This window comes from Clavibacter sp. VKM Ac-2872, from assembly GCF_015351105.1.
GTDB lineage: Bacteria > Actinomycetota > Actinomycetes > Actinomycetales > Microbacteriaceae > Clavibacter.
This window is the reverse complement of the sequence record NZ_JADKRR010000001.1, coordinates 109,661-165,873: the sequence shown is the minus strand read 5'-3', so window position 1 is coordinate 165,873 and position 56,213 is coordinate 109,661. Positions and strand designations below refer to the sequence as shown.

Here is a 56,213-nt window from a genome sequence, read left to right as displayed (position 1 = left end):
GACGGCGGCGGCGAGCGCGGTCTCGGCACCGTCGACGCCGGGATCCGCGTAGCTCGTGACGAGCTCGCCGGTCGCGGCGTCGACGAGGTCGATCGCGGGCCCGGATCCCGGGTGCACGCGGCCGTCGGCCCAGGTGCCGATGCCGTCGGGGAACGCGTGGGCGATGAGGTCCCGGGCGCGCCGGGCGGGGTGCGCGGTCGGGTCGACCGCGTCGAGGAGCGGGGTGCGGGTGGTGGGTGCGGTGGCGGTCATGATGCGGTGTCGTCCTTCCGGGCGGAGAGCTGCGCGGGATCCAGGGCGGTGGTCGCCGTGGTGAAGGTGGAGGTGGCGGCCACGAAGTCGGCCTGCGGGCCGAGCGCGGCGAGCGCCTGCTGCCAGCGCGTGTCCGTCTCGGCGAAGAGCCCCGGGGTCGCGCCGGTCGCGCGGGCCACGTCGTGCGCGAGCGCCACGTCGCGGGCCATGAGCCCGAGCGCGAAGCCGGAGCCGAAGCGGCCGCTGAGGATCTGGTCGGGGAACATGCGCTGGCTGACGGTGCTCGCGCCCGTGGCGGTGTTGAGCGCCGCGACCGCCGTCTCGAGGTCGATCCCGTGGGCCGCCGCGACGTCCATCGCCTCGGCGACGGCGAGCAGGTTGACCGAGACGAGCATGTTGTTGAGGAGCTTCACGACGTTCCCGGAGCCGGCGGGGCCGACGTGGCGCCAGCCGCCGGAGGTGAGCGCCTCGAGGACGGGACGGGCCGCGTCGACGGCCTCCGCGGATCCGCCCACGAAGGACGCGAGCGTGCCCGCGGCCGCGCCCGTGTTGCCGCCGGAGACCGGCGCGTCGACGAAGGCGGCGCCGTGCGCGGCGGCGAGCTCGGCCATCGCGGCGCTCGTGCCGGGCTCGGAGGTGGTGGTGTCGACGACGGCCACGGTGCCGGGCGCGGCGAGGAGCGCGGGCACCGTCGCCTCGACCACGCGCGCGGACGGCAGCGAGAGCACGACGTACGGGATCCCGGCGAGCGCGGACACATCGGCGACCGTCGCGAGGCCGCGCGCCTCCGACGCCGCGCGGGCTGCCGCGGACGGGTCGCAGCCGACGACGTCCCAGCCGCGGCCGGCGAGGGACGCGGCCATGGCGCCGCCCATGGATCCGAGCCCGACGACGCCGATGCGCCGCGGGGTGGTGGGGTCGAGCGGGTCGGTGGGGGTCATGGGTCCTTCCGGTGCCGCGCGGGGCGGCGGGTCGAGGCGGGTGGGATGCGGGCGGGATGCGGGCGGGCGCGTCAGCCCGAGAAGGTGCCGAGCTGCTGCCACAGCTCCTGCGTGCGACGGAGCGCGGCGCGGCTGCGCTCGGGGTGCGCCGCCTCCATCCCGCTGAGCAGGCCGTAGACGACCGAGGTGGTCGCGGTCGTGGACTGCAGGAACGAGACGCCCTCGCTGGGCACGACGAGCACGTGGTCGGCGCTGGCGGCGAGGCGGCCGCGGCGCATGTCGGTGATGGCGACGACGGTCGTGCCCGCCGCGTGGGCCGCGGATGCCGCGGCGAGCACGTCGCGCATCGGCCGCCACAGGCTCACGACCACGAGCACGTCGCCCGCGCCGAGCGTGGTCATGGCGGCGGCGAGGTGGGCGCCGCCGCGGCCCTCGACGGAGATGGGGTAGCCCATCACGGATCCGAGGTGGGCCAGGATCGACGCCGGCGCGCCGAACGAGCCCATGCCGACCACGAGGATCCGCCCGGCCGCGGCGAGCGCCGCGATGGCCGCGTCCCCCTCCCCCGGGTCGATGGACTCGAGCGCCCGATGGAGGTTCGCGACATCGCGCTGGATGGACGCGTGCACCTGGCCCGACGCCGGGGCCGGGTGCTCGCGCAGGGTCTCCTCCGAGGTGAGCGTGGCGAGGTACCGCATCCGCAGCTCCTGCTGGAGCTCGGGCCAGCCGCGGAAGCCGACGGCCTGCGCGAACCGCACCACGGTGCTGGCATTCACCTCCGCTCGCTGCGCGATCTCCGCGATCTCGGAGTACGAGGCGAGCTGCTGGTTCTCGAGCAGCACGCGGGCGACGCGGGCGTGCGACGGCGTGTGCCCCTTCGTCGGCTCGAGCTCGTCGAGCCAGTCGGCGAGCGGATCCGCCGCGCTCACGACCAGAACCCGAGCGCGAACTCCGCGATGACGGCCGAGAGCAGGAACGACGCCGTGATGGCGACGAGCCCGACCGGGACGATGCGCCAGCCGACCGTCTTCAGCAGCGCCGCGTCCTTGCCGAGGCTGAGGCCCGCGAACGTGAGGGTGGCGCACGCGATGGAGAGGAAGTCGATGGAGGTGACCACGCTGGTCAGCTGCGCGCCGACGGGCGAGTACGGGCTCGAGGCGAGCGCGCCGATCGTGGTGACGAAGACGATCGCGGACACCTTGCGCGTCACCTTCGCCAGCAGCTGGCTCACCAGCAGCAGCGCGATGAGGATCGCGTAGCCGCCGACGATGGACCAGCTCACGCCGCCCGCGAAGATCGACGCGGTGCCGATGCCCACGACCGCGAGGATCGGGATCGTCACCCACGGCCGGATCGCGACGGGCGCCGACGCCTCGGCCACGCGCTCGCGGAAGGCGCGGTTCGCCTCCGCGGCCTCCGCCGAGACGGCCACCGGACCGGAGGCGGCCTCCGCGGCCGCCTGCTTCCGCGTGAGGAACCGGTAGAGGCGGTCGGCGAGCGGCAGCGCCACGTAGATGCCGACGTACACGCCGAGGACCGTGGTGATGAGGTTCGAGACCGCCGCGATGCCGAGGATCGCGTCCTGCTGGCCGGGGTACGCGGCGATGATGCTGGCGGTCGACGCGGCCATCATCGACCCGGATCCGACGCCCGCGCCCATCGCGAGCGCCAGCGGGTCGAACACGTCGGCCGACGCCACGAGCGAGGTCAGCAGGGTGATGTAGACGGCGCCGAAGAGCGTGCCGAACACGTACATGGCGAGCACGCCGCGGTACTGGTCGGAGTCGGGGCCGTACTTCTCGCTCACCATCGCGAAGGCGGGCTCGCGGTCGAGCGAGAAGGTCGCGCCGATGGTGGCCTTGCCCATCCGCAGCAGCACGGCGAGCGGCAGCGCGAGCGCGACCGTGCCGAGCAGGTGCCCGATCTCCTGGAGCAGCAGCGCGGGTCCGGCCTGCAGCAGCGTCGGGATGTTCGGCCCGATGTTGAAGGCGAGCCGCGCCACGAGGAACAGCACGGCGACGCCCACGAACGCGTTCGCGATGCGCTGGAAGTCGATGCCGACCGGGCGGATCCGCTGGAACGAGAGCGCGGCGGCGATGAGGAGGCCCCACACCATCGGGAAGAACACGATGGAGGCGGATCCGAGCGGCAGGGTGCGCGAGCCGATGACCTGCGCGACGAGCGCGATGACGAGGGCGGCGACGGCCACCGGGGCGACACCGCGCAGGCCGACGACGGCCCTCGTCCTTGCTCCGACTGTCGTGGTCATGGGCGGTCCCTTCGCGAGGTGGTCGAGCGGCGCTGGAGCGGTGCGAGACGGCGCGTGCAATCTCCGTCGCGGAGAACGGATCCTGCAATCGCCGTTGCAATCGACAGTAGGGAGCGTGCGTTTCGACGGCGATGCGCGGGTGTTGCGACCGTGTGAACGCGACGACGCCCCCGGCGCGTGCCGGGGGCGTCGATGTGGGGCTGCGGCGGGAGCGGCCTAGCGCAGGGTCACGTGCGGGGAGCGGATCGGGTACACGATCCAGTGCGTCCAGCGGGTGTCGACCGTGCCCGTCGTCCAGCGGTAGTTCGCGCCGCGCGAGCAGGCGAAGTCGCTGTACGAGGACACCGTGTAGCGCGCGTTGGCCAGGAGGCCGACGCCGATGTCGGTCCAGATGGGGAGGCCGGACTGGGGCAGGTCGACGCAGCGCGACCAGCCGGGCCGGCCGTTGCCGGGGTTCGGCCCCTGGATGAGGATCGACACGACGACGTCCCCGTACCGCTGCATGTGCGCGGAGAAGTGCACGGTCTGCTGGCGCACGGAGTAGTCGGATGCGGCGACCGGGTCGCCCGCGGGGGCGACGGCGGTGGTCGTGGCGGCCGACGCGGTGGCCGGAGCGGCCGCCGACGCCTGCGCGGCGGGTGCGGTGCCGACGCCGACGAGGGCGGATCCCGCGATGGCGAGGACGGCGAGCGCCACGCGGGTGCGGCGCGGGCGGGGAGCGGTGGTGCGTACGTGCACGGGATTCTCCGATCGGGTGGGGGATGCGGGCGGGACCCGCGGGACGACGGTATAGCCGCGGCCGGATCCGGATCGGTACATCATACGAACGTCTGGTGAAGAGAGGGGGTGGCGATGCAGGGGCGTGCCGGGGCTGGTCCGCCGCCGGGCGCGGGCGGCCCGCCGATAGGGTCGCGGGATGCGGATCTCAGTGCTCTTCGGCGGCGAGAGCGAGGAGCGCGACGTCTCCATCGCCAGCGCCGCGCAGGTCGTCCCGGCCCTCCGGGCGCTCGGGCACGAGGTGGTCGCGGTCGACACCGCGCGCGGGGCGCTGGACGCGGCCGACGAGGCGCGGGTCCTCACCCCCGACGTCGGCCTCCGCCCGCCGACCTCCGCGGAGCTGGCCACGGCGGGCGCGGGCGGATCCGCCGCGGTGCTGCGCCTGCCGGCCGACCTCCGCGACGGCGACCTCGTCTTCCTCGCGCTGCACGGCGGATCCGGCGAGGACGGCCGCCTGCAGGCGCTCCTCGAGCTCGCCGGGATCCCGTTCACCGGATCCGGCTCCCTCGGCAGCGCGCTCGCGATGGACAAGGACGTCGCCAAGACGCTGCTGCGCGCCGGCGGCGTGCGGACGCCCGACTGGCTGATCGACCCGGAGCCGCATGCGGTCGAGCCGGCCCTCGGGTTCCCGGTGGTCGTGAAGCCGACCGGCCAGGGATCCACCGTCGGGCTCTCCGTGGTGCGCACTGCCGCGGAGCTGCCCGCGGCGCTCGAGCTCGCCGGGCGGCACGGCACCGTCATGGTCGAGCGGTTCGTGCGCGGCCGCGAGCTGACGGTCGGCGTGCTCGACGGCGAGGCGCTCGCGGTCGGCGAGATCGGCGTGCCCGTGGACGAGGCGTTCACCTACGCCGCGAAGTACCAGGCCGGCGCGATCGCGGAGACGTTCCCGGCCGACCTGCCCGACGCGGTGGCGGAGGAGGCGCGGGCGGCGGCGCTGGCGGCCCACCGGATCCTCCGGCTCGCCGGGTACAGCCGCTCCGACTTCCGCCTCGACGACGCGGGCGCCCTCTGGATCATCGAGGCCAACAGCCTGCCGGGCCTCACCGCGACGAGCCTCCTGCCGCAGTCGGCGGCGGCCGTGGGCATCGGGTACCCGGAGCTGTGCGAGCGGATCGCGCGGGTCGCGCTGCGCGGCCGCGCGGGCTGACGGGACGCGCGGTCAGCTCCTCGCCCGAGGACGCCATGTTCACCAGCGGCCGCTCCCGCGCGTCCGTGGTGCTGGCGCCGTGCGCAGGTTCCGGCTACAACCGGAGCGGGTCGGGCCCGGCCACCGCGCTCACGTAGAACTCCGTCCAGCGTCCGGTCGCGGGGAGGTTGCCCACGCTGCGGGGGTACGCGTACCCCGACCGGCACCCGGTGCCGAAGAACGACGTGCTGCGGTACGAGCCCGTCCTGACCGTCACGAGGGAACCGTCTTGCTCCATGTCGACGCACTTCCGCCAGCGACCGGACTGGAGCAGCACCGAACCCACGCTCGGGCTCTTCGGGGCCTGGATGAGCTCGAGGAACTGGGTGTTGACGGGGTCTGGCCACGCCGCGGGATGGACGACCCCGTCGGACGGCGTGGCCGCGAAGGCGTGCGCGGCCGGGCCGGCGACGACGCCCGCGAGGAGGGTCGCGCCGACGGCCAGGGACGCGAGGAGCACCCGAGCGCTCCGTGGGCTGGTGCATGGTGACATTTCTTCCTGCCTTTCTAGGGGGTGGGGCGTTTCGGGCGAGGTGCCCGCTGGTGAGAGGTCGCAGCCGAGCGGCCTGGCGGAGCGTCCACTTCGGCGTGCGGATGGGGTGACGACCCGGTGCGTGACGCGGGTGTCGACCGAGCCCGTCGTCCAGCGGTGGTTCGCGCCGCGCGAGGTGGTGAGCGTGTGCACGGGATCCTCCGGTCGGATGACAGGGCGCGGGTGGCCCGCGGGATGACGAGTGAGCTGCATCCGGTTGCCCGAAGGCGGGTCAGACGGGCGTCTGATGAACGGTAGGGCACTCGGCGCATCGGCGACGGATCCATCCACACATCCCGAGTCGCGGGCCGGATGCGCGCGAGCGCCGAAGATGTGCAGCTCGCCCCGGAGGAGCAGAGGTGCGACCGGTGTGCCCCGGCTGACGGGTGATCCGGTCGGCCACGCCGGCCCCTCGCTCGCGGCGCCGGCACGATGCGGGGCGATTCGACGGCGCGGACGAGCCGGGCACGACGGGGATCAGCGCGGCGCGACCGGCGGCAGCAGCCCCTGCTCGGCGGCGGCCGCGCGGGCGATCAGCAGGGTCGGGTCCTCGATGCCGCCCGCGGCGATGCGCGCGTCGAGCTCCGCGACGGGCATGCGGACGAGGCGCACCTGCTCGGACGGGTCGGAGCGGTCGGCCGTGCCCGCGGTGGTCGGGGCCGTGCAGGCGAAGACGTGCACGAGCCAGGACGCACGGCCCGGGTTGACGGCGTAGGTGCGCAGGGGCCGGATCTCCGGCGCGACGAGGCCGAGCTCCTCCTCGAGCTCGCGGCGGGCGGCGTCGACGGGCTGCTCGCCGGCGTCGCCCGCGCCGCCCGGGAGGTCGAGGATCCAGCGCCCGAGCGGGTGCCGGTACTGGCGCGAGAGGATCACGTGGTCGCCGTCGATCACGAGCGTCGCCACCGCGAACGGCACGCTCTCGTCGACCTCGTACCGGGACGCGGATCCGTCGGGCAGCTCCACGTCGTGGTCGACGAGGACGACGCGGCCGCGGTGGAGGTCGCGTCGACCGGTCGTGGTCCAGACGGGCTCGGGGTCGGGGGTCGGATCCGCGGTCGTCATCCCGCGAGCCTAGGTCGGCGGGGGCGCCAGGTCAGGCCGGGCGACGGGCGGTGATCGCGAGATGCGGGCGCGACCCGGGACCGCGCCGCGTGTGCACCTCGTCCACCGCGAAGCCGGCCGCGCGGATCTCGGCGGCCAGGGCATCCGGCGACCAGCGCCACGCGCGCGTGACGGCGTGGTCGAAGGGCTCGGCGCCCGGGATCCCGTCGGGACCCGCGAACGCGCCGACGAGCAGGCCGCCGCCCGGCCGGACGACCCGCGCCAGCTCGCCGAGCGGCACGCCGATCCGCGCGGGCGCGTGGTGGATGAGCGAGTACCAGGCGAGCGCGCCGCCGAGCGCGCCGTCCCCGGCGCCGAGCGCGTCCAGGTCGCCGACCGCGAAGGGGACGCCCGGATGCGCGGCGCGGGCGTGCGCGACGAAGGCGGGCACGAGGTCCACGCCGCGCGCGTCGAGGCCGCGGGAGGCGAGGAGCGCGGTCCAGTGGCCCGGTCCGCAGCCGGCGTCGAGCACGGGGCCCGTGATCCCGTCGGCCCACGTCGTCACGAGCGCGAGATCGGCGGGGTGCACCGCCTCGAGGGTGCCGAGGCGCTCCGCGTACTCGGCGGCGCGCGCGGCGTAGGCGTCGGCGACGGGTCCCGTCATCCGCGGGGGTCCGGGTCGGCGGCCGATCCGAGCGGGCGCGACCACGCGACCTCGCGCGCCAGCTGGCCGCTCGCGCGGAAGGCGACGACCTGGCGGGCGCCGGGCAGCGCGGCGGCGAGCGCCTCGCGATCCGCCGCCGCGAAGCCGAGGCCCTGCCAGAACGGGCCCGACCTCCGCGAGAACAGCCAGGCGCGCTCGGCGCCGGCGGCGGCCGCCTCGGCGAGCGCGTGCCGGGCGAGCGTCGACCCGAGGCCCGCGGACCGCAGGGCGGGATCCACCGCGACGCTGCGGATCAGCGCGTGCCGTCCGTCGGCGCTGAGCTCGAAGCCGGTGCTGCCGGTGACGCGGCCGGCGGCGTCGCGCCGGATCCAGAGCCGCACGCCCGGGTCGTCGAGCCCGGTGACCGTGAGGTCCGCCGCCGCGAGGAAGGCGTGCATCGCATCGACGTCCGCGGCGCGCACCGGCGAGAGCCCGATCACAGCGCCTGGCCCACCACTATCCCGAGCCCGGCCGCCGCCACGCAGACGACGAGCATCCCGACGCCGTTCGCGAGCGCCGCGCCGATCCGGCCCGCCTGCGCCAGCCGCACCGTCTCGAGGCTCGCGGTGCTGAAGGTCGTGTAGCCGCCCATCAGGCCGCCGCCGAGGATGAGGAGGAGGTCGTGCGGGAGGCCCGCCTGCGCGGCGGCGCCCGTGAGGAGGCCGAGCCCGAGGGATCCGGTGACGTTGATGACGGTCGTGCCCCACGGGTACGCGGCGCCGAGGCGCCCGCGGACGGCGCCGTCGAGGAGGAGGCGGAGGGCGGATCCGACGCCGCCGGCCACGCAGATCAGCGCGAACACGAGCGGGCCGATCACGACGCCGCTCCCGTCGCGCGGCCCGCCGCCGTGCGGCGGTGGATCGCCGCCCCCGCGGCGATCCCGGCGACGGAGGCGGCGGCGCCCGCCACGAGCGAGAGCGCGGCGTAGGCGAGCGCGACGCCGAGCGCGGATCCGGTGAGCGACGCGGTGTCGACGGCGAGCGCGCTGTAGGTGGTGAAGCCGCCGAGCACGCCCGTGCCCACGAGCAGGCGGATCGCGCGCCGCCGGCCCTCGTCGGCCCCGCGGCGGGCGATGGCCTCCAGCAGCGCGCCGAGCACGAAGGCGCCGACCACGTTGATGAGGAGGATCGTCACGGGGATGCCCCCGGCGGGCGCGGGCCAGGTGAGCGCGAGCGCCTCGCGGATCCCCGTGCCGACCGCGCCGCCGAGCGCCACGAGGCCGAGGGACGACCAGCGGAGGTGGACGGGGCGGCCCGGGTCGTCGTCCACCTCGATGTCGCTGTCGAGGGGCGCGCTGCCGCCGGGCGCGCTGCCGCGGACCTCGTGCTCGTCGGGCTGCGGGTGGTCGGTCATGGGGTCTCCCATCTCGGAGGGCATGGCTAGCCGTGAGACAGGGACTGTCGTCGACGAGGGTGTCGAGGTTGGGGACGGCGAGCCCCACCGCCGTGCCTCCCGCGGGAAGCACGGCCATTGAACCACGCGGGTCGGGCGGGTCGCGGCGCGTAGCCTGAGCGGATGCGGATCCGCCCCCTGCTCGTCGCCACCGGGGCCGCCGTCGCGCTCGCGCTCATCGGCAGCGAGGTCGCGCACCGCCTGGCCAGCACGCGCGGGCTCGATCGGAGGCGGGCGGACGCCGAGGTCGGCCGCGAGGCGATCGTGGTGCTGGGCTACGGCAACCGCGGCCCGCGCGCCAACGCCATCAACCGGTACCGGGTCCGTGCGGGTCTCCGCTCGATGGATCCGCGCGCCACCTCGAGCACCCTCGTCCTGTGCGGCGGATCGGTCATGGGCGCCGAGCCCGAGGCGCGGATCCTCGCCAGGTACGCCCGCGACGAGCTCGGCTACCGGGGCCCGCTCGTCCTCGAGGACACGAGCACCAGCACGCGCGAGAACATCGCCAACGCGATCCCGTTCCTCGAGGACGCCGACACCATCCGCATCGTGTCCGACTCCGTGCACGCCGCGAAGGCCCGGCCCTACCTCCGGGAGCTGCGGCCGGACCTCGCCGAGCGCCTCGCGCGGGCCGAGGAGTACCGCGTCGGCGAGGTGCCGTGGATGAAGCCGACCGTGCTCGTCGTGCTCCTGCTGAAGCGCTTCGGCCTGGCGTAGGAGCGCGGCGCGACGGACGCTCGATGCTCGAATACCGCTCACGTGATGGGATTTTCCACAGCCGCGACGTGGCGTGCGTCGCGCCCCTCCTTCCGCGCGTCCGTTAACACGCCCGAAATGGCGCCGGACGCGCGTCCGGGATGTCCGCCCACGGCCCGATCGGGGCGCAGGTAGATAGTTTCCCTATCATCGAGGGATGACCGCGCTGCCCATTTCCGAGCTCGCCGAACAATCCGGTTGCTCCGTCGCCACCATCAAGTACTACCTGCGCGAGGGGCTGCTCCACCCGGGCGTCAAGGTCAACGCCCGCCGGACCGCGTTCGACGAGACCCACCTGGCCCGCCTGCGCCTCGTGCGCGGCCTGATCCACGTGGTCGGCGTCTCCATCGAGCAGGCCGGGACGATCCTCGACCTCGTCGCGGATCCCGATCAGAGCGTGGTGGGCGCGATGCGGAAGGCCACGGCCGCGCTTCCCAGCGGGGATCGCTCGACGGCGGCCGGCGAGGCCCCTCCCGCGCGCTCCACCGCGGGGACGGAGGCCCTCCTGGACCGCCTCGGCGTGCAGCACACCGCCGATTCCGTGCCCGTCGCGCAGCTGGATCGCGCGCTCGAGCTCGCCGAGGAGGCCGGGATCGCGCTCGACGAGTCGCAGATCCGCACCTACGTCGACGCGGTGCGGGACATCGCGGACGCCGACTTCTCCCGCGTGCCGTGGTCGGACCCGCAGGGCGCCGTGGAGTTCGCGGTGCTGGGCACGGCCCTCTACGAGCCCGTGCTGCTCGCGCTCCGCCGCGTCGCGCACCACGAGAAGGGCCTCACCCTGGAGCGCGGCGGCGCCTGACCCGCCCCGCATGCGCCCCCGCACGGGGCACGGACGACTGCCCGGCCGCCTCGTACGTTAGTTGCCGCGCACTGCAAAACCCCCAGAACGGGGCCGCTCCGCGAGTACCTCGACCGGAACGGGTACGCGCGCTCGTTCCAGGACGGCTACATCGTGCGCCTCAGCACGGCCGTGTGGTCGGCGCCCTACGACCTCGTCTGGGACATGCCGGCCGCGACCGTGATCGCGTACTTCCTCGCGCACGGCAACAGCTCGCTGGGCGGGCGGGGCGTCGGCTGGGAGACGGTCACGGGCGGATCCCGCCGGTACGTCGACGCCGCCCTCGCCGCCATCCGGCCGGATCTGCGCCTCACCACCCCGGTGTCCTCCGTCGCCGAGGACGCGGACGGCGTCACCGTCACGACCGCGGCGGGCGACGTCGAGCGCTTCGACGCCGTCGTGGTCGCGACGCACGGAGACACCGCGCGGGGGATCCTCGCCACGCCGACCGACGGCCAGCGTCAGGCGCTCGCGGGCATCCGGTACTCCACGAGCCGCATGGTGCTGCACACCGACACGAGCGTGCTGCCCGCGGAGCGCGAGCGCTGGACGAGCTGGAACTACGGCGACCACGAGGGCCCCGACGGTCCCGTCCCGTACGTGGCCTGGTACCTCAACGAGCTCCAGGGCTTCGAGTCGGCGACCGACTACGTGGTGACGCTCGACTACGCGGGCGAGATCGCGCCCGAGCACGTCATCGCCGACCACCGGGTGCAGCACCCGATCATCGACCTGCCTCTCCGGCAGCTGCAGAAGGACATCCACCGGCTGACCACGAGCGACCGCGTGGCGCTCGCCGGCTCGTACTTCCACTCCTCGGACCTCGGCTGGGACGTGATCGGATCCCACGAGGCCGGCTTCACCTCCGGCACGCGCGCGGCCCGCGCCGTCCTCGCGGCACGCGCTGCGGCGGCTCCGGCGGCGGCTCCCTCGGACGCCGTCCCCGCCTGATCCGCGGACGCACGGGAGAGGGGCGGCGGGCCGGTGTCAGCGCCGCGTGGATCGGACGCCGTCGAGGAACAGCTCGACGACATCCCGCATCACGTCGACGGAGACCACGTTCCGCAGCCGCACGCGGTCACCGGGCAGCGGCTCCGGCGAGAACCAGCCCACATCGCCGGTGCGGATGTAGCCGTGGGCCGTGTCGTTCGTGGGGCAGGCGACCACGTACCTCGTCCACTCCCCCGCATCCCATGCGCGCGTCAGGGCCCAGCTGGCGTCGTCGGGTAGCGCCGGCTCGTGCCCGCGCGCGGCGTCGATGCGTCGCGTGAGGAGCTCGGCGTCGTGCTCGCCGCCGTCCTCCCTCGCCAGCACCCAGGCCGGCGCGATCCGCATCCACGACACCAGCAGGGCGAGAGCACCACTCGCCGTGGTCCGGTGGACGGACACCTCCGGCGTGCCGTCCGCCCCGACGACATCCGCCGCCACCAGCACATCCAGGCCGAAGTACCAGGCGCTGAACGCCGTGCCCCGGCCGCCGGTGTCTGCCGTCGCGCCGTACAGCAGCTTCGCCTCCGCTCGCACCCGGACGAGCTCCGCGCCGTCGTGCGTCACGCGCCCGTACGCATCGATGAGACCACGCGTCACCAGCTCCTGGAATGCTTCCGAGTCCTTTCGGATGTTCGAGAACAGGCCCCGGCGCCGACACGTCCAGAGCTGCTCCCACGCGGCCCGGCTCATCCGCATCCCGCTGACGGGGAACGGCTGCAAGGAGGGGATGCGGGTGAGGAGCTCCGAAGGCTTCTTGTCCCCGCCACGCGCCATCACCTCGGCGTCGAGGGCGATGTCCGGGACACCCGTCTGCGGACCCGCGGAGAGCTGCACGACCTCGGAATCAGAAGCTCGCACCAGCACGGAGCTGGCGATGCTGTTGAGGAACTCCTCGAAGAGGAGCCGCTCCACGATGTCGCAGCTCGCGGTGATCTCGACGGCGTGCGTGCCCGTCACGTATCCCGATCGCGTCACCGCGACGTAGGTGCCGGACGCCTCGTATAGGAAGTCGACGACGCGCCCGTCGACGCCCTCTCGGCTCCCCGTCCCCATCCACGGCAGGGTGGAGTACACATGCGACCAGCCCGGGAACGCCAGCGCCTCGGCCACGCTGCGAGCCCCGAGCTCCGCCATGGTCTCCGTGGACTGCCGGACGACGACCACCATGTTCGCGCGGAAACGACCATCCCTCTGCCCCTTCTCAGCGATGACGACCATCCGGTCGTCGGGCACGGGCACCCGCTCCCAGGAATCCGGCATCATCATCTCGATGCTCGATGTCTTCACGGGCAGATAACCGTTACTCATTGGGCCTCCTCGATGTCAAGACCTCTCGCCCATCAGGTCATCTCTCATGATTGGGAAAACAGCGAGTCTACGAAGCTCGCGGTGTTGTGGCCCATGTCCTTCGCCCAGTCGGAAGTCGCGATTGCTGTTCCCGCACCGCCGATTATGCCGCCGACCACGCCGCCGATGACTGTTCCTCCGCCCGGCTCGATCAAGCTCCCGACGAATGCCCCGACACGCATCCCCGCCTGAGCTCCGGCCCATGCAGCACCTTCGCTCGCCAACGTGTTGCCGACCGCATTCGCGTTGGCGTCTACTTGGCGTCGCCCTTCGTCCCAGTCCGCGTGATGAACCTGGTCCTCATCGTATTCTTCCGCGTAAGCCCCCGCGTATGTGATGCCCACTCCGGCCACGGTCAGGGCACGCGCTCCTATCTTCGCCAAGGCCGCCGCATCCACGTGATCGCCGACGGAAGACATCTCGATCGCCTCCTCAGGCATCGTGAGAATATTGCGCAGAGATGAGCTGACCCTCAATTCAAGCGCTTCACGCCCTGCGATATCGACATCCGATGCGAGATGTTTACCGGCGGCACCATCGCCCCACGAATCGGTTATCGATTGGACCGCATCCCTGAGCTCCCTACTGTTCTTGAGAACGTCATGCAGGGCCGAACCGGCGATGACGACACCGGGCTGACTCGCGAAATTGCTGATACTCAGAGCCAGGTGGTCCAGATCCTCGCCTGAGTACCGGAGCTCACCCCCGGGGCTCTTGACGAGCTTCAGCAGCCGAGAAGCGCAGTCCTGGTCCGCGACCTCCAGATCGGCGTTGAAGGCGGCCACGCGCTGGGCCAGGTCGTGACGCTGCTGCTCGGTCTCAGCAGCCCGGGGTGCAGCAGGCCCCATCGGGGTCGACGCTCCGGGCTCGAGCAGCGCGGCCTCATCCGCCGCGTTCGCCGCGGCGAGCTCCTCAGCGAGTCCGCGGTGCCGCATGGCGAGCGAAGAGAGAGTGGACGCGTAATCCGACAGTGCCCTCTTCGCGACGGTGACTTCGGACTGGACCGATCGGGAGACGTCGAGAGGGCCGTCGAGTGCCGCCTGGATCTGAGCAGACCCGGGTACGTCGAATACGCCGACACCGGAGAGCCGGGACCAGGCCGTCGAAGCCTGCTGCACGGGCCCATCGACAGCCGTGCCGATCTTGTCGAACGACGTCGCAGCCCAGTCGAGAGCGAAGGCGTCGGGGACGGCGTCGAGTGGGGAGTCCGTCACTGACCGCCTCCTTGCGTGAATTGCGTCGCCATCTCCTCGTCACCCTGCACATACGCATCACGCGCGAGACCCGTCTGGTCGATGGCACCTCGGACATCCGTGGTGATGGAGGCGATCTGACCCAGGAACGGGTCGTGGGCGAGGATCGCCAGAGCTGCTCGTGTCTTCGGTCCCGCCGCGGCCGTAGCCGCATCGATCGCGTTGTGCACGGCGGCACCAGCGCTGTCAAGGTCGGAGAGCGCGCTCCTCGCATCCGCGAGCACGGAATCCACGGCTCCCGGATCGATCCTCCAACCACCCATTTCGCCTGGGCTCGTCATCCTGCCGCTCCTCACTCTGGCCTGTGTGATCAGGAAATCCGTAGACGACGATCCCCGCAGACGCCCCTCAGATACCGCCTCGACGAACACCTCCGCCGCCCGCCCCGATATCGCTCGACCTGCGGTTCACGGCGCGATCGGCAGACGCACGCGAGCTCACCCATGACGAGCGATTGAACGAACGGTCACCACCTCGCGCGCGCGCGGCCCGCGCGCGCGGCGAGATCCTTACAGATGTTCGGAATCTGGCGGGCGGCTTTCCCACAGACCGCGCTCGGAAGTCCCGGCCTGTACAGGAGGCACATGCCCCCTCGTCTCGTCGACCTGTCCGCGTCCCTCCGGAATGGACCGGTCGACTGCTCGCCGGACCCGAACGCGGTCATCCGACTACGACCGCGGAGGCCTCACGTGTGACCCAGATGCGAGGACCTGGCGCAGTCAGCCACCACCCGCTGGGCTCGGACGCAGTTCGTCAGTCCACATGGCGACCTGAACGTCCTGCGCGAGGGTGATCGCCTTCTGGTCCGGGCCCGAAGGCCGTGGCCAGCATCTCTCCTGAGCCCGCGCCCAGGTCAGCGCTCAAGGCCCCGACCCGATGGCCGTCGATCGCCCCTCCGAGATATCCGCTGATGAGCGTCGTGTCTCCAGGGCCACGAGACCGTGGCACATGACGAAGGGCCTGACGCGCGTCATCGGGACCAGGGTCTCGCGACGTCAGCAGGTGAGCCATGAGGTCTGATTCTCGCGAGCCCACTTGATCACCGGCCTCACCGGCGTCTCCCTCCGCGGGGCTCAGCTTCTTCCGCATGAGCCCGTGTTCCTCTTTGAACCACCGAGGAAGCCGGAAACGAGGAAGCCACAACATGCCCACCATGCCCACCATGCTCACGAACATGATGTCGAGGATGAAGTCGCCGAAGATCCTGTTCGCGGGGAAGGGGAGATGGATGGGTAGCGATACGAGCAGCAGCCCTGCCCCGAAGAACCCGAGCCCGAAGAGGAACGGCAGCGTCCCGAGCGCCGGCACGGGCGTCCTCGCCCAACCGCGCCACACCCCGAGGTACGCGAGAGCGCTGGCGATGACCGCGATCGTCCCGAGTACCGGCGGCTGCGCGAGGATCGACCCCCGAGTTTCCACGGCGGAGACGCCGGCCGAGATCGCGAAGACGAGGAACACCGCTGGAGCTTGACAGAAGCCGAGCCGACTCGCCCCTTGCCTCACACATCCGGCGAGGCCTGATCTCTCGAGCACGAGGCGCTAACGCGCATCCGCCTTCTGCAGGGGTGGGGCGAAGCACCTGGGGCGCCATACGTCAGTCGCTCGGCGAGCGATCCTCGTCTTCAGGACCACCGAGCGCCTCATCACGCATCTCTGATGATTTCGCACCGGCATCAAAGCCGCGCGGATCAGCGCCTGGCGACCCAACCCCACTGTCGACGATCGCTCCGCCGATATAGCCGCCGATGGCCGTCGCGCCTCCGGGATTACCCGGTTCCGGCACCTTGAGAATATCGTCCCTGGCGGCCTTCGAGCCACGGTCTCCATCAACAGACTCCGGCGCTATGGATTTCCCGGTGCTCGGAGCCAGAAAAGCACTATCCGCCCCATCGACCCGCACGGGCCGTTCCGTCTTCCTGAGGAGGAGCCCTTTCTCATCCTTGAACCAGCGTGGGAGCAGGAAGCGTGGGAGCCAGAGGACCCCGATGACGCTGAACATCATCAGCGCCAGTGCGAAGTAAGCGAGGATTTGATTGGCCGGGTAGGGAATGGGGAAAGGTATGGCCGTCATGAGGATCCCCACTCCGAAGAACCCGATGCCGAAAGGAAAGGGCACCTTCCCGAATGCCGTGACGGGAGTGCGCGCCCACCCACGCCACACCCCCGAGTACGCGAGAACGCTGGCGACGACCGCGACCGCCCCCCAGAGCGGTGGCTGCGCGAGGAAGGAGCCCTCGGTTCCAGCTGCGTAGACGACGTCCGAGGCCTGCACGGAAGCCACCGAGAGCACAGGAGGGAGCGTGAAGGAGTCGAACACCCATAGATCCTCACAGAAGCCGATCCGCTCCGGGTACTCTCCCCACACCGCCGCGGTACTGGGCGCCGCGGCCTTCGACGCGGCACGCGAGCGCACGGAGGAGGTCCGTCGCGGGCTACCCCTCCGCGAGCTTCTGGTGCACGCGCGTGCGCGCCTCCGGCCACGCGGCCGGGAGCGACGTGCGCGGCGCCTCCCAGAAGACGAAGACGCTCGACCGCATGCTCGTCGTCTGGCTGCGCTGCGCCGTGGCGTGCGGCTCCTTGCGCGCGTACGCGTAGATCGCCTCCTTCGACTCCGACGCGGACAGCGTCCAGAACTCGCGCTTGAGCGGCAGGGCCCGGAGCGCGACGCCCACGTTGCCCGCCGCGCGTCGCGCCTGGAGCCACGCCTTGATGGAGTGGACGAAGAACGCCGGCACCGCGCGCACGGTCGTCAGCTCGAACCGCGATGCCATGATCACGACCTCGTCGGAGGCGGAGGCGGACGCGGACGCGGATGCGGATGCGGTGCGGGATGCGGGCCCGGAGGTCCAGGGGATCATGGGCATGGTCGTTCCTCCATCACACGGTGGCGCCCGCGCGAGCGGGCCGGGCCGGGTCGGCGACGGCGTCGCCTCCGGTGCTGCTCGGGGTCGGTGCGGCCGCGGACCGGGCGGTGCGCGGCAGGGCGAACATGGCGATGGCGCCGACGCCCGTGATGATCCCGCACGTGATGAGCGCGGGGCGCATCCCGTCCACGAAGGGCTGGCCGGGCAGGTAGTCGCCGTTGCCGACGAAGATCGCGGTGGCCAGGGCGATGCCGACGGCCATGCCGAGCTGGCGGAGCGTGCTGTTCACGCTCGACGCGATCCCGTGCTCCGCGTCGCGGCGCCCCATGAGCACCGCGTTGGCGAGCGGCGCGAAGGTGAGGCCCATGCCGATGCCTGCGACGATCATCGGGACCACGACGGTGCCGTACTCGGTCCGCGCCTCCACGACGGAGGCGATGACGAGGATCGCGCCCGCCTGGAGCGCCAGCCCCACGATGAGCACGGGCTTCACGCCGAAGCGCTGCACGATGAACCCGCTGAGCGGCGCGACGACCATGGGCGCGAGCGTCCACGGCGCCGCGCGGAGGCCGGCCTCGAGCGCGCCGTACCCCATCGACACCTGCAGGAACTGGCTGAGCAGGAAGATCGCGCCGAAGACGCCGGCGCTGAACAGCAGGCCGCCGACGTTCGCGAGCGCGAACGCCCGCTCGCGGAAGAAGCGCAGCGGCAGGAACGCCCGCGGGCTGCGGTGCTCGTGCCAGATGAACGCCGCGAGACCGGCGGCCGAGAGGGCGAAGGCGCCGACGATCTCGGGGGCCGACCAGCCGCGCTCCTCCCCCTCGACGACCGCCCAGATGAGCGGGAGGGTGAACACGATGCCGAGGACGGATCCCGGGCCGTCGAACCCGAGGCCCGTGCCCTTCGACTCCCGCAGCGCGAGCGCCACGAGCACGACGGTCACGACGCCGATGGGCACGTTGAGCCAGAAGATGCCGGGCCACGTGAAGCCCTCCACGACGGCGCCGCCGATGATGGGTCCCGCCGCGATGCCGAGGCCGTTGACGCCGCCCCACACGCCGATCGCGATGGGCCGCGCCTTGGGCGTGGTGGAGGCGGAGACGAGCGCGAGGGAGAGCGGGACGATGCCCGCGGCCCCGAGGCCCTGCAGCGCGCGGGCCGCGATGAGCATCTCGGAGCTGGTGGCGAGCGCCGCGGCCGTCGACGCGAGCGTGAAGAGCGCGACGCCGCCGAGGAAGACGCGGCGGCGGCCGATGCGGTCGCCGAGCGCCGCGACCGGGAGCATGAACGCGGTGAACACCACGCTGTAGGAGTTGACGAACCACTGCAGCTGCTCGACGGTCGCGTCGAGGTCCTGCTTGATGATCGGCAGCGCGAAGGTCATGACCAGGCTGTCGAGGGCTGCCATGAACATCGGCAGGGACGCCGCGGTGACGGCGAGGACCACTCCGCGCGGCGGGCGGTCGGCGAGTTCGCGGGACATCGGTCTCCCCGGGGTCGGTGGTGGGTGGACACGTGGATAGTAGCACTTCCTAGTCACCGCCTACAGGGCCGGATCGCGCAGGCACCGGACCATCGGCCTCGCCACGGCCGAGCGCCGCCGGTACCGTCGCAGCATGAACGCGCACGGCATCGTCGCCCCGCCCCCGCCGCCCGACGGGCAGAAGGCGAAGGGACCCGCCTCCTACTTCCCGAGCATCGAGACGACGTACGGGCAGCCCGTGCAGCACTGGATCGACCTCGCCGACGCGCGCCTCGACGAGGAGCCGCACATGCGGGTGGTGGCCTGGCTGAAGGCCGAGCACGGCCTCGGGCACGGGCACGCGAACGCGGTCGTCGCGTTCGTGAAGGCGGCCCGCTCCGCCTGACGCGCGCGCCGGTCGCGCTAGGCCCGCCCGGCCGCCCGCTCCTCCGCGGCGAGCCGCCCGAGGACGCGCACCGACGCCTCCGACATCTCGGCGGGCACCCCGAGCGCGCCGAGGTGCTCGACCACCGACTCCATCTCGTGCCCGCGCCGCACCGCGTGCTTCCGGCTGCCCGACTCGTAGCGCTCGATCTTCGCGGGCACGTCGCCCGAGAGCTGGCCCGCGATCTGCTCGCGCACCCAGTCCTCGCATCCGGCCGCGCGCCCCGCGGTGACCGCCTCGACGACGACGGCCGCGAGGCTCTTCATCAGCACGCTGCGGAGCAGCTTGCGGCTGGTCGCCTCGCCGGCCGGCCCGTCGATCCGCTCGACCTCCGCGCCGAGGGAGACGAGGTACGCCTCCACGTCGCGGGCGGCGGATCCGCTGACGATCGTCTCGGTGCGCGCGCCCTTGGTGGGCACCGGCCCGAGGATCGCGACGTCGGCGAAGCGCGCGCCCGCGTCCTGGACCGCCCGCTCGACGCGCGCCATGACCTGCGGCGACGCCGTCGTGAAGTCCGCGTAGACGGCGTCGGCGCCGAGGTGGGGTGCGGCGTCGGCGGCGATGCGCTCGCTGAGCGCCGCGCCCGTGAGCACGACCACGAGGTCGGCGCCGGCGACGGCCTCGGCCAGGGTCGCGGAGCGCTCGACGCCCTCGGGCGTGGTGGGCGCGGCGGGGTCGAAGCCGGCGACGTCGTCGCCGTGGGCCGCGGCCGCTGCCGCGTAGATCGCTCCGGCTTCCCCGAGTCCGATGAACGCTGTCCTCATCGTGCGTCTCCTCCTCTGCCGGGCGCGCGTCGCGACCCGGCGTCTACCGCTCCACGGCGGCTGCCGCTCGGCGCAGTTCCGGCACGCGCGCCTCGAGGCGCGCGCGCGTGATGGTCTCCGACGGGCCGGATGCGGAGATCGCCGCGACGACCTCCCCCGCCCGGTCGTGGATCGGGACGCTCACCGCGGCGACGCCCGTCTCCCGCTCGTCGATCGAGATGTGGAAGCCGTCGCGGCGCACCGCCTCCAGCTGCGCCCGCAGCTCGTCGGCCGACACCGTCGCGCCGCCGGCCGTGTCCGTGCTCCCGATCCGGGTGAGCACCCGCTCGCGCTCCTCCTCCGGGAAGGCCGCGAGGATGTTCTTGCCCGCCCCCACGTGCAGCGGGAGCCGCCGGCCGAGCGGCAGCTGGTACCGCAGCGGGTCCTCGCCGTCGACGCGCACCGTGAGGATCCGCTCCTCGCCGATCCGCACGTACAGCGACGCCGTCAGCCGCGTGCTGTCCGCGAGCTGCTGCAGCACGGGCCGGGCCCGGGCGCTCAGCGGATCGCTCGTGAGGAAGCCGTTCGCGATCCCCAGGGCCGCCGGCCCCACGCGGTACTCGCCGTGCTCGACCGTGACCCAGCCGCGGCGCTGCAGCGACCCGAGGATCCGCAGCACGGTCGCGTTCTGCAGGCCGGATCCGCGGCTCAGCTCCACGAGCCGCAGCGGACCGTCGCCCCGTTCCAGCAGCTCGAGCAGGTCGAGCGCCCGGTCGACGCTCCGGACGGTCGACGACGGGGTCTCCGCGGCGGCGGGGCGGCTGTCCGGTGGGGTGGCTGGCATGTGCCCCATCGTCCCAGGCGGCGGGGGTCATCGCGCGGCGATGATCGACGCCCGGGTCGCGGACTCGTCTGCGTGCTTGGCCTCGGCCCGGTCGGTGACGGCCGCGGCCTCCGCGGCGGGCACGATCGCGAGCCCGTCGGCGTCGCCGAGCACGATGTCGCCCGGCATCACGACGACCGTCCCGATGGCGACCGGCACCTGGATCCGGTACGGCCCGTTCCGGTACGGACCCGCCGGCGTCACGGCGCGCGCGAACGCGGGGAAGCCCATCTCCTCGAGGTCGTCGACGTCGCGCAGGGCGCCGTCGATCACGATGCCCGCGCAGCCGGCGGAGCGCAGCCGCTCGCCGATGAGCTCGCCGACGAGCGCGCGGTCGCGGACGCCGTGGCCGTTCACGACGAGCACGTCGCCGGGCCGCAGCCGCCCGAGGGCCTCGTGGATCCCCGCGTTGTCGCCGCCCGCGACCTCGACCGTGACGGCGGGGCCGGCGACGCGGGCTCCGCGCCACACGGGACGGATCCCGGAGTCGACCACGCCGAGGCGGTCCATGGAGTCGCCCACGTTGGCGACGGGGAGGGCGGCGAGCCGCCCGAGGGTCGATGCGTCCGACATGGGGTTCCTCTTCTTCCGGTGGGTGATGCGGGTGGGCCTGTCCGCCTAGTCGGCGGGCTTCCAGCCGTGGACGTAGGAGAGCAGCAGGGTCCAGATCCCGAGCACCCCGGCGACGCCGAAGGTCCAGGGGCTGAGCGCCGCGGATGCGCCGGTGATGAGGCCGCCGTCGACGATCACGAGGCCGACGACCTGGAGCAGCACGAGCACGGTGCCGAGCGCGAGCATCAGCACGAGGAGGGCGACGAAGACGGCGGTCATCACGCGGATGGCGCGCAGGCGGGCCGGGCCGTGGGTGGTCTCGGCGGGGGGCTTCTCTTCGCTCATCAGCTCCTCCTCGGGGCGGTCGTGCGACGGGTCGTGCGGGCGGGGACGGGACGGACGGGCGCGGCGGATCCGCGCGGGGCGGCGGCCATCAGTGCGGCACCGGCAGCCAGCCGGGTCCGATGAGGGCCGCGATCGCGAGGATCGGCAGCACGTACAGCACGATGAGCGGCACGAACGTCTTCACCGGGTTGACCTGCGCGATGCCGGTCGCGATGTAGATGGCCGACGCCCCGGGCGGCGAGGCGCCCTCGGTCGAGGCGGCGACGAGCACGACGCAGGCGGCGAGCACGGGATCCACCCCGGAGGCCACCAGCACGCTGAACCCGATGCCGCCGATGGTCGCGATCGTGGCCGTGGAGCTGAGCGGCCCGGCGACGAGCACCACCATGACGGCGACGATGATCGACATCACGACGGGCGACGCGTCGAGCCCGTTGAGCACGCTCGACAGCTGCTCGGCGAGACCCAGCTCCGTGAGCACGGCCCCGCCGGCGAAGGCGAACACGAGGGTGGCGCCGATGTCGCGGTAGCGCGGCGCGGTCTTCGCGACGAAGCCGTACCACTCGCGGCCGGACCGGGGCAGCCGCCGCCAGCCGAGCGCGGCGGCGAACAGGCCGAGGAGGACGGGGATCCAGACGATGATGCTGATGGACTCCATCACCTCATCGCCGAGCACGCCCGTGAGCGACTCGCCGGTCGGCCCGAGGGTGACGAGCACCGGGATCACGATCCCGAGGAACACCAGGAGCGACGACCAGCCCTGCTTGAACGACCGGCCGAACGGCAGGATGTCCGCGGCGGACACCCGCCCGATCTCGTGCTTGCGCACGAAGTAGAAGACGACGACCAGCCGCCAGAGGATGCACCAGGCCGCGGCCGCGAACATCGCGAGCAGCAGCTCGTCGATGGAGACGTACGGCGCGACCGTGGCGGTGCCGATGAGGATGAAGAAGGACGCGCTCGGCGGGATGACCGTGCCGTTGCCCGCGTTGCCGGCGATGAGCGTCGCGGCCACGTGCGGCGGCCAGTTCGAGCGCTTCATCCACGGGATCGCGACGGAGCCCATGGTCGCGGCGTTGGCGGATCCCGAGTGGGCGACCGCGCCGAACAGCGCCGACCCGACCGTGGCCACGTACCCGGCGCCGCCGCGGAGGCGGCCGAGCAGCGAGTTGAGGAGGTCGACCTGCCGGTCGATCACCCCCGTCGAGGCGAGAAGGAAGCCGATGAACGTGAAGGCGAGCGCCGCGAAGACGATCTCCTGGTCGAAGGCCGCCTGCATCCCGGCGAGCACGAGCCGCGGGAACTCCCCGCCGCCGAACGCGCAGACGACGAGGAACCCGACGACCATCGCCTCGCCGATGCCGCGCTTCAGCGCGACGCTCCAGACGACGATGATCCCGATGTACGAGATGAGGGCCCAGACAGCCAACCCCATGTGTGTCTCCGCTCTCCATTGAGTGGTGCAGTTCGCTGTGCGGACTGAAAGTTCGTTTTGATGAGCATGGAGCCCGGCGCCGAGGATGTCAAGATCAGCGCCGCCGCGCTATCGCATCGTGCGCCGGCGCGGGCGGATCATCCCGAGCGGGCCGCGTCTCCCCAGGCCGCCGCCGCTTCTCCGCGCGGGGGGTTAGCGTCAGCCGCGATGAACACGCTCTGCCCCCTCCTCGTGATGGACTACGCCTTCTCCTACCTCGGTGGAGCCCAGACGGCCGTCGTCCAGCAGGCGCTCGCGCTCGCGCGCGCGGGCCACGCGGTCACCGTCGCGGCACCCGACGCGACCTCCGTCCGCGCGCTGCACGGCACGGGCGTCGCCCTGCACGACGTCGCGCCCACCCTGCCCGTGCCCCTCCTCGGCCTGCCGGTGATCCGCGCCGACGCCGCCACCCACCGCGACCTCGGCGCGCTGATGGACGCGGCCGGCACCGACCTCGTCCTCACGCACTCCGAGCACGGGCTGGCCGCGACCGCGCTCCGGCTCGGACGCGCGCGCCGGATCCCGACCCTGCACACCGTGCACACCTTCTTCCTGCGCGGCCCGGCCTGGGGCGCCTGCCTCGCGCCCGCCGTCACGGCCGTCCACCACGCGATGACCGGGCTGCCGGATCCGCGGGTGCGGCTGGCGCCGCGCCGCCTCGACAGCGCCCTCCGCGGCATGAGCCTCGCCGTCTGCCGCGAGGCCGACCTCGTGATCTCCCCCTCCGCGCACCAGGCCGTCGCCCTCCGGCGCGCGGGCCTGCCCGCCGTCGAGGTGCTGTCGAACACGAGCTGCACCGCGCGCGGCGCCTCCGCCGAGCTCCCCGCGAGCGGCGCGCTGCGGCTCGTCTGGGCGGCGCGGTTCGCCCCCGAGAAGCGCCTCGACGTGATGCTGCGGGCGATGGCCCTGGTCGCCGACCGGAGCGGGCCGGACGCCGTCCACCTCGACCTCGCGGGAGGCCGGCCGCGCGCCGCCGTCCCGCCCGGCGTCACCGTGCACGGCCGCGTGTCGACCGCCACGGTCACCGCGCTCCTCCGCGGGGCGCACGCGGCCGTGATCACGTCGCTGGGCTACGACAACCAGCCGATGATCGCCCTGGAGGCCTTCGCGGAGGGGCGCCCGGCGCTCGTCAGCGACCCCGTCCTCGCCGCGGAGTTCGGCGGGGCGGCGCTGCTCGCGGACGCCACGGACGCGGAGGGGCTCGCCGCGGCGATCCTCCGGCTGGCCGCCGACCGCCGCCTCCTCGACGCCCCCGCCGCGGAAGCGCGTCAGCTCGCCGCCGCCGTCGCCCCCGCCGCGCACGCGCGCGCCGTGGAGGAGGCGTGCCGTCGCGTGGGCGGCGCGCGGCGCGGATCGGCCCCGGCGTGAGCGGGCTCGACGTGATCCTCGCTTTCGGGAGGGGGCGTTCAGGAGGCTGCGCGGGGCCATCCACTCGTCATGCTGGCTTCCCCGCCCTCTGCCGGCCTCGCGCCGAGGCCGAGCCTTCCTCTCCGAAGCGCTCAGCCGTCAGCAGCCGTCACGGAGGCCTGCTCTGACCGACGATGAGGCTCCGGGCGAGCGCCGTCGACACCGACCGACGAACACGTGCCGTGCATCGGCAGATGTCCGCCGGGCGCTCTTGAGCCGGACGCATCCGCCGTGATCAGCGCCTGGCGCACGAGGACCTGTCCGCGACGAGGCCTCATCCACGATCTCGATGCTCCCGGAAGGGTCTGGACAGCGCCCTTCCCGCTGGAGACCATGACCCGGTGGATGAAGCGCGCATCGGCACGGCAGGACCGCTCTACACGGCTGAGCAGTACGAGGCCCTCAGCGGCGCCGAGCGGCAACGCCTCCGGCCGGACATGACGTGCCCCGAGTGCAAGGCGGACGCGTACTTCGTCCGGCACGCCATCAACGGACGCCCGGCGTGCTTCGGCGCGAGGCCCCACGGCACCGACTGCGAGCTGGCGACGACCGGAGGGGAGGAGAGCTCCGGACAGCTGGACGACGCTGATGCGATGGATCCTGCCGATGGCGGCTTGGTCCTCCGCCCCATGAACCACGACGCCCCCGGCCACGTCACCGATGACATCGACGGAGATGAGGGAGACCGTCGTGGCCGACGACACGGAGGAACGCGGGTACCCGGACGATCACGGCGCGGGATGAACCTGAACAGGCTCCTCCGACGCCTCATCCGCATGCCGGGGTTCGCGAGAAGCGCGGCGCCCCTGACGCTGCCGGACGGTACGCGGACGACCGTGCGCGACTGGTGCGTGCCGGCGTCGACGGCCTACCCGAGGTGCCTCAACCTGCGTCGCATCTTCTGGGGCACCATCCGCTATGCCCATGTCGACGACGACGGCGGAGCGTGGCTGAACCTCGGTCGCGGAGACCAGCCGACCATCCGCCTGAAGAGCGACTTCTCGGCGTCTCTTCTCACCGGTGCCCACATCACCGATGCGGCCGACCTGCTGGGTGCGGCGTTCTCCTACTACGGGCACCTCCGCCGCTCGAGCAAGAACGACCGCCTCTAGTTCTTCCCCGAGGACCCCGAGTGGTTCACCGTCCGGCTGGCTCCCCAGGATCCGACCTCCTGACGTCTCGGGAGCCAAGGCGCTCCGGACGAGGACGCGGCCCTGGTCGAAGTCGCATCGGAGTGGGTCCGCTGCGCTGACACGATCCCGACACGGTCGGTCCCCTTCGCGAGCCACGACTTCCGAGCTCCACCACGCGGCCACGCCGGCGTCAGGGCGGGGTGACTCGTACTCGGAGATGTCCCGCAGCTTCCCGCGCGGCGTCGAGGGCGGTCTGCGCGTCCGGTGCCGTGGTGACGACCAAGGCGACGCGGTCGAAGCTCCCGCGCAGGGGTCCCACCAGGGAGCCCGGCTTCTTGAGCAGCTCCACGCTGTGCACACGGGCGACGGCTCGCGCCTCGTCCTCCCCTTCCACGCCGACGAGGACGGCATCCGGGCCGTCGATCGGAGGCACGAACCAGACCGCAGCGGCGTCCGAGCGCCGGGGAAGCAGGGATGGCGGCGACACGGGGAGACCCGCCCCTATCGAGGCGGCGAGGGCCGTGTAGTCGACGCCGGTCGCGAGCTCGACGAGCAGGGCGATCCTGTCCCCGCCCATCCGGTCGTGGCTCTCCACGAGCCGCGGTCCTTCATCGGTGAGGATGAACTCGGTGTGCCCGGCGCCCTGCTGGAGGCCGATCGCGTCGAGGACCTGCACCGCGGCGGAGGCCAGGGCCATCTGGTCCTCGTCCGCGATGCGGGCGGGGAGGACGTGCCCGCACTCGACCGGGCTCGCGTCGAACGTGAACTTCTCCGTCACCCCGAGCACGTGGTGCACGCCATCGACGCTCAGCGTCTCCACGCTGAACTCGGGACCGATGAGGCGCTCCTCCAGGAGCACGCCGGTCGTGGACAGCGCAGAGGCGACCCGGACAGCGTCCATCAGTTCGGATGGCGTCTCCACGACGCTCACGCCCATGCTCGCCTCGCTGGCGACCGGCTTCACCACGAGCGGGTAACCCAGGTCGTCCGCCGCTCGGACGAACGTGCCCTCAGGCGTCCCGGCGTCGAGGAGCGCCCATCGCACGGATCCCGCTGCGACACCTGCTGTCCGCTGTCGCGTCACGACCTTGTCGGCGAAGCGGGCGGCGACGTCCAGATCCGCGGAGTGCGGCACACCGAGACGCTGGGCGATGCGGACAGCGCGGGAGGCGTAGGCATCGTGGTAGAACACGACGCGGTCGATTCCGATCAGCGGGGCGATCAACGGGTCCTCGACGCCGTCGTCTGCGAGGGGGACGACCGCGCTGTAGTGCTCGCGGTCGCTGTCCACCACCTTGTCGGGCTCGATGATCAGGACCACCTCGTGACCGGCATCGATCAGCCTCCGGTGACACGGGCGGTTCGTCCCCACGGCTGCGAGCTTCATGCTGATCCTCTCCCTGCTGCGTCTGGGGTCCTCGATCGTGAGGCGAGTCCGCCGACGAGGACCGCGAGGAAGGCGGTCGCCGACGCGGCGCCCCAGAAGGCAGAGCCTTCACCGTCGGTTCCGAGACGCGCTGCCATTGTGATCCCGGCCGCGGAACCGAGCGCCTCGCCTGCCGCCGTCGACAGCGAGAGCACGGCGTAGGCGGTCGCCCGGAGAGCGCTGTCGACACGGCCGGCGATGGCGACATCCACCGCGGGGACGAACGAGGCCTCGGCGAGCGAGAACACCAAGACCATGGCGAGCAGCCCGGGGAGGGACGGGACCACCGCGGCGATCCCGAAGGCCACGCCGAACAGGACCAATCCGACCAGGATCCACACTGCAGGCCGTTCGCCGAAGACACGCCGCAGGGCGAACGACACGGGTAGCTGCAGAGCGATGATGGTGACCGCGTTGACGGCGATGAGCAGCCCGAGGGCGGACGGGTCGAAGTGCTGGTGCAGGATGACCGGGAGCGAGCCGAAGAGCTGCGCGTAGAAGAACCACCCGAAGGCGCTCACGAGCAGGAGCGGCCACAGGCGCTCGATCCGGAACACGTCCCTGTACGGGTGCCACCACACGGAGGTGCGGCACTGCCCCCGGGCCGGGACACGGAGCGAGATCCCCCCGAGGACGCCGGAGAGGGCGTACAGCAGGCCCAGCATCAGGAATACGGTCTCCTGCCCCGACGAGGAGAGCACGAGGATGGCGACCGGCGATGCGATGGCGCTCGCGACGTTGATCGAGATGTTCACGACCGAGAAGAGCAGCGATCGCGATCTGATGCCGTCACTCGCATCGGCGGCGGCCTGCTTGCTCGCGAGCCCGTTCACCGAGACGCCGAGTCCTGCCGTCGCGGTCAGGACCGCCGTGGACAGGAAGCCGTCGCCTCTCGGTAGAGCAGCGATCGAGGCACCTGCGACCAGGCACCCGACGAGCATCGCCCAGTTCGGAGGGATCCGGTCGAGCACGAACGAGATCGGGATCTTGGACACCTTGGATGAGACGGTGAACACCACGGAGCACAGCGCGACGAGATCGGGACGCATGCCCGCGTCGGTCAAGGAGAGGACCAGCACGGCCATCAGACCGAAGTACGCGAGGCTGAACGCGCCGTAGTGCGCGATGACCAGACCCGCCCGACGGGTGAGTCGCGGTGCCGTCGATTCGACGGTGGTCACGGGGTGACCGTCCCGGAGGACGGGCCCTGATTCGACCACGCTCCCGGGTCATCGCTCTCGAGGAACTCCCGCTGTCGACCTTCGCGGATCACGATCGCGTCGCCAGGCCGCAGGTCGACGTCCTCGGCGGTGATCACCCTCTCCGAGCGCAGGATGATGTTGAGGTGGTTGGGCATGTGGCTCTCGTCGACTCCGGCGAACTCCCCGAGGCACGCGCCGTCGTACCAGAAGGTGTCCCCTCGGGTGATCATCGCGCCGGCTCGGAACTCGATGAAGCCGAGGTAGCCGACGTGGTCCACGGTGCCGCCGGCGATGTCGGTGCAGTCCGTGGTGACGACGAGCTCGTGGATCTCGCCGCTCGAGAAGCAGGCCGATCCCTGCTGCCCGAGGACCATGCCCCGCCGATCGGTCTCATGGAACAGGGTCCTGATGACCCGCGTCTCGACGTCGAGCTTGCTCGCCATCCGGAGCCGGGTGTGGCGCCGCCGAGCGACGTGGGCAGCGCGTGCCACCGTCTCCACGATGCTGGTCTGGGACAACCCGTCATCGCCGTCCTGCACGCAGCGCACGAAGTCCGCGATGATGCCCTCGTACTCGTGCGCGAGCGATCCCTTGAACTCGGTGAACCCGTCGAGCATGTTGGCGCGGTCCGTCGCGCCGTCCTCGAACTCGACCTCGATGTCCTTGAGTTCCCCGCCCTCCCAGGCCCAGTCGAGCTCCACCTCCACCGAGGCGCCGGAGCCGGCAGACAACCGCAGCTGGGCGTAGTGCTCGAGGCCGCCGCGGACGTCGCCGAACTCGCAGTCCTCCAGCACCATCTCGCCCACCACCGCCCGGGCCATGTCCAGTGCGTTCGGCCCGTTGTCGATGACGCAGCCGCCGCCGCACCGTTCCTTGTCCAGGTACCACGTCTCACCACCGGTGTGCTCCCGGATGTCCTCGTGATAGCGCACACGGACGGCGGTCACCGGTGCTGCGCGGCCCCGGACGCGCTGCGTGAGCGCGATGAGGTTCCGGTTGAAGCGACGGTGGAACGCCGTCCGGAGCACCAGCTGCCTTCGCGTCGCCAGGTCTACGAGCGCCTCCGCGTCGGCTGGCAGGACCGTCAGCGGCTTCTCGCAGACGACGTGGAGCCCTGCCTCGAGCAGGTCGCGCACGACCCGGACGTGCTGGTCGTTGGGCAACGCCACCACGGCGGCATCGCAGACCTGAGCCCGGATGAGCTCCTCATGGGAGGCATACCGCCCGACTCCCTCCTGGTCGAAGCGCGCCGTGCGGGAGACGTCGAGGTCGCACACGGCCGTCAAGCGCGTCGCGGCATCGCCGTCGATGGCGGGGATGAACTCATTCGCGATGGCGCCGAGTCCGATGATCGCGATCCGCATCATGTGTCGCTCCGTCCTGTCATCCCTGATCCGCTTCCGGTCCCGCGAGCTCGCCGGCGAACTCCGACATGAGCATCCGCACCCGCCGGGAGAACTCATCGAGCTCGTCGAGGTCGACGTGCTCGTCAGCGGTGTGGGCGCCGTTGCGTCCGAGATCACCCGGCCCGAGGACGACGACGTACTCATCGCGCCCGCTCCCCCAGACCGCGTCGCAGGTGAACGCCACTTCCACCGGCGGCTCCTCGGCTCTTCGGAAGCCGCTGCGCGACAGGACCGCCTCGAGCCTCGTGTCCCTGTTCTCCAGGGCCGGGACCCCGCGCTTCTGCCACCTGAGCGCGAAGACGTCGTCGTGCTCCACCGCGGTGCGCTGCATGACGGCGAGGTGCCCGAACCGCCGGGCGAAATCGGGGCCCAGCATCTCCACCGCCTCCGTCACCGCACGCCCCATGGCGTCACGTGCCGCGTCGTCGTAGTACGCGATGTTCAGCTTGAGGCTGCCGCTCCCGTACACGCGGTTGTGCTCGGATCCGGTGTGGATCCCGGCGACGCATAGCTTCGCCCCGACTCCCTCCGCCACAGGGGCGAGCTGCGTCACGAGCTCGACGGCCGCATGGGCGAGCACCAGGGTCGCGTTCGTGCCGGACTGGGGTGCATCGTCGGTGCTGTCGTCGCCCGCGACGACGAGCTCAGGGGTCATCACCCCGCTCGCTGAGTCGACGACGCGCTGGGAGGTCGGTTCCAGGAAGACCATGAGCGCTCCCCGGACGTCGGGACGGCGGAGGACGTCCTTCGTCCCGTAGAACCCGAACGCACCGCCTTCCTCGCCGGGCACCACGGTGACCACGACGCCGATCCTCTCGCGGAGGTCCGGCTGGTCCGAGAACGCGTCGGCGATGCCGATAAGGGCCGCGATGCCCGGACCCTTGGCGTCGACTGCTCCACGTCCGCGCAGGCATCCGCCGTCGAGGGAGGGTTCGATGTGGGGACCGACGGTGTCGATGTGGAAGTTGAACACGATCGTCCGCCGCGGGTCGGTCGTGTCGCCGATCGACAGGATCACCGTCGATTGCTCCTCGAGGAAGTCCCCCTCCCCCGACGCTATCGCCTCCCGGACGGCCGTCGGCAGATCCGGATCAGCGAGTACCGCCGCACCGGGCACGTGCGGCGGGCTCGCCCGGAAGCCACGCGCGAGCGCTCCCGCCGACACCCGTCGTTGCGCGTCGCCCGTCGCACGCGGCTCACCTCCTTCGAGGGGGGAGACGCTCGCGACGCGGAGGACGTCGAGCAGCCAGTCGAGATCGGCATCCCTCATGCAGCTGCCCCTCGCGGTCCCGTCGCGCCCTCGAGGACTCGCTCGACGTCGCGCATGCATCGCTCGTACGACCGTGCGAGCGCGTCATCCGCGTTGCTCGTGCCCAGATGCGGCTGACGCTCGACGTGGGGTTCGATGCTGTAGAGGCCGCCGTACCCGTGCTCCTCCAGGAGCTCGATGCACTCGCGTACGCGCGAGCTGCCAGTGGCGACCGGGACGAAATCGACCCCGCCGGGCCCGCGGACGCTGTCCTTGACGTGCACGTGTCGGACGTGCTCCATGACCGGCTGCAGGAATTCCACCGAGTCATAGCCGTAGCTGACGCCGTTCCCCGTGTCGAAGATCAGCGCGAGGGCATCGGAGTCGACGGACGCGAGGAGATCCAGGGTGTTCACCGCCGACAGGCCGGCCCAGCCGTCGCAGTTCTCGATGAGGAGCGTCACCGCCGCCTCCTCCGCTGGAGCCACCAACTGCGAGAAGCGCGTGATGACGGCGTCTCGCCACGCAGCGGGATCACGGCCGTCGTTCGGATAGGACATGACGCGGATGCCCGTGCTCCCGTAGGCGCGGGCGATGTCGATGAATCGCGAGAGCTGCTCCAGGTCCTCGTGGATGGGTCGACCGATGTCGAACGCCCAGCTCCCGATCGGGCTGTCGATGACGGGGACCGACAACCCGACGTCCTCCAGCTTCGCCGCGTGCTCGATGTGGGTCCGCATCGGGAAGCGATCGAGCCCCGTCTCGTCGAACGTCCTCAGCTCGAGGTTCGGGATGCCGAGCCGCGCGTGCAGGGCGCGCTGCCCTGCGAATCCGGACGCGCCCTCGTCGGTGATGCCGCTCAGACGCGAGCGCCATGCGCTCACCACGGGGCACCTCCCTCGGTGACGAGGACCGCCGGCTCGTCGGTCGGCTCCAGAGCGGACGCGATCGATCTCACCAGCTCCATCATCTCGTCGGCGTCCAAGTGCGTGGGCACCGTGATCATGGACTCCTCCCCCACCTCCCGCCACCGCACGCCAGCCAGGTCCAGGACCGTTGCGAGCGGACCCGGGACGCGAGCCACGCGGACACCGCCACCTCCGTCGATATCCGCGACGTGGTGGGGCGCGAGCCCGACGAGCGCGGTCTCGAGGGCCCGTGCACGCGCCCGGATGTCCGCGCGCCGAGGGACGAGGGCCTGCAGCTCGCTGAGGAGGTACGAGGCCAACGCATCATCGACGCGCGCGTTGATGCCGACCTGCTCATGATGGAATCGCCTGCCCACCGGCTGGCCGTGATTGCGGAGCGCGCGGAGGCGTTCGGCCACCTCGGCGCTTCGCGCGAACACGACCGCGATCTCGCCCGGCGCTGAGACCTCGCTGCTCCCCCCGACGTCCCAGATGACGGCGTCGAACCCCATGGTGGTCGCCGCCGCCGCCGAGAACAGCTCACGGACGACGACGGCCGTGGTCCGTCCGCCGTATGCGCTCGTGGGCCGGAGGTCAGGCCAGCTGCAGATGTCCCAGCCCTGCGTCAGCGAGGGAGACCGGGGGAACTCCGCCCACTTCGAGCGTCGAGCGGCGCGGATCCCCGCCTCGACGTCCGCGGGAAGGCCGCCACCTCGGACCGGCTCTCGAGGGTCCGCCGTCATGGCGAGGAGGAGGACCGCGCCGAAGGGACCGCTCGTCCCGACGGCATGCCATCCGACGACCGCGGCTGCGGCGCGCTCGAATGCCTCCGTGCTGCCCTTGAGGATGAACTGCCCGGAACCCGCGACCGCCAGGACCGATTCCTCCAGGAGCTCGCTGTCGAACCGGTGGTTCATCGTCCCGCCTCTCCCTGCATCGTCGCTCTGATGACCTGGCAGACGGTGTCGACGTCGCTCGAGTCCATGTCGGCGTAGAGAGGCAGACCCAGCGCCCGGGTCGCGGCTCGCCTGGCGACAGGGAACTCGGGCGAGTCCGGCCCACGGAAGCACGGTTGATCGGGGATGGCGCGGGGGTAGTAGATCTCGGTCCCGACCTCGGCTGCGGCAAGCGCGTCGACGAGCTCGTCACGGCGGTCGGACTCGATCAGGTAGACGTACCAGACGGACGAGTCACCAGGCCCAGGGAGCGGGGATGCGGGCGTCTTCACGTGCGGCACGGATCCGAGACGCTCGGTGTACCGCTCGGCGAGTTGCCTTCGCCTGTCGATCTCACTGTCGAGGCGATGGCTGCGAGCGAGGAGGACGGCAGCCTGGAGCGCGTCCATGCGGCTCGTCCACGGAGCGGGCCCGCGCCCCTCGACCGCATCGCGCGCCCGTCGGGCTATGCCGGCGTCGTCCGTCAGCACGGCTCCACCGTCACCGACCCCACCCCAGGTCTTCGTGGGGAAGAAGGAGAGCGCGCCCCCTGCTCCGAAGAGGCCGGCGTGCACGCCGGCCCGTCGCATGCCGATTGCCTCCGCGCTGTCCTCGACCAGCACGAGGTCGCGAGTGGCGCAGAGGTCGGCTACGGCGACGACGTCGGCCATCGTGTGGAAGAGGTGGACCAGCAGCACCGCTCGTGTCCGAGGGGTGATCGCCTCCTCGATCGCGCTCACCGTGGCCGCGTAGGAGTCCGGGTCGATGTCGACGAAGACCGGCACTCCCCCGGCGTGCACCACGCACGAGGCGCTGGCGAAGAAGCTGTAGGCCGGGACGATGACCTCGTCGCCGGGCTCGACGCCGGCTGCGATGAGCAGCGCGATCAAGGCGTCGGTACCCGAGTTGCAGGCGATGGAGTGCCGGGCGCCCGTACGCTCGCGGATCTCCGCCTCGAGCTCGGCGACGAGCGCGTCTCGCTGGTCCACTCGCTGGAGTCCGCGTCGGAGCTCGACGATGTCCGCCTCCAGCCCGCGGACCGAGGTGAAGAAGCTCACTGACATGTCCGACCTCGTTCCATGTGTCCTCCCTCGTGTTCTGCGTCCCTGAGATGGAGCGTCAAGCTGGCGGCTTCCAAGTGCTCCGTCATCGAGACGGGCATCTGCTCCCCGACGCCGACGAACACCCGGTACGCGCTGAGCAGGAAGTCGTCGAGCGGCCGCTCGGGGACGCGCTCGACGCGGTGCCCGTGGGAGACGGTCGCGTGCAGCTCCTCCCGGGATCTCGGGAGCTCCACGCTGATCGCGCCGGATGACGTCGTCAACTCGAGGCGACGTTCACGTTCGCCGCCGTCGAGAGACGAGTGCAGCGTCGACACGGCGCCGCTGACATGCCGGAGCTCCACGGAGCAGGCGACCGGATCGGCCTCTCGACGGGCCGCGATGACCGACGCGCTGCGGACGGGCCCCAGGAGATGCCGCGCCAGGAGGGTCATGTGCGGGAGCTCCACGTCGAAGACCGAGGCGGTGCCGCCTCTCCCCTGCGCCGCGTCACGGCGGCGGTCCTTGTGCTGATGCATCTCCAGTCGGCATGACGCAGCGGCGCCGCTCTCCACGGCTCGAGCGACGATCGTCCGCACATGCCGGATGGACCGGGCGTGCGGCCAGACCGCGACCGGGATGACCCTCGCCGACGGGTGGCCCGCGAGGAGGTCCGAGAAGCGCCCCAGATCCCGCCCGTGAGCGGCGATCGGCTTCTCGACGATGATCTCGCGCGCCCCCAGCGACAGCGCTTCCTCGAGGACGTCCACGTGGGTGTCCGCCGGCGTGCACACGTGGACGATGGATGCTGCGATGCTCCGTTCCGCCGCACAGTCGACGAGCGTGGGGAACGCGCCGTCCACCGACGGGTCCACGAAGTCGATCTGCCGGTCGGGGAAGAGGCGCTTCGTCGCTACGGCGTGCAGGCGTCGCCCGGCGACGCCGGCCCCGACCACGATCGTGGAGGCCTTCACAGCTCGAGGGCGCTCTCGTACCGGGAACGCGCTGCCGCATCCGCGGCGGCCGCCACCGGGGCGAGCCCCGCGTGCCGCTCAGGGTCGAGCGCGAGGAAGTTGAATGTCGCGGGTACCGGGATGAGACCGCGCAGCTGCTTGAAGCGGTGGGCGTTCTTGCCGAGCCAGACCCGATCCACACCTGCCCGCGTGGCCTGCATCAAGGGATCGAGGTAGCCGAGGTTGGCGTAGAGGCGGTCCGGGACGTCCCCGGACGGTCGGCCCCACCGCAGGACGTGCATCGTCGAGTCGTCGCGGAGCGCCATGACGTAGCCGACGAGGCGTCCGCTCTCGTCCTCGGCCACACGGATCGTCGCGCCGGGCAGGGAGGCGAACCGGGCGAACGCCTCGTCCCGGAACTCCGCGCGCTCGTGCCCGTAATCGCTCATGAAGTCGCGGTGCATCCCCAGCGCGAACCGTTCGTCGCCTGCTCGCCAATCGCGGAAGCGCGTCCCGGTCAGGGCGAAGCGATTGCGGTCGTTGGTGAACTGCTTGCGTGCGGTCCTCGGCATCGACGCGATCAGCTCCTCGAGATCGCCGCGCCCCGCGCAGTCGACGTACCAGTCGGCGTCGTAGAACACCGCCCGGTACCCCAGCTGGCCCAGCAGGTCCTGGCGATCCTCATCGTCGACGTCGACCCAGGGCACGACGATGCCGTCGTAGCCGAGGAGCCGGGCCTCCCGGTGGATGCGCTCCATGAGCGGGGCGAGCTTCGAGCCGTCCCCGTAGAGGGTGTGCCGGAACCGCACGGACGCTCCGAGGACGAGCCACCTCCGCCCGATCCCATCGTCGCTCGCGCCGAGCAGCTTGGCCAGATCGAACGTCAGGGGGACGCGCGTCCCGGTGAAGTCGAAGCCGACGACCGCGGCGTCACCGGCGTCGTCGCACCAGGTCCGCGTGTCGACGTCACCTGCCAACGAGTCGCCCAGGAACTCGAGGGTCGACCATCGACGCATGGGGTCCGAGGCCCGGGAATCGATGATCCCGATCGGCAGGCGGGCCTCGCCGGTCTCCGCGATCACAGCGCCCCACCTTCCTCTCCGAGGATCATGAGAGCCTCCACAGCTGATGTCGCGGCCGACATCGCCGCGTCCGCATCAGCCGCGACGACGCGCACGCGCGCGATCCGGTCGAGGGATGATCGGGCGGGGACCACGCCGTCACCCGGGTGCACGAGAGGCTTCGCCTCCCGCACACCCGGCGTCCCCTGCACCGCTTCGATCCCCTCGACCGAGTGCACCCGCCCCGGGCGCTCCGCGAGTGCGAACCACACGGCAGCCGCTCCGACGTAGTGCCTCCCCGCGCGCGCGGTCTCCTCAGCCCACGCGGGCGGGGTGAACCCCCCGGTCGCCGCCTGGTCCACCGTCGCCTCGTCCAGCACCCACCCCGTGGCATCGGCCACGAGCTCGAGGATCTCATCGCCGGCTTTGCGGAGGTGGGTCTCGATGATCTCGACGCCATGGGGACCGGACATGACCTCGGTGTGGGTGACCCCGTGCCGCACATCGAGCGCAGTGAGGACGGCGTCGACGTACTGGGCGATTGCGCGGTGCTCGGGCTCGGGGATCCGGGCCGGGACGACATGCCCCACCTCGACATGGGACCGCTCGTCGATGAACTTCTCCGTGATGGCCGCGATGTGGTGTTCGCCCTCGTGGGTGAACGCCTCCACGCTGAACTCACGTCCTGAGACGAACTGCTCGACCATCGGCGTCGAGGCGACCAGGCATGCCCGTTCCGCCCCCGCATCGGCGCCGATCTCCGACGCGTAGGCGAAGGCCTCGACGAGCTCGCTGTCGTCCGCGACGACCCGCACGCCGGCGCTGCCGCGGCCGCCGTTCGGCTTCACCACGAGCGGATAGCCCAGGTCCTCAGCGCACGTCAATGCTGCTGAGGCGTCACCGGGTCGCCCGGACCGGACCGCCGTGAGGCCTTCGCGACGAAGCGCCTCGCGCATCGCGTGCTTGTCGTTGACGAGATCGACGAGTCCGGGCTGGTGGTAGGCCAGTCCGAGCTCCGAGGCGATGAGGGCGGCCTTGTCCTGATCGATCTCCGCGAGAGCGGTCACCCGGTCGAACGGCCACCGGGAACGGATCCACCGGGCCGTCTCGACCCATGCCTCGCCGGTGGCGTCCTCCGGCAGCAGCCCCACGAAGTCGTTCCGCTCCGGGCTCGAGATCAGCCCGAGGGCGGAGCTCCGGCCGAGGACGACCGTACGGAGCCCGGGCGCCCGCGACCGGATGAGGTCGTGCAGCCCGCGCCCGCCTCCGACGAGCAGGATCCTCGACATCAACGGCTCGCTCAATACGTCGTGAACCGGGGCACGGCACCAGTCCAGTCGGGGTCGACCGCGCGCATCGGTGTGACGTCGTCGCGGGTCCTCACGCCGCACGTCCGCCACTGCTCGTGCAGTGCCGCCACGGCGTCCTCGTCCACCTCGATCCCGAGACCGGGCCCGGCGGGGACCGCCACCGCCCCGTCCTCGATGGGCAGCGGTGTCCGGTCGGACAGCACGTCCTCCGTCTGCCACGGGCGGTGGGTGTCGCATGAATAGCGCATCGTGCGGGAGACGGCGCCGAAGTGCGTCATGGCGGCCAGGCTGATCCCGAGATGAGTATTCGAGTGCATCGAGAGCGACAGATCGAAGGTCTCGCACAGCCGGTCGAGCTCGACCGATCGCCGAAGGCCTCCCCAGAAGTGGTGGTCCGAGAGAAGGATCTGGGGCGCACCTGCCCGGACGGCCTCAGGGACGTCCTCGAACGCGGTGACGCACATGTTCGTCGCGAGGGGCATATCCACGCGCCGCGCCACCTCAGCCATGGCCGACGTGGACGCGACGGGATCCTCCAGGTAGTCGACCTTGCCCTCGAGCCTTCGCCCGACCTCGATCGCGACGTCCACGGTCCACGCTGCGTTCGGGTCGATGCGGATCGGGAGCCCCGGGAGCGCGGCCTGCAGCGCGAGCACCGTGCGCACCTCCTCCGCCGGCGGCAACACCCCGCCCTTCACCTTCAAGGATCGGAAGCCGTGTTCGCGGACCATGCGCTCGGCCTCTCCCACCATGGCCTCGGCGGACAGCACCTCACCCCAGGTGTCGGGCTCATACGGGGCGTCAGGGTGCTCGCCCCACTTGTAGAACAGGTACGCCGAGAAGTCGACACGATCTCGTATGCGACCACCGAGCAGATCGGATACCGGGCGCCCGAGCGTCTTCCCCTGGATGTCGAGGCAGGGGACCTCGAACGCGGAGAACACGGCCGCGCGGGTCTTCTGCGAGGCCGCATCTGCCATCGGGTACCCGGCGCCGGCGGGCCTCTCGTCGCCGGTCTCGTTGACGCTGGTCCGGAGCTCCTCCTCGACGATGCCGGCGATCCGGTTCGTGTCGAAGGGGTCGATCCCCACGATCTGCGGGGCGAGCCTGTTCAGCCATCGGAGCATGACGTCGTCACCGTAGGTCTCGCCCCATCCGACCACGCCATCCGACGTCGTCACCTTGAGGACGGACCGGAGCGCGTGGGTCTGGTGCACCCCCTCCGAGTTCAGGAGGGGCGGGTCCTTGACCGCGATGGGCGTGATGGAGATGTCGGCGATGTGCATGTGCTTCCTCTCGTTCGGTGATGCAGGGCGAAGACGGGCCGGATGCGGTCGGCATGTCGGACGGTGATGTTCAGAGCGTCACGAGCGCGCTCCGCCCGAGCCGGCCACGAGTGTCGATGATGGGGACGCCCGCCTGCTGCAGACGTGAGTAGTCGTTCTCGCCGTGATCGGTGACGAGGACGGCGATCGCGGCTCGCCGGATGTCCTCGTCGGACAGGCGCCCGTGCACTCGGATATCGCCGAGGTCTCCGTCGCCGACGACGGGGTCGTACACCACCACCTCGTGTCCGCGGGCCCGGAGCCCCGCGACGACGCTGATGGCCGGGGATTCACGCACATCGGCGATCCCCGGCTTGTAGGCGGCGCCGATCACGATCACCACCGCCCCTGCGCCGTGGTGATCGAGATGGGCGGACACGACGCCAGCGATGTAATCGGGCCGGCGTTCGTTGACGCGGTAGGCCGACTCCACGAGATCGAGACCCATGCCCGCTGACGCATTCGCATCCCATGCGAGGTAATGGGGGTCGATCGGTATGCAATGGCCCCCGACGCCGGGCCCGGGTGAGAACGCCATGTACCCGAAGGGCTTCGTGCTCGCTGCCCTGATCGCCTCGCGCACGTCGATTCCGCGTTTGTGCCCGTATTCGGCCAGCTCGTTCACCAACCCGATGTTCACGAGCCGGAACGTGTTCTCGAGGAGCTTGGCGAATTCGGCTTCGCGCGTCCCTGACACATCGACCGTCGGGATGCCGAGCGATGCGTAGAAGCCGCGGATCTCGTCCAGGCACGCAGAGGTGACTCCGGACACGAGTTTCGGCGTCGACCGCGCATCGTGGGCGGGATTGCCCGGATCCACACGCTCAGGGCTGAAGCCCAGGTGCAGGGAGGAGCCGATGCGCCTTCCCGTGACCCGCTCCAGGACGGGTCCGATGATCTCCTCCGTGGTCCCGGGGAAGGTCGTGGATTCCACCACCACGGTCGCCCTGCTGTGGAGGGCGTTACGGAGCCCGCCGATGCTCGCGAGAACGAATCTGAGGTCCGGGCGGCCTTCGCCGTCGAGGGGCGTGGGAACGGTGATGACCACCACATCCAATTCGCGGAGCTCGGTCGTGTCGCTCACCACCGAGTATCGCCCGCTCTCGTGGGCTTCACGGAGATCTCGATCCGACACATCATCGATGTACGACGAGGAGGCGGCCAATCGACGCGCTCGCGCGTCTGAATTCTCGACCCCGAAGACGACGTGGCCCGCGCGCACGGCCGTCAACGCCAGCGGGAGTCCCACATATCCCTGGCCTATGACTGCGACGCGCTGCTTCATGGAATCCATGCTTCCCTCGATCTGCCGGGTCCGACAGACGGATCCCCTCGCGTGGAATCGGGGAGAAGCGTCAGTCGATATCCCCGAACCCCGCCGACTATAACCACGCCTTCGGCTATTTCGCGAGCGTTGATCCCGCCATCCGGACATGCTGTATGATCCGCCCCACCTCGCCCGCTGAAGTCGCCGGCGCATGCCCTACCTCGTCGCGCTTTCCCCTTCGCGAAGACGGAGACCGATCGACCGCGAGGTCGCCCCCCCGGATTGGGCCGCGCGGCCACGCGGAGGCGCGCGACCACGCGACCGGCCGCGCCGACCGGCAGCGGGGCCGCGAGCGTGGGATCCTCGTCCGTGCGCATCCTCCTCTCCGTCGTCCGCATCGCCACCGCGATCGCCGCCGTCATCGGCGTCATCGCCCAGTACCACGTCAACTTCGCCTACTGGCAGGACATCGGCGTCACCGGCATCGCCGGCAAGTCGCTCGACTTCGCCCTGTTCTTCACCGTCGACGCGAACCTGCTCGGCGCGGTCGTCCTGACCGTCGGCGGCGTGCGGCTCGCGCGGGGCCGCGTGGTGGATCCCGGGGTCGGCTGGGTCACGCTGCGGCTCGCGTCCACCGTCTACCTCGTCATCACGGGCATCGTCTGGAACCTGCTGCTGCGCGGCCAGCCCCAGCCGGAGGCGCTGAAGCTCGACTGGGCCGACCAGATCGTGCACGTCGCCGTGCCGCTGATCGTGCTGCTCGACTGGATCATCGCGCCCGACCGCCGGCCGCTCCGCGCGGGCGCCATCGGCCGGGTCATCGCGTTCCCCCTCGCCTGGATCCTCGTCACGCTCCTCCGCGGCCCGTTCACCGGCGACGAGGTCTTCCGCACCGCCACCTACTACCCGTACGGGTTCCTGAACCCGGACTCGTCGCCCGGCGGGTACGGCACGGTCGCCGCGTACGTGGTCGGCCTCACGCTCGCGGTCTGCGCGATCACGGGCGCGCTCATCCTCGTCTCGCGGTTCCGCGCCCCGGCCGACCCGCATCGGGCCGCGGACCCCGCTATACGCTGAGCACGCGCCCGGCCGACGACCGGGCCCGCGCCGCCCGACCTCGAGGAGCCGCCATCCCGACCATGCGAGAGGTCGCCGCGCGCGCGGGGGTCTCGATCGCCACGGTCTCCTTCGTCGTCAACGGCACGAAGCCCGTCTCCGCGCCGACGCGGCGGGCCGTCACCGAGGCGATGGAGGAGCTCGGCTACCGCAACAACGTCGTGGCCCGCGCGCTCGCCAGCAAGCGCACCCGGATCGTCGCGCTGCTGTTCCCCGCCGACGTGCAGCGCCTCAGCCGCATCGCCCTCGAGATCTTCATGAGCGCCGCCACGCGCGCGTCGGAGCTCGGCTACCACCTCGTGCTCTGGCCCACCGACACGTCGCCCGACGACGTGTCCGACCTCGTGAGCGGCCGGCTCGTCGACGGCGTCATCGTGATGGAGGTGCGCATGGACGACGCGCGCATCCGGGAGCTGGCGGCCCTCGACGTGCCGTTCGTCTCCATCGGGCGCACGGCCGAGACCCGCGACCTGCCGTTCGTCGACATGGACTTCGCGCGCACCGTCGCCGACGGCCTCGACCATCTCCAGGGCCTCGGGCACCGCCGGTTCGGGCTCCTGGTGGAGGACCTCGAGGGCGGGCCGCTGCGCGGGTACGGCCCGACGACGCGCACCGAGCGGGCGTTCCTCGGGGAGACGGCCGCGCGCGGGCTCGGCGGCCGGGTCGCCCGGTGCGCGCCGACGCCCGCGGGCGGACGCGCGGCGGCGGGCGAGCTCCTGGCGGCGGATCCGGGGATCACCGCGGTCATGCTCCTCAACGACCCGGCGGCGCGCGGCCTCATCTCGGGGCTCGACGCGGCGGGGCGGCGCGTGCCGGACGACGTCTCGATCCTGTCGCTCGCCTCGTCCACGGAGGCGGGCGCGCTCGTCGAGCCCGCGCTCAGCACCATGGACGCGCCCGGCCAGGAGCTCGGCCGGCTCGCCGTCGAGACGCTGCTCGCGCGGCTCGACGGCACGGCCGCGGAGCTGCCGCACGCGCTGCTGCCGTGCCCGCTGCACGTGGCCGCGTCGACCGGGCCGGCGCCGGCCGCCCGCTGAGGCGCGGGCGACCGGCAGCCGGCGCGGCGCGGTCCGGCGCGGCGCGGCGCGGCGGGCGCGATCAGGCGGGAGCGCCGGCCCGGTGCACGCGCGCCGCGGTGATCAGCGCGTCGAGCAGCACGAAGCCGACCAGCGGGATCCCGACGAGCGGCAGGAACAGCCCCACGCCGACGCCGACCGCGACGACCGCCGCGATCCCCCACCACGGCGCCCGCACGAGCGCACCCGCGGGGGCGGGACGGCCGGGGCGCGCGACGCCCGGCCGGCGCTTCCACCACATCAGGTACCCGAACACGACCATCGCGGCGATGCCGAGCGCGGTCACCGCGAGCAGCAGCTGGTTCGGCAGCCCGAACATGGATCCCTGGTGCGTGTCGATCCCCCAGCGCGCGAGCTTCGCGGCCAACGGGTAGTCGGCGAAGTCGGTGCGGCCCACGACCTGGAGCGTGCTGCCGTCCACGGCCACCTGGTCGACCTCGGTCGGGAAGCTGCGCTGGATCTCGCTCACCGTCCACGCCTGGTCGGCAGCCGCGGGGGGCTTGATCTCCACGAGGCCCGTGTTCACGTTGACGCCCCGCGCGACCCGGAGGACCTCGTCGAAGGTCGCGGGGTCGACGGCCGGGGTCGACGCGGGTGCCGCGGACGCGTGGTGGCCGGCATGCGGATCCGCCGCCGACGCCCCGCCCGCTCCCGCTCCCGGGAGCGCGGTCGCGAGGCTCGGCGTCTGCCAGCTGAGCGCGGCCCGGAGGTCGGTCACGTTCTGCCCGCCGAACTGCGACCACGTGATGCCCGTGGCCGACAGGAACAGGGCACCCGCCACCAGCCAGACGCCCGTGGAGGCGTGCCAGGAGAGGATCCGCCGATAGCCGGTGGCCCGCGCGTCCGGCCGCACGAGGTCGCGGCGGCGCGGCGAGCGGCGCCAGCGCGCGACCCACAGGCCGAGGCCCGCGAGCATCACGATGCCGAGCCAGCTCGCGGCGAGCTCGCTGTAGATCCGGCCGGCATCGCCGAGCCCGAGCCTGCGGTGGAAGTCGCTGATCGCGGTGCGCAGCGGCAGGGCGCCGCTCGTGCCGTAGACGGGCAGGTCGCCGCGGATGGAGGCGTCGGCTGGGTCGACGAAGATCGCGCGCGTCTGGCTCGGGATGAGGCCGTCGCCCGTGAACATGACGCGCGTGGTGTCGCCGGGCGACGGGGCCGGGCGGACGGCGACGAGCGTGCCGGATCCGCCGACCACGGCCTCCGCGGCCTCGACCTGCGCGGCGAGCGGCACGGTGGATCCCGTCGCGGGGGCGTGCAGCTCGTGCGCGTACACGATCTGCTCGGCGGTCGGCGCGAGCGCGTAGGCCGCGCCGCTCAGGGCCGCGGTGAGGATGAACGGGCCCACGAGGATCCCGGCGAGGAAGTGCAGGCGCAGCAGCAGCGGGATGAACCAGCCGCGCTGCGGGCGCGTGATCGCGGGGGCGGGCGCGGCGGGCGCCGCCGCCTCGTCCGCGCGGTCGTCCACGGCGGTCATCGTCGGCCGCCCTGCTGCGGGCGGCGCATGCCGATCGTGAGGAGCATCACGGCGACGACGCCCACGACGAGGGCGCCGAGGCCGAGGAGGCGGGCGACCGGGTCGACCGGCGCGACGGCGGGGGCGGCCGCGGCGGCCTCCGTGCTCGTCCCCATCCCGGCCATGCCCGCACCGGTGGCGGCGTCGGTCAGCGTGATCGCCGGCGCCGGGTGGTCGGGCTCGGTGCCCGCGGCGGGCGTCTCGGCCCAGTCGGTGGATCCGGCGACGCACGTCTGCAGCGTCGGGAACGTCACGACGTCCCCGGCCGCCCCGTCGACGGGCAGCAGCGCCTCGACCTGCACGGTCGCGCGCAGGGCGTCGGGCAGCGGGGTGTCGGCCGTGTAGGTCACGGTCGTGCCGTCGGCCGCCTCCTGCTCGGCGACCGACCAGCCGGGCGCGAGGGTCGGCTTCACGGCCTGCACGGCGGCGGGGAAGCGGATCGCGAGGGACGTGGTGGCGGATCCCTCGCAGCCGTGCCCGACCGCGAAGGTCAGGACGCTGAGCGTGGCGGGCGAGGTGGCGGACGCGTCGAGCTCGATGTGCGCGGAGGCGGCGAGCGGCGCCGACACGGCGAGCGCGAGGCCGGCGGCGGCGCCGAGGGCGACGGGGAGCCCGCGGGCGCCGATGCGGCGGCCGGATCGGGAGGCGGGGCGGGTGGTGCGGGTGGTGCGGGAGGGCATGGCTGTCCTTCGGTGGAGCACGGGCGTGGCCGTGCGGGTCCGGGCGTGCGGGAGGCGCGCGGCTGCGCGACGAGGCCCGGCCGGATCGCGCGGAGGGCGCGGGCGGACGACGGGCGACGCGGCGGCGACGCGGGACCGCGCCCGGGCTCCTCGAGGGACGCGGCGGGCGCGGATCAGGCGGCGAGCGCGCCGCGCGGCGGGCCGCGGCGACCCTGGATCCGCGCGGAGAGGAGCGAGACGGGGCGCGCGGGACGGAGGTCGGTCGCGAGCCGGCGCGGCCGGGGTGCCGCGGCCGGCGCGGCGAGCGCGGCGGCCAGCGCGACCGCGGCGCGGACGAGCGACCCGACGGCGCCGCCCACGGCCGCGCCGACCCGCAGCGCGAGGGCGCGCACGACCCGGCGGAGCGCGTCGGCGCCGGCGCGGAGCGAGCACACGCTGACGATCCCGGCGATCACGTGGGCGAGCAGCATCGCGCCGTCGTGGCCGGCGGGCATCCCGGCCATCGCGGAGCCGCCGGCGAGCACGCGCGCGGCATCCGCCGTGGCGTGCGCGTGCTCGTGCCCGGCGGACGCGGTCGCGCCCAGGGGCATCCCCGGCGCGACCGCGGATCCGCCGAACGTGAACGCCGCGTGCAGCACGCCCTGCGTGGCGCCGATCGCGAGCACGAGCGGAGCGAGCGCCACCCGGCGTCCGCCCAGCGCGAAGCACAGGGCGACGCCGAGCACGAGGGCGAGCCCCAGGACGAGCGGATGCGGGATCCCGCCGCCGGCCGCCGCGTGCAGCGTCGCCGTGACGAGCGTGCAGACGGACGCGGACAGCGCGGCGCGCAGCGTCCGCTCCTGCCGTGCCTGCACCCGTCCGCCTCCCGGTCGTCCGGTCCAGGGTACGGGAGCGCCCGGGCGACGCCGCGCCGGGATCGCGCGGCGCCGGTCAGCCGAGCGCGTGATCCGCGTCGACACGCTCGGGCAGGACGTCGCCCTGCTCGTGGTCGATCCGCGCGAACGTCGCCGACGGCCCCGTGGCGCCGTCCGCCGGCACGCCCGCGTCCGGAACCGCGAAGATCCCAGCGGAGCCGCCCGTCACGAACGACTGGGAGGCGGCATCGCCGGGAAGGCGCGAGGGCCGCAGGTAGAGGAGGTACGCGGATCCGCTCACGAGCATCGCCGCCGGGCCCGGCTCCGCGGCCGTGCCGATCTGCCGCACCTCGACCTCGTCGCCGACCGCGACGCCGCGCGCGGTCTTCGCGACCGACGCGACCCGCACCGTCGAGACCGTGGCCGGGGCGCTCGGCCCGAGGTCGGCCACCTCGCGCTGCGCGACGACGGTGCCCGTGACGACTTCGACGCTGTCGTCCGCGAGCGCGGCGAGCGAGCCGTAGAGGGTGTGGCGGGATCCGTGGGTGTGCGATCCCGGCCCCGCCTCCATCGGCATGTCCATGCCGGGGTCCATCGGCGCCGCCGTGGACGCGTCGCCCGCCGGAGCGCCCGCGGAGGCACCCGTGGGTGCGGCGGCGCAGCCGGCCAGCAGGAGCACGCCGGCTCCCAGGGCGAGGGCGGCGAGGCGGATCGTCGCTGCGGTCGTCGAGGTGGTCGTGTCCATGCGCGTGCCCATCAGTAGATCGAGTCGATCCCGGCGACCTCGTCGTCGGTGAGGCCGGTCACGCCGTCGTCGTAGGCGTCGGATGCCCGGTAGTACATGACGTGGTCGATGCCCGGCACGTGGGCGAGCCCGAGGACGTGCCCCGTCTCGTGCTCCCACACCACCTTCAGCCGCGTGGTGGGCAGCGAATCGTCGAGGTAGTGGGTGTTGAGGTGCATGGCGGCCGAGTAGGTGATGCGCTGACCGTCGTATCTCCATGTGGAGTAGCCCTCGTAGCCGTCGTCGCCCTGGTCGACGACCTGCGCCGCCCACGGCGAGCCGGTGGCGTCGGCGGTGCTCACGGAGGCGTGGGTGAGCGACGTGTACTCGCCCGCCGCGGCGTCGAGCGCATCGTGGAAGGGCCCCGCGGGGACGTCGGTCGTGTCGATCGTCAGCTGCGGGGTGGCCCAGTGCGGGCCCTCGAGCTCGAAGGCCTGGGCGGGAGCGGCGCCGGCCAGCGCCGCCAGCGCGGCGAGAGCCGTCGCGCTGAGGGCGGCCGTGCGCCGCCCGCGCCGGGCACCGGGACGGGAGGGGATGCCGCGGGTCATCGTGCGACTCCGTCGACGGCGCCGCCCACGACGGGCACGACGATGGAGCTGTGCGCGAGGTCGACCGTGGAGCCGGCGGTGACGACGCGCGACCCGTCCTCGTCCGCGGCCGACCGGAGGCCGTCGTTGTAGACGATGATCCCCAGCCGGTGCCCCGCGGGGATCACGTGGTCGACGGGCTGGAGATCCCAGGCCAGGTCGATCGTGTCGCCCGCGGGCACCGGCGTGTACGCCTGGAGGGACTCGTGGTGCGCCGTGTTCCCGATGCCGCGCGAGAACACGAAGCTGCCGGTGCTCCGGGTGGCCAGGGTCTCGTCGTAGTACTCCCCGCGGTCGGCCGGAGTCGACTGGCCGTACGCGGTGCCCGTCTTCAGGAGGACCAGCTCATCGTCGGAGGGGGTGTCGACGATGGTCTGGGGGCCGTAGTCGACCAGCGCGACGGACACGTCGGTGTCGCCGGCCCCCGGCGTGACGCGGACCGACATGCGCGGCGTGCCGGAGATCCGCACGTCGTGATCGAGGGCGGGGCTGGTGAAGACGAGCCGGTCCTTCGCCGCGCGGGGCTCGGCGGCGCCACGCGTGAGCGCGGTCGGCGAGTCGTCCTCCTGGAGGCTGGCGGCGTAGGAGGCCGATCCGGCCGCGGGATCCGGCGCCATGCCGAGCGCGCCGAGGCCGCCCGTGACCGCACCCGGGTGCAGCGTCGTGGCGACGCTGCCCGCGGCGGGCCAGACGGCGCTGTCCTGCCAGGTGGTCGGCGAGGTCTGGACCCGCACGGGCGGCTCCGCCGTGATCCCGTTCGCCACCCCGAGGAGGGCGTGGTCGTACCACCGGTGCAGCGTGTCCACCCAGGTCGGCCGGTCGAACCGGAACGCCTCGACGTGCCCGGCCTGGTGGAGCCAGAGCTTCGAGGTCACGCCGGCGCGCTGCAGCGCCGCCCAGTGGGCGGCGAGCTCGTTGGTGCGGACGACCATGTCGCCCTGCCCCTGCGCGATGAACTCGCTGACGCCGTTCCGGGCGATCTGGTCGACCTTCCGCGTGTAGTCGCGGGCCTGCCAGAACGCGTTGTCCGTGCGGCCGGCGGGATCCGACTGGGCGCGCATCGCGTCGAAGGACGCCTGGCACGTCTTCCGCTTCGCCGCCTGGTGATCCCGGAGCGACTGCGGCAGCTTCGGGGACTTCGTGCCGGCCGGCTCGGGTTCCGTGAGGTACTCGGAGAACTCGGCCGTGCCCCCTCCCACGTCGATGCCGTTCGGGCGCGTGTTGTAGGCGCTCGTGCCGCCCTCGATGGGGACGACCGTCCTCAGCCCCGGCACGTGGGCCGAGGTGGCGACGGCGTGCGCGATGCCGCCGTCGTAGGACATTCCGCTCACCGCGCTGAGGCCGGAGCTCCACGCGGAGTCGACGGGGACGGCCCGGTCGAGGTCGCGGTACGCGACCGAACCCGGCTCGTGGTGCAGCCAGCGGATGACGGCCGCCACCGACTCGACGTCGTTCGGCCCGACGTCGTCGACGCAGCCCTCCGAGAAGTTCGTCCCGGCGACATCGACGGAGAGGACGGCGTAGCCGCGGGGCACGAAGTAGTTGTTCTCCCAGCCCGGCATGGAGGACAGGTCGCTGGTGTCGCGGTGCTCCGGATCGACGTAGGGCTTCGTGGTCGTGTCGATCGGCGCGCCGAAGTACCCGGAGGCGCCGATGATGCTCGGCACGGTGATGCCGGAGGGCGTGCGCGGGCGCTGGATGTCGGCGCGGATGAGGTCCTCGCGACCGTCGCCGTCGGAGTCCATGTCGGCCTGCACGTAGACGTGCTCGAGGATCGCGTCGGAGAGCTGATACGCCTCCGCGCTGCGGCCGTCCGCACCCAGGACGTGACCGGGCGTGATCCCTCCGGGGGCGGCTCCCGCGGAGGACGCCGACGTCGGCGCGACGGAGGGCACGACCGCGGTCGCGACGGCGAGGGCGACGAGGGCGACCCGCACGCGGGACGGTCTCATGGAACGGATGCGGAGCATGGCGGCGTCTCTCCTGGCGCGGGCTCGCGCGAGCGCCGCGGAGCACGCCGGGCGGCCCGCGTGCATGCGCGCGGGCGGGACCGGGAGGAGGAGCGTCGTGATCCGTCGGCGCCGCCGACGGGAGGCGGCGGCGGGCGAGGTGGTGTCACGGTAGCGACAGGCGGAGGCGTGCGTGCGGCGGTCTCACAGGTGCCGCCCGCCCCGGCGGTCAGGCGCCGGCGGGGTCCACCTGCACCCACGCGCTGCCGTCGGCCGAGCTGCGCTCCACGGCGTCGAGCACGCGCTGCACGCGGAGACCGTCGGCGAACGACGGCTGGGGCTCCCGGCCCGCGGCGATGTCGTGCACGAGGTCGCGCACCTGGTGGGTGAACGCGTGCTCGTAGCCGAGGCCGTGGCCGGTCGGCCACCACGCGGCCGTGTAGGGGTGCTCGGGCTCGGTGACGAGGATCCGCCGGAAGCCCAGCCGGTCGGCGGGCGCGGTCGCGTCGTACAGCTCGATCTCGTTGAGGCGCTCGAGGTCGAAGGAGATGGCGCCGTCGGATCCGCTGAACTCCAGCCGCAGCGCGTTCTTGCGGCCGGTGGCCATGCGGGTCGCCTCGAAGCTGGCGAGCGCGCCGCCCGCGAGCTTCCCCGTGAAGTAGGCGGCGTCGTCGACGGTGACCTGGCCGCGCTCGCTCGACGCGACGCCGCCGAGGCCGCGCGTCTCGGCGAGCAGCGGGCGCTCCTCCACGAAGGTGCGGAGCAGGCCGCTCACCGCGTCCAGCTGCTCGCCCGTGATGAACTGCACCGCGTCGACGATGTGCGCGCCGATGTCGCCGAGCGCACCGGATCCGGCCGCCTCCTTGTCGAGGCGCCAGGTCATGGGGCCCTCGGCGTCGGTCAGCCAGTCCTGCAGGTAGAGCGCGCGCACCTGGCGGAGCTCGCCGATCGCGCCCTGGGCGACGAGGTCGCGCGCGAAGGTGATGGCGGGCACGCGGCGGTAGCTGAAGCCGACCATCGCGCGGATCCCCTGCGCGGCGGCCTTCTCGGCGGCGGCCGCCATGATCTCCGCCTCCTCGACCGTGTTGGCGAGCGGCTTCTCGCACAGCACGTGCTTGCCGGCCTCGAGCGCGGCGACCGCGATCTCGACGTGCGTGCTGCCGGGCGAGCAGATGTCGACCACGTCGATGTCGTCGCGCTCGATGGCCGCGCGCCAGTCGGTCTCCGCGCGATCCCAGCCCCAGCGGTCCGCGGACTCCTGCGTGCGCGCCCGGTCGCGTCCGACGACGGACACCATGCGCGGCGCGAGCGGCAGGTCGAAGAACGCGGGCGCGACGCGCCAGGCCTGCGAGTGGGCGGCGCCCATGAACCCGTGCCCGATCATCGCGACGCCGAGGGCGCCTCCGGTCTCCGTGGGCGTCGCGGCGGGCTGCGTGTCGGACATGGGACTCCTTCGTCTCATACGGGGTGCGGATCCGCGTGCGGGTGATTCGTTGCGGGTCACGTCAAATGTACGGGGAGGCCGCGGGGCGGGACAAGGCACGCGCCGCCCGCACGCGACGACGGCCGGACCCCACGGGGATCCGGCCGTCGTCGTGCGTGATGCGGGTGGTGCCGCGCCGCTACTCCGCGGAGCGCAGGCGACGACGCGCGACGAGCGTGCCCGCGCCGGCCAGGGCCAGCAGCGCACCGAGGCCGCCGAGGCCGAGGGCCGCCGCGCCGTCGGTGCCCGTGACGGGCAGGGTGTCGCCGTGGTTCGCGGCCGGCTTCGTGATCGGCTTCGGGGCGGTGCCCGCGGGGTCGATCGACGGCGTGGTCGGCGTCGGGGTCGGGACGCCCGGGATGACCGGCACGCTGGCGTCCTCGGCCGTGAGCTCGACGGTGCCGCCGAGGGAGAGGCCCGACTCGAGGCCCAGGACGGACACCTTGTAGGTGCCCGGCTGGATGTCGCCGAACAGGATGATCGGCTGCGCGAACGTGCCGTCGACGTCGGCGCGCACGAGGTCCTTGAGCGAGCGGGTGCCGACGCCGACGCCGCCGCCGTTCTCGTCGCTGAGCTGGATCACGCGGCCGTCGGGCGCGGTGACCGTCACCTCGACGGCCTCGTAGCGGAGGTAGCCGGTGGCGGTGACCTTCAGGCCGCCGAGCAGGCTGGTGGCCTGGGCGACGGAGATCGGCGAGATGGTCGAGAACGACGCCTCGGCGCGCACGAACGGGCCGACGGGCGCCTCGGCGAAGCGCACCAGGCCGCGGATCTCGCCCTCGATCGTGAGGTCGAGGCCGACCTGCGTGAGCGTGACGCTCGCGGTCTTCGAGTCCTGCAGCAGCTCGGTGAAGCTCGCGGGGAACGCGTAGGTGCCGTCCTCGCCGACGATGCCGATGCCCGCGATGGACTTCACGCCCACGGCGTTGAAGTAGCTGGCGGTGACGATGCTGCCCGCGGTGCCGGTGCCGGCGAAGGGCACGGCCTCGTTGATCGGGAGGGCGACGCCGCGGTCGGGCGTGGTCCAGGTGAAGGGCAGCTCGACGACGGGGACGGTCGGCTCGAGCGTCGGGAGGCCGGTCGAGGGCGCGGGGGCCGGGGCGGCCGGGGTCGGCGTGGTCTCGAGCGGGGCGTCGGCGACGGGAGCGGTCTCGTCGGCGGTCCCGGTGGGTGCGGGGGTCGGCGTCGCGTCCGCGACAGGGGCCTCGGCGGCCGGGGTCGGGGTGGCGGCGGGCGACTCGACGACCGGCGCGTCGACGGCGACGGGCGCGGATCCGACCGGGGCGGTCTCGGCGTGGGCGGCGGGCGCCATCGCGAGCGGCAGGATCACGAGCGACGCCGAGAAGCAGGCGCCGGCGGCCGCGCGACGGAACGACCTGCCGCGACCGGCGGCGGGGGTGGCACGGGTCATGACAGCTCCAGTGGTGCAGGACCGCCCGGGCGCGCCAGTGCTGTGCCGCGCTCGTGCGGTGGAGGAGACGCGCTCGGGGGTCTCGAGGACGCGTCGGGGAGGTTCGGCTCCCCGCTCCCGACTGTAGGGACATCCGCTACCCACCTGGGGAAATAATTGGCGCAGTGTGACGCGTGTGACTCGTGATCCCCGGAGTTGCGGGGGGTGAATCGCCGCGTCGGCCCCCGGATTGGGGTGGAGGCGGCGCCCGACGGAGGCGCTCCCGGCGTCAGACGGCGGGCGCGAGCACCAGGTCGTCGCCCGCCGCGGCGAGCAGGACGACCTGGTCGCGGCCCGTCCGACGGCCGGTCACCGCCGGCAGGTCGAGGAGCGCGTGCGGGGCGACGAGGTCCCAGCCGGCGTCCGTCAGCCGGTGCACGAGCTCGCGGCGGGAGAGCCGACGCGTCGGCTCCTCGGCGAGCGCCTGCACGACGACGAGGTCCATGGGATCCAGCGCCAACGGCACGCCCGCGAGCCACGCCTCGCCCGTGGCCGGGTCGAGCACGAGGTCGCCCGCGGTGATCATGGCGGGAGCCAGGCCGCGGCGGCGGAAGAGCACGCGCAGGGTCTCGACGACCTCCTCGAGGCCGAACGGCTTGGTCACGTAGTCGTCGGCGCCCGCGCCGAAGGCCGCGAGCCGGTCCTCGAGCGAGTCGCGCCCGGTGAGGAACAGCACGGGCGTCGCGACGCCGGCCCGCCGCAGCTCGCCGACGACCTCCACGCCCGAGACGTCGGGCAGCGTCATGTCGAGCAGGATCGCGTCGGGCGCGGCATCCACGGCCGCGGCGATCGCGGCACGGCCGGTGGCGAAGACGCGCACGTCCCAGCCCTCCATCCGCAGCGCGAGCGACAGCAGCTGGGTGATGGGCGCCTCCTCGTCGACCACGAAGACGCGGAGCGCGCGGGGTGCGTCGGGCAGGGCCTGCTCGTCGTCGCGGGCGGCGGGGCTCATGGTGCCGGTCATGCGGATCCTCTTCCGTCGGTGCGCCGCCGGCCCGGGGGGACGGGCCGGCGGCGGGTGCTCCTCGCGGAACGCGCGGCCGGGGGTGGGCCGCGCTCCCATCCTCGCGAGCGGGGAGCCGCCGGTCGTCATCCGCGGGGACCGTCACGGGTAGTCCCTACGGCGCGCACGGGCAGGGCACCGGAGATGGCGAGGAGGCGCACGGCGCGTTCGGAGGCGGGCCGTGCCCGCGCCGTCCCGCGACACCGGCCCCGGGATCCGCGAGACTGATCCGCACGCCGACCTCACGGATCACCCCGCCCCGGCGTCTACCCGGTGTGGAGATGATGCAGCCGTTCGACAGGGTCGTGACCGAGCACGGCGCCGTGGTGCTCCGCGTGTGCCGGGCCGTGCTCGGCGGGCACGCGGACGCCGAGGACGCGTGGTCGGAGACGTTCCTGTCGGCTCTCGTCGCGTACCCGCGGCTCGGGCCGCGCGCCGACGTGCGGGCCTGGCTCGTCACCATCGCGCACCGCAAGGCCCTCGACGCGATCCGCGCCCGCGGCCGCCACGCCATCCCCGTCGACGAGGTGCCCGAGCGGATCTCGGACCTCGGCGTGCCCGGATCCCGCGACCCCGACCTCTGGCGCGCCGTCGCCGCCCTTCCCGAGCGGCAGCGGCTCGCGGTCGCGTACCGGTACCTCGGGGGGCTGCCGCACGCGGAGGTCGCGGCGATCGTCGGCGGGACGCCGGAGGCCGTGCGGCGCGCGGCGGCCGACGGGGTCGCGAGCCTCCGGCGGACGCTGGGGGCGGATCCGCCGGGCACCGGTCGCGCTCCCGCACCCGCCACCACCACGACCGGAGGACGACCGTGACCGATCCCGACGACACCATCCCGTTCCTCGACGCCGTCGCGCTCGAGGCCGCCGACCCGACCGCGCCCGCCCTCGACGCCCTCCGCCTCCGCCTCGCCGACGCCGCCGAGGCCGACGGCGCGCTCGACGTGGGCTTCACCACGATCGACTCCCCCGTCGGCCCGCTGCTGCTCGCCGCCACCGAGCGCGGCCTGATCCGCGTCGCCTACTCCCGCGAGGACCACGACACCGTGCTCGGCGACCTCGCCCGGCGGCTCGGCCCGCGGATCCTGCGCGCCCCGAAGCGCCTCGACCGGGCCGCCCGCGAGCTCGACGAGTACTTCGCCGGCCGCCGCCGCGCGTTCGACCTCCCGCTCGACCGCCGCCTGTCGACCGGCTTCCGCGACCGGGTGCAGCGGCTGCTCCCGGAGATCCCGTACGGATCCACCCGCACCTACCGCGAGGTCGCCGAGACCGCGGGCAGCCCGGCCGCCACGCGCGCGGTCGGCACGGCGTGCTCGACCAACCCGCTGCCCGTCGTGATCCCCTGCCACCGCGTCCTCCGCTCCGACGGCACGCTCGGCGGCTACATCGGCGGGCTGGCGGCGAAGACGACGCTGCTGGAGCTGGAGGGGCGGATCTAGCGAGTAGGAGGCCTCCGGGGAAAGAGCGCGATCCCCTGGCGGACTGCGCCCGAGGGACGCGGCGCCCTGTGGAGCCGATGCACCGAGCACGCCCGGGACAGCTAGCGTCCAGACGTTCGCGCATGCCGCGGGTCGGAGCTCCTCGATCCTCGTGAGCGCCCGCGTCGTCTGCTCCGCGCATCACACCCCCGAAGTCGCTCATGCGTCACCACAACGCTCCATGAAGGTCGAGGACCAGTGACCCGAGCCCGTGTCACCCGCAGAAGCCTGCTGCTCGGTTCAGCAGCCGTCATCACCGTCGCATTGGTCGACGATCTCTGCTCTGGCTCCTCCGCCGAGGCGGCGACCGAGCCGTCCGCAGTCGACGTCCAGCTCAGGACATCAGCGAGCACCGTGTTCGGGGAGGACTTCCTGACGGCCATCCCCATCACGAAGCTGCTGGGATTCACGGCCGACGGGTTGAGGAGCGGGTCCCGACCCATCGGCGTCACCGTGGACTACGACACACGATCCCAGAGGTGGACGGGGGGACCCGTCATCTGGAGGGCCGCGGTCGCCAGCGGAGAAGCCGCGGTCCATGCCACGGGCACCGAGCCGCGCGGCCGCATCACCTTCGAGTTGCCTTCGGGCGCCGGCTCAGGCGACTCGATCGAAGTCGCACTGCCGCTCGCCGATGTCTGGCTGTACCCGCACGACAACACGGGTGCGTTGGCGACACCCGTGCTTTCGGCATCGATCAACGACGGACTGCCCGCTCTCACCAGGACCGCCCCCCGCGGGGTGTCCGTGGCGCAGGACATCGCGTGGGGTGTGGAGATCGAGGTGGGATGGGGACGGTTGCCCCTCCCCGGCGGAGCAGACGGGGACACGTACGTGTTCCCCCAGGTCGTCCTCGTTCACAGCACAGGGCCCGGTGCCGTGCCGTCGGGCTCCGTCCTGCATCTCGTCGCCGACCACGGGTTGGTGAGCCGGATGGATCTCGACACCACCCAGGAGGACTCGCTCTGCTTCGCTCGTCGCCCGCCGGGCGACGATGACGACGAGACGTCCTGGACCCTGGCCCGCGACCTCGCCCCCGGGAACCAGCTGGCCCTCGTGTTCACAGCACGAGCCGTCACGGGTGCCGGGCTCCGAGACGACATCACCTACGGGCGAGCCTGGCTCACCGCTCCCACTCACGCGCAGGCCGCGCAGCGCCACACCCGTCGCGAATCGGCAGTACCGTCCTCCAGCCCCAGGCGACCTGCTGCAGACCAGCTCGCGGACTAGGCCACCGGCAGCACGCCCCGGCGACGGGGACCATCTGTTCGCCGTCCGCTCCGCATCCCGCACGACTCATGCTCACGCAACGGAAGAGGATCCGCGATGGACAACAACTGGGTGCTGAACTCACAACGCTGGCTCAACGCGCAGTACACGGGCGTCGCTGGCTACTCCCCGATCGAGGAGGACGGGTCGGCCGGCTGGCAGACCATGTACGCGCTCACGAGGGCACTGCAACACGAGCTCGGAATAGCTTCGCTGTCGGACAACTTCGGGTCCGCCACTTCCGCGTCCTTCGTCACCAAGTTGGGCTCCGTCTCCATCCTGACCACCATCCCGAACGTGATCGGTATCGTGCAGTGCGCGATCTGGTGCAAGGGGGTCTTCGGCGACACCCAGTTCGGTAGGTGGTCCGATGCTGTCTCCTTGGCCGTGGTCAAGCTCCGAGATGGACTCGGGTTGCCGTCGACGGCCTCGGTCGACGTCAAGCTCATGCGATGGCTGCTGACGATGGACACCAATGCGCTCACCGCGGGCGGCTCCGGCGCGGTGAGGGCGGGGCAGCAGTGGTTGAACTCCCGGTACTCGAACCGTTCCGGATTCTCCCTGCTCGCGTGCGACGGGCACTACACGCGTGATGTCCAACGCGGTCTGCTCCTCGCGATCCAATACGAGATCCCGATGGACGACGCCACGGCGAACGGCAACTTCGGGCCGGGTACGCAAAGCGGGCTCCGCACGCAGGCGTCATCGGCGTTCGGAGACAAGGACGGAGCCAAGAGCTTCATCTCGCTGTTCCAGCTCGCGCTGGCCTTCAACGGCTACGACATCACACGGAACGGCACGTTCGACTCCGCCACCCGGTCAGCCACGACGGCCTTCCAGCAGTTCCTCGAAATCACGGTGACAGGGGCCGCGGACTTCGGCACCTGGGCGGCGCTGCTCGTCAGCACCGGCGACGTTTCGAGACCGGTTTCGATGGTCGACTCCACGACGGAGTTCACGGTCGAGCGCGCCGTATCAATTCGAGCCCAGGGGTATCACACCGCGGGCAGGTATCTGACGGTAGCCGGCAAGTCCATAGGCCGGGGGGAGATCAGCCTCCTCTTCGACGCAGGCTTCACGATCGTCCCGCTCTTCCAGGAGTACAACAACGGACCCCAGTACTTCACCAGCGCGATCGGGCAGGACCAAGGAACCCGAGCAGCGCTGCGGGCACGCCAGCTGGGATTCAAGAGCGGTACGGTCATATTCTTCGCGGTGGACTACGACGCGTTCGCGTCGGAGATCGACACGCTCCTGAAGCCCTACTTCGAGGGAGTCAACCGCGGCGTCGACACCTCTGCGACG

The 56,213-nt window shown here is 72.5% G+C and carries 57 protein-coding genes (2 of these 57 running past the window's edge); 13 read left to right on the top strand and 44 right to left on the bottom strand.

Annotation, left to right across the window (positions count from 1 at the left end):
- From ITJ40_RS00865 to ITJ40_RS00845, 5 genes are all read right to left on the bottom strand, one after another.
- Positions 1-252: the 5' portion of an aldehyde dehydrogenase gene (locus ITJ40_RS00865; protein ID WP_194665146.1), read on the bottom strand. 1,329 nt of this gene lie to the left of the window's left edge; 252 of the gene's 1,581 nt are visible here — the first part of the coding sequence; the start codon lies at positions 250-252; the stop codon falls past the left edge of the window.
- Positions 249-1,193 carry an NAD(P)-dependent oxidoreductase gene (locus ITJ40_RS00860; RefSeq protein WP_194665145.1) on the bottom strand — a complete coding sequence of 315 codons (945 nt, stop codon included), beginning with the start codon at positions 1,191-1,193 and terminating at the stop codon, positions 249-251. Before ITJ40_RS00860 ends, ITJ40_RS00865 begins: the two co-directional genes overlap by 4 nt.
- Before the next feature lie 71 nt (positions 1,194-1,264).
- A complete protein-coding gene (locus ITJ40_RS00855) occupies positions 1,265-2,122 on the bottom strand; it encodes a MurR/RpiR family transcriptional regulator (RefSeq protein ID WP_194665143.1) in 858 nt (285 codons plus the stop codon).
- Positions 2,119-3,462 (bottom strand): DUF3100 domain-containing protein, encoded by a 1,344-nt coding sequence (locus ITJ40_RS00850; RefSeq protein ID WP_194665141.1) that lies wholly within the window; start codon positions 3,460-3,462, stop codon positions 2,119-2,121. Before ITJ40_RS00850 ends, ITJ40_RS00855 begins: the two co-directional genes overlap by 4 nt.
- Positions 3,463-3,678: 216 nt before the next feature.
- The gene (locus ITJ40_RS00845) at positions 3,679-4,200 is read right to left on the bottom strand and encodes a hypothetical protein (RefSeq protein ID WP_194665139.1); all 522 of its coding nucleotides are present in this window, start codon (positions 4,198-4,200) and stop codon (positions 3,679-3,681) included.
- A 178-nt stretch (positions 4,201-4,378) separates the two neighbouring features.
- Between ITJ40_RS00845 and ITJ40_RS00840 the strand changes: the two genes are divergently transcribed.
- Positions 4,379-5,386: a D-alanine--D-alanine ligase gene (locus tag ITJ40_RS00840; RefSeq protein WP_194665137.1), complete on the top strand. Its 1,008-nt coding sequence runs from the start codon at positions 4,379-4,381 to the stop codon at positions 5,384-5,386.
- A gap of 94 nt (positions 5,387-5,480) precedes the next feature.
- On the opposite strand, the gene ITJ40_RS00835 is transcribed toward ITJ40_RS00840, so the two are convergent.
- The 6 genes from ITJ40_RS00835 to ITJ40_RS00810 form a co-directional block, all read right to left on the bottom strand.
- Positions 5,481-5,885, bottom strand: coding sequence for a hypothetical protein (locus ITJ40_RS00835; protein WP_194665135.1), 405 nt, complete (start codon positions 5,883-5,885; stop codon positions 5,481-5,483).
- Positions 5,886-6,434: 549 nt separating this feature from the next.
- Complete coding sequence (locus tag ITJ40_RS00830; protein ID WP_194665133.1) at positions 6,435-7,019, bottom strand: NUDIX hydrolase; 585 nt, start codon at positions 7,017-7,019, stop codon at positions 6,435-6,437.
- Positions 7,020-7,050: 31 nt separating this feature from the next.
- Positions 7,051-7,662 carry a trans-aconitate 2-methyltransferase gene (locus tag ITJ40_RS00825; RefSeq protein WP_194665131.1) on the bottom strand — a complete coding sequence of 204 codons (612 nt, stop codon included), beginning with the start codon at positions 7,660-7,662 and terminating at the stop codon, positions 7,051-7,053.
- Positions 7,659-8,141, bottom strand: a complete 483-nt coding sequence (locus ITJ40_RS00820; protein WP_194665129.1) for a GNAT family N-acetyltransferase — start codon at positions 8,139-8,141, stop codon at positions 7,659-7,661. Before ITJ40_RS00820 ends, ITJ40_RS00825 begins: the two co-directional genes overlap by 4 nt.
- Positions 8,138-8,518, bottom strand: coding sequence for a CrcB family protein (locus ITJ40_RS00815; protein ID WP_194665127.1), 381 nt, complete (start codon positions 8,516-8,518; stop codon positions 8,138-8,140). The genes ITJ40_RS00820 and ITJ40_RS00815 overlap by 4 nt, the downstream gene beginning before the upstream one ends.
- A complete protein-coding gene (locus ITJ40_RS00810) occupies positions 8,515-9,054 on the bottom strand; it encodes a CrcB family protein (RefSeq protein ID WP_194665125.1) in 540 nt (179 codons plus the stop codon). Before ITJ40_RS00810 ends, ITJ40_RS00815 begins: the two co-directional genes overlap by 4 nt.
- A 162-nt stretch (positions 9,055-9,216) precedes the next feature.
- Between ITJ40_RS00810 and ITJ40_RS00805 the strand changes: the two genes are divergently transcribed.
- From ITJ40_RS00805 to ITJ40_RS00795, 3 genes are all read left to right on the top strand, one after another.
- The gene (locus ITJ40_RS00805) at positions 9,217-9,810 is read left to right on the top strand and encodes a YdcF family protein (RefSeq protein ID WP_194665123.1); all 594 of its coding nucleotides are present in this window, start codon (positions 9,217-9,219) and stop codon (positions 9,808-9,810) included.
- 196 nt (positions 9,811-10,006) lie between these two features.
- Entirely contained in the window at positions 10,007-10,651 is a 645-nt protein-coding gene (locus tag ITJ40_RS00800; RefSeq protein WP_194665121.1) for a MerR family transcriptional regulator, read from the top strand.
- Between the two features lie 153 nt (positions 10,652-10,804).
- Positions 10,805-11,641 carry an FAD-dependent oxidoreductase gene (locus ITJ40_RS00795; protein ID WP_194665119.1) on the top strand — a complete coding sequence of 279 codons (837 nt, stop codon included), beginning with the start codon at positions 10,805-10,807 and terminating at the stop codon, positions 11,639-11,641.
- A gap of 36 nt (positions 11,642-11,677) precedes the next feature.
- Here the strand turns inward: ITJ40_RS00795 and ITJ40_RS00790 are convergent, their stop codons facing one another.
- The 7 genes from ITJ40_RS00790 to ITJ40_RS00760 all read right to left on the bottom strand — a co-directional run bounded on the left by ITJ40_RS00790 (position 11,678) and on the right by ITJ40_RS00760 (position 18,627).
- The gene (locus ITJ40_RS00790) at positions 11,678-12,988 is read right to left on the bottom strand and encodes a hypothetical protein (protein WP_194665117.1); all 1,311 of its coding nucleotides are present in this window, start codon (positions 12,986-12,988) and stop codon (positions 11,678-11,680) included.
- Between the two features lie 44 nt (positions 12,989-13,032).
- Positions 13,033-14,241 (bottom strand): hypothetical protein, encoded by a 1,209-nt coding sequence (locus ITJ40_RS00785; protein WP_194665115.1) that lies wholly within the window; start codon positions 14,239-14,241, stop codon positions 13,033-13,035.
- The gene (locus ITJ40_RS00780; protein ID WP_194665114.1) at positions 14,238-14,561 is read right to left on the bottom strand and encodes a DUF6507 family protein; all 324 of its coding nucleotides are present in this window, start codon (positions 14,559-14,561) and stop codon (positions 14,238-14,240) included. The genes ITJ40_RS00785 and ITJ40_RS00780 overlap by 4 nt, the downstream gene beginning before the upstream one ends.
- 472 nt (positions 14,562-15,033) lie before the next feature.
- A complete protein-coding gene (locus ITJ40_RS00775) occupies positions 15,034-15,738 on the bottom strand; it encodes a hypothetical protein (RefSeq protein WP_194665112.1) in 705 nt (234 codons plus the stop codon).
- A 136-nt stretch (positions 15,739-15,874) separates the two neighbouring features.
- Entirely contained in the window at positions 15,875-16,597 is a 723-nt protein-coding gene (locus tag ITJ40_RS00770) for a hypothetical protein (protein WP_194665110.1), read from the bottom strand.
- Between the two features lie 115 nt (positions 16,598-16,712).
- Positions 16,713-17,144, bottom strand: coding sequence for a hypothetical protein (locus ITJ40_RS00765; RefSeq protein ID WP_228511698.1), 432 nt, complete (start codon positions 17,142-17,144; stop codon positions 16,713-16,715).
- 13 nt (positions 17,145-17,157) lie between these two features.
- Positions 17,158-18,627, bottom strand: a complete 1,470-nt coding sequence (locus ITJ40_RS00760) for an MFS transporter (RefSeq protein ID WP_194665108.1) — start codon at positions 18,625-18,627, stop codon at positions 17,158-17,160.
- A 133-nt stretch (positions 18,628-18,760) separates the two neighbouring features.
- Between ITJ40_RS00760 and ITJ40_RS00755 the strand changes: the two genes are divergently transcribed.
- Positions 18,761-19,012, top strand: a complete 252-nt coding sequence (locus ITJ40_RS00755; RefSeq protein ID WP_194665106.1) for a DUF4287 domain-containing protein — start codon at positions 18,761-18,763, stop codon at positions 19,010-19,012.
- 17 nt (positions 19,013-19,029) lie between these two features.
- Here ITJ40_RS00755 and ITJ40_RS00750 read toward each other — a convergent pair whose 3' ends face one another.
- The 5 genes from ITJ40_RS00750 to ITJ40_RS00730 form a co-directional block, all read right to left on the bottom strand.
- Positions 19,030-19,815, bottom strand: a complete 786-nt coding sequence (locus ITJ40_RS00750; protein ID WP_194665104.1) for an NAD(P)-dependent oxidoreductase — start codon at positions 19,813-19,815, stop codon at positions 19,030-19,032.
- 43 nt (positions 19,816-19,858) lie between these two features.
- Positions 19,859-20,638, bottom strand: a complete 780-nt coding sequence (locus tag ITJ40_RS00745; protein WP_194665102.1) for an IclR family transcriptional regulator — start codon at positions 20,636-20,638, stop codon at positions 19,859-19,861.
- 27 nt (positions 20,639-20,665) lie between these two features.
- Positions 20,666-21,250 carry a methyltransferase gene (locus tag ITJ40_RS00740; RefSeq protein ID WP_194665100.1) on the bottom strand — a complete coding sequence of 195 codons (585 nt, stop codon included), beginning with the start codon at positions 21,248-21,250 and terminating at the stop codon, positions 20,666-20,668.
- 45 nt (positions 21,251-21,295) lie between these two features.
- On the bottom strand, positions 21,296-21,574 hold the full coding sequence (locus tag ITJ40_RS00735) for a hypothetical protein (RefSeq protein WP_194665098.1): 279 nt from the start codon (positions 21,572-21,574) through the stop codon (positions 21,296-21,298).
- Between the two features lie 88 nt (positions 21,575-21,662).
- On the bottom strand, positions 21,663-23,009 hold the full coding sequence (locus ITJ40_RS00730) for a TRAP transporter large permease subunit (protein WP_194665096.1): 1,347 nt from the start codon (positions 23,007-23,009) through the stop codon (positions 21,663-21,665).
- A gap of 207 nt (positions 23,010-23,216) precedes the next feature.
- Between ITJ40_RS00730 and ITJ40_RS00725 the strand changes: the two genes are divergently transcribed.
- Complete coding sequence (locus ITJ40_RS00725; RefSeq protein WP_194665094.1) at positions 23,217-24,416, top strand: glycosyltransferase family 4 protein; 1,200 nt, start codon at positions 23,217-23,219, stop codon at positions 24,414-24,416.
- A 779-nt stretch (positions 24,417-25,195) separates the two neighbouring features.
- Positions 25,196-25,567 carry a hypothetical protein gene (locus ITJ40_RS00720; protein WP_194665092.1) on the top strand — a complete coding sequence of 124 codons (372 nt, stop codon included), beginning with the start codon at positions 25,196-25,198 and terminating at the stop codon, positions 25,565-25,567.
- Positions 25,568-25,778: 211 nt separating this feature from the next.
- Here the strand turns inward: ITJ40_RS00720 and ITJ40_RS00715 are convergent, their stop codons facing one another.
- From ITJ40_RS00715 to ITJ40_RS00660, 12 genes are all read right to left on the bottom strand, one after another.
- A complete protein-coding gene (locus tag ITJ40_RS00715) occupies positions 25,779-26,975 on the bottom strand; it encodes an ATP-grasp domain-containing protein (RefSeq protein WP_194665090.1) in 1,197 nt (398 codons plus the stop codon).
- A complete protein-coding gene (locus ITJ40_RS00710) occupies positions 26,972-28,195 on the bottom strand; it encodes an MFS transporter (protein WP_194665088.1) in 1,224 nt (407 codons plus the stop codon). Before ITJ40_RS00710 ends, ITJ40_RS00715 begins: the two co-directional genes overlap by 4 nt.
- Positions 28,192-29,583, bottom strand: coding sequence for a Gfo/Idh/MocA family protein (locus ITJ40_RS00705; RefSeq protein ID WP_228511696.1), 1,392 nt, complete (start codon positions 29,581-29,583; stop codon positions 28,192-28,194). The genes ITJ40_RS00710 and ITJ40_RS00705 overlap by 4 nt, the downstream gene beginning before the upstream one ends.
- 16 nt (positions 29,584-29,599) lie before the next feature.
- The gene (locus tag ITJ40_RS00700; RefSeq protein WP_194665086.1) at positions 29,600-30,892 is read right to left on the bottom strand and encodes a M20/M25/M40 family metallo-hydrolase; all 1,293 of its coding nucleotides are present in this window, start codon (positions 30,890-30,892) and stop codon (positions 29,600-29,602) included.
- Positions 30,889-31,755 carry a sugar phosphate isomerase/epimerase family protein gene (locus ITJ40_RS00695; protein ID WP_194665085.1) on the bottom strand — a complete coding sequence of 289 codons (867 nt, stop codon included), beginning with the start codon at positions 31,753-31,755 and terminating at the stop codon, positions 30,889-30,891. Before ITJ40_RS00695 ends, ITJ40_RS00700 begins: the two co-directional genes overlap by 4 nt.
- Positions 31,752-32,522 (bottom strand): DegT/DnrJ/EryC1/StrS family aminotransferase, encoded by a 771-nt coding sequence (locus ITJ40_RS00690; RefSeq protein WP_194665084.1) that lies wholly within the window; start codon positions 32,520-32,522, stop codon positions 31,752-31,754. The genes ITJ40_RS00695 and ITJ40_RS00690 overlap by 4 nt, the downstream gene beginning before the upstream one ends.
- Positions 32,523-32,692: 170 nt before the next feature.
- The gene (locus tag ITJ40_RS00685; RefSeq protein WP_194665083.1) at positions 32,693-33,778 is read right to left on the bottom strand and encodes a DegT/DnrJ/EryC1/StrS aminotransferase family protein; all 1,086 of its coding nucleotides are present in this window, start codon (positions 33,776-33,778) and stop codon (positions 32,693-32,695) included.
- The gene (locus ITJ40_RS00680; RefSeq protein WP_194665082.1) at positions 33,769-34,617 is read right to left on the bottom strand and encodes a Gfo/Idh/MocA family oxidoreductase; all 849 of its coding nucleotides are present in this window, start codon (positions 34,615-34,617) and stop codon (positions 33,769-33,771) included. The genes ITJ40_RS00685 and ITJ40_RS00680 overlap by 10 nt, the downstream gene beginning before the upstream one ends.
- Positions 34,618-34,724: 107 nt before the next feature.
- Positions 34,725-35,789, bottom strand: coding sequence for a hypothetical protein (locus ITJ40_RS00675; RefSeq protein ID WP_194665081.1), 1,065 nt, complete (start codon positions 35,787-35,789; stop codon positions 34,725-34,727).
- Positions 35,786-36,919: an ATP-grasp domain-containing protein gene (locus tag ITJ40_RS00670; protein ID WP_194665080.1), complete on the bottom strand. Its 1,134-nt coding sequence runs from the start codon at positions 36,917-36,919 to the stop codon at positions 35,786-35,788. Before ITJ40_RS00670 ends, ITJ40_RS00675 begins: the two co-directional genes overlap by 4 nt.
- A 149-nt stretch (positions 36,920-37,068) precedes the next feature.
- Positions 37,069-38,364 carry an enolase C-terminal domain-like protein gene (locus ITJ40_RS00665; protein WP_194665079.1) on the bottom strand — a complete coding sequence of 432 codons (1,296 nt, stop codon included), beginning with the start codon at positions 38,362-38,364 and terminating at the stop codon, positions 37,069-37,071.
- Positions 38,365-38,434: 70 nt separating this feature from the next.
- Complete coding sequence (locus ITJ40_RS00660) at positions 38,435-39,688, bottom strand: nucleotide sugar dehydrogenase (RefSeq protein WP_194665078.1); 1,254 nt, start codon at positions 39,686-39,688, stop codon at positions 38,435-38,437.
- Between the two features lie 351 nt (positions 39,689-40,039).
- Between ITJ40_RS00660 and ITJ40_RS00655 the strand changes: the two genes are divergently transcribed.
- Both ITJ40_RS00655 and ITJ40_RS00650 read left to right on the top strand, forming a co-directional pair.
- Complete coding sequence (locus tag ITJ40_RS00655; protein ID WP_370531955.1) at positions 40,040-40,747, top strand: Pr6Pr family membrane protein; 708 nt, start codon at positions 40,040-40,042, stop codon at positions 40,745-40,747.
- Positions 40,748-40,809: 62 nt separating this feature from the next.
- Positions 40,810-41,823 (top strand): LacI family DNA-binding transcriptional regulator, encoded by a 1,014-nt coding sequence (locus ITJ40_RS00650; RefSeq protein WP_194665071.1) that lies wholly within the window; start codon positions 40,810-40,812, stop codon positions 41,821-41,823.
- 61 nt (positions 41,824-41,884) lie between these two features.
- Here the strand turns inward: ITJ40_RS00650 and ITJ40_RS00645 are convergent, their stop codons facing one another.
- The 9 genes from ITJ40_RS00645 to ITJ40_RS00605 all read right to left on the bottom strand — a co-directional run bounded on the left by ITJ40_RS00645 (position 41,885) and on the right by ITJ40_RS00605 (position 52,126).
- Positions 41,885-43,336 (bottom strand): PepSY domain-containing protein, encoded by a 1,452-nt coding sequence (locus ITJ40_RS00645; RefSeq protein WP_194665069.1) that lies wholly within the window; start codon positions 43,334-43,336, stop codon positions 41,885-41,887.
- A complete protein-coding gene (locus ITJ40_RS00640) occupies positions 43,333-44,055 on the bottom strand; it encodes a YcnI family protein (RefSeq protein ID WP_194665068.1) in 723 nt (240 codons plus the stop codon). Before ITJ40_RS00640 ends, ITJ40_RS00645 begins: the two co-directional genes overlap by 4 nt.
- Positions 44,056-44,228: 173 nt before the next feature.
- Positions 44,229-44,909 (bottom strand): hypothetical protein, encoded by a 681-nt coding sequence (locus tag ITJ40_RS00635; RefSeq protein WP_194665066.1) that lies wholly within the window; start codon positions 44,907-44,909, stop codon positions 44,229-44,231.
- Between the two features lie 76 nt (positions 44,910-44,985).
- Positions 44,986-45,654, bottom strand: coding sequence for a hypothetical protein (locus tag ITJ40_RS00630; RefSeq protein ID WP_194665065.1), 669 nt, complete (start codon positions 45,652-45,654; stop codon positions 44,986-44,988).
- 11 nt (positions 45,655-45,665) lie between these two features.
- Complete coding sequence (locus ITJ40_RS00625) at positions 45,666-46,241, bottom strand: matrixin family metalloprotease (RefSeq protein WP_194665064.1); 576 nt, start codon at positions 46,239-46,241, stop codon at positions 45,666-45,668.
- Complete coding sequence (locus ITJ40_RS00620; RefSeq protein WP_194665063.1) at positions 46,238-48,232, bottom strand: CocE/NonD family hydrolase; 1,995 nt, start codon at positions 48,230-48,232, stop codon at positions 46,238-46,240. Before ITJ40_RS00620 ends, ITJ40_RS00625 begins: the two co-directional genes overlap by 4 nt.
- 226 nt (positions 48,233-48,458) lie before the next feature.
- The gene (locus tag ITJ40_RS00615; RefSeq protein WP_194665058.1) at positions 48,459-49,673 is read right to left on the bottom strand and encodes a Gfo/Idh/MocA family protein; all 1,215 of its coding nucleotides are present in this window, start codon (positions 49,671-49,673) and stop codon (positions 48,459-48,461) included.
- 178 nt (positions 49,674-49,851) lie between these two features.
- Positions 49,852-51,123: a sortase gene (locus tag ITJ40_RS17320; protein ID WP_194665057.1), complete on the bottom strand. Its 1,272-nt coding sequence runs from the start codon at positions 51,121-51,123 to the stop codon at positions 49,852-49,854.
- A gap of 268 nt (positions 51,124-51,391) precedes the next feature.
- On the bottom strand, positions 51,392-52,126 hold the full coding sequence (locus ITJ40_RS00605; protein WP_194665055.1) for a response regulator transcription factor: 735 nt from the start codon (positions 52,124-52,126) through the stop codon (positions 51,392-51,394).
- 320 nt (positions 52,127-52,446) lie between these two features.
- On the opposite strand from ITJ40_RS00605, the gene ITJ40_RS00600 reads away from it, so the two are divergent.
- From ITJ40_RS00600 to ITJ40_RS00585, 4 genes are all read left to right on the top strand, one after another.
- Entirely contained in the window at positions 52,447-52,977 is a 531-nt protein-coding gene (locus tag ITJ40_RS00600) for an RNA polymerase sigma factor (protein ID WP_228511692.1), read from the top strand.
- Positions 52,974-53,600 carry a methylated-DNA--[protein]-cysteine S-methyltransferase gene (locus tag ITJ40_RS00595; RefSeq protein WP_194665053.1) on the top strand — a complete coding sequence of 209 codons (627 nt, stop codon included), beginning with the start codon at positions 52,974-52,976 and terminating at the stop codon, positions 53,598-53,600. The genes ITJ40_RS00600 and ITJ40_RS00595 overlap by 4 nt, the downstream gene beginning before the upstream one ends.
- Positions 53,601-53,837: 237 nt before the next feature.
- On the top strand, positions 53,838-54,869 hold the full coding sequence (locus ITJ40_RS00590) for a hypothetical protein (RefSeq protein ID WP_194665051.1): 1,032 nt from the start codon (positions 53,838-53,840) through the stop codon (positions 54,867-54,869).
- A 96-nt stretch (positions 54,870-54,965) separates the two neighbouring features.
- Positions 54,966-56,213: the 5' portion of a glycoside hydrolase domain-containing protein gene (locus ITJ40_RS00585; RefSeq protein WP_194665049.1), read on the top strand. The gene runs 1,095 nt beyond the window's last position; 1,248 of the gene's 2,343 nt are visible here — the first part of the coding sequence; its start codon is at positions 54,966-54,968; its stop codon lies off the right edge, out of view.

Coding starts and splice junctions, on each gene's coding strand:
- ITJ40_RS00615 (WP_194665058.1), bottom strand. CDS start 49,673: ATGTCCGACACGCAGCCCGCCGCGACGCCCACGGAGACCGGAGGCGCC.
- ITJ40_RS00725 (WP_194665094.1), top strand. CDS start 23,217: ATGAACACGCTCTGCCCCCTCCTCGTGATGGACTACGCCTTCTCCTAC.
- ITJ40_RS00740 (WP_194665100.1), bottom strand. CDS start 21,250: ATGTCGGACGCATCGACCCTCGGGCGGCTCGCCGCCCTCCCCGTCGCC.
- ITJ40_RS00605 (WP_194665055.1), bottom strand. CDS start 52,126: ATGACCGGCACCATGAGCCCCGCCGCCCGCGACGACGAGCAGGCCCTG.
- ITJ40_RS00755 (WP_194665106.1), top strand. CDS start 18,761: ATGAACGCGCACGGCATCGTCGCCCCGCCCCCGCCGCCCGACGGGCAG.
- ITJ40_RS00810 (WP_194665125.1), bottom strand. CDS start 9,054: ATGACCGACCACCCGCAGCCCGACGAGCACGAGGTCCGCGGCAGCGCG.
- ITJ40_RS00600 (WP_228511692.1), top strand. CDS start 52,447: ATGATGCAGCCGTTCGACAGGGTCGTGACCGAGCACGGCGCCGTGGTG.
- ITJ40_RS00660 (WP_194665078.1), bottom strand. CDS start 39,688: ATGAAGCAGCGCGTCGCAGTCATAGGCCAGGGATATGTGGGACTCCCG.
- ITJ40_RS00850 (WP_194665141.1), bottom strand. CDS start 3,462: ATGACCACGACAGTCGGAGCAAGGACGAGGGCCGTCGTCGGCCTGCGC.
- ITJ40_RS00760 (WP_194665108.1), bottom strand. CDS start 18,627: ATGTCCCGCGAACTCGCCGACCGCCCGCCGCGCGGAGTGGTCCTCGCC.
- ITJ40_RS00765 (WP_228511698.1), bottom strand. CDS start 17,144: ATGCCCATGATCCCCTGGACCTCCGGGCCCGCATCCCGCACCGCATCC.
- ITJ40_RS00745 (WP_194665102.1), bottom strand. CDS start 20,638: ATGCCAGCCACCCCACCGGACAGCCGCCCCGCCGCCGCGGAGACCCCG.
- ITJ40_RS00665 (WP_194665079.1), bottom strand. CDS start 38,364: ATGCACATCGCCGACATCTCCATCACGCCCATCGCGGTCAAGGACCCG.
- ITJ40_RS00715 (WP_194665090.1), bottom strand. CDS start 26,975: ATGAAGCTCGCAGCCGTGGGGACGAACCGCCCGTGTCACCGGAGGCTG.
- ITJ40_RS00720 (WP_194665092.1), top strand. CDS start 25,196: ATGAACCTGAACAGGCTCCTCCGACGCCTCATCCGCATGCCGGGGTTC.
- ITJ40_RS00750 (WP_194665104.1), bottom strand. CDS start 19,815: ATGAGGACAGCGTTCATCGGACTCGGGGAAGCCGGAGCGATCTACGCG.
- ITJ40_RS00645 (WP_194665069.1), bottom strand. CDS start 43,336: ATGACCGCCGTGGACGACCGCGCGGACGAGGCGGCGGCGCCCGCCGCG.
- ITJ40_RS17320 (WP_194665057.1), bottom strand. CDS start 51,123: ATGACCCGTGCCACCCCCGCCGCCGGTCGCGGCAGGTCGTTCCGTCGC.
- ITJ40_RS00620 (WP_194665063.1), bottom strand. CDS start 48,232: ATGAGACCGTCCCGCGTGCGGGTCGCCCTCGTCGCCCTCGCCGTCGCG.
- ITJ40_RS00630 (WP_194665065.1), bottom strand. CDS start 45,654: ATGGACACGACCACCTCGACGACCGCAGCGACGATCCGCCTCGCCGCC.
- ITJ40_RS00840 (WP_194665137.1), top strand. CDS start 4,379: ATGCGGATCTCAGTGCTCTTCGGCGGCGAGAGCGAGGAGCGCGACGTC.
- ITJ40_RS00640 (WP_194665068.1), bottom strand. CDS start 44,055: ATGCCCTCCCGCACCACCCGCACCACCCGCCCCGCCTCCCGATCCGGC.
- ITJ40_RS00685 (WP_194665083.1), bottom strand. CDS start 33,778: ATGTCAGTGAGCTTCTTCACCTCGGTCCGCGGGCTGGAGGCGGACATC.
- ITJ40_RS00805 (WP_194665123.1), top strand. CDS start 9,217: ATGCGGATCCGCCCCCTGCTCGTCGCCACCGGGGCCGCCGTCGCGCTC.
- ITJ40_RS00625 (WP_194665064.1), bottom strand. CDS start 46,241: ATGACCCGCGGCATCCCCTCCCGTCCCGGTGCCCGGCGCGGGCGGCGC.
- ITJ40_RS00690 (WP_194665084.1), bottom strand. CDS start 32,522: ATGACGGCGGACCCTCGAGAGCCGGTCCGAGGTGGCGGCCTTCCCGCG.
- ITJ40_RS00780 (WP_194665114.1), bottom strand. CDS start 14,561: ATGACGAGCCCAGGCGAAATGGGTGGTTGGAGGATCGATCCGGGAGCC.
- ITJ40_RS00730 (WP_194665096.1), bottom strand. CDS start 23,009: ATGGGGTTGGCTGTCTGGGCCCTCATCTCGTACATCGGGATCATCGTC.
- ITJ40_RS00700 (WP_194665086.1), bottom strand. CDS start 30,892: ATGAGGGATGCCGATCTCGACTGGCTGCTCGACGTCCTCCGCGTCGCG.
- ITJ40_RS00790 (WP_194665117.1), bottom strand. CDS start 12,988: ATGAGTAACGGTTATCTGCCCGTGAAGACATCGAGCATCGAGATGATG.
- ITJ40_RS00830 (WP_194665133.1), bottom strand. CDS start 7,019: ATGACGACCGCGGATCCGACCCCCGACCCCGAGCCCGTCTGGACCACG.
- ITJ40_RS00705 (WP_228511696.1), bottom strand. CDS start 29,583: ATGATGCGGATCGCGATCATCGGACTCGGCGCCATCGCGAATGAGTTC.
- ITJ40_RS00735 (WP_194665098.1), bottom strand. CDS start 21,574: ATGAGCGAAGAGAAGCCCCCCGCCGAGACCACCCACGGCCCGGCCCGC.
- ITJ40_RS00650 (WP_194665071.1), top strand. CDS start 40,810: ATGCGAGAGGTCGCCGCGCGCGCGGGGGTCTCGATCGCCACGGTCTCC.
- ITJ40_RS00825 (WP_194665131.1), bottom strand. CDS start 7,662: ATGACGGGACCCGTCGCCGACGCCTACGCCGCGCGCGCCGCCGAGTAC.
- ITJ40_RS00800 (WP_194665121.1), top strand. CDS start 10,007: ATGACCGCGCTGCCCATTTCCGAGCTCGCCGAACAATCCGGTTGCTCC.
- ITJ40_RS00860 (WP_194665145.1), bottom strand. CDS start 1,193: ATGACCCCCACCGACCCGCTCGACCCCACCACCCCGCGGCGCATCGGC.